The following is a 57,671-nucleotide window of genomic DNA, read 5'->3' as shown; positions in this document are numbered from 1 at the left end:
GTTCTTCTTTAATCAGAGTTCGTCCATAACCTTTGTTTGAATCATATCTTTCAAGTGATTTTTTTATAGTTAACCTTTTCATTTACTACTCCTATAGCGTTACTAGCTCCTGCTACTATAATGATTTTGGGGATTTCAAAGTGGGTGATTATATCGTTGCGGCACATATTTACTGCTGAGAATGTGTCTTTATCTCAACGTCCACGATGAGGATTTCAAGTATACTCCTATTATTTATGAATAGAAGTAAATACTCCGATCCACTAGGGACTCATTTAAATACATTGATCTCATAAATCATGGAGTTCACATAATCTTTAATTTGAGAAATAGCTTGTTGATATCATGACAAGAGGAGAATATCTAAGGTTTTTAAATAAAAAACCGCAATCTGAAGGCAGATTGCGGTTTAAAACATTAGCTCATGGGAGGAGCAACACTACCTTCTTCCTCTTTTTTACAGCGCATTCCATAAACAGCACCAATACAGCTAGATATGGCGCCAAGAAAGAATAAAATAAATAGTACCCATCCACCAGCGGCCAAATGTTTTGGATTGGCATTCTCGTTTTTTGGTGCAGGTGCATTTTGTTGGGAAGTTACAGCAACATTGAGATCAGCTGCAGAAACTTGTGTCGGGGTGAGTGCTGGATTCAGGTTTTCTTGATAAAAAGAAACATAATGTGTCATTGGCATAATTAATAAAACATTCAACATTAATGCCAAACTCCAAGTGATAAATCCATAAACCACACCACCATGACAATAGCAATTATAGAATCGGCCGAGATAACCCGCAATAAAACCTGCTGCGCCCATTGAAACAATAACGCCAATTAATAAACCTAAAAATCCACCGATCGTAAATGCTGTGGCGCCATTGGGAGAGGAGCTGTATGCACTCAAGCCAATTGCAATGCTATACATATTAAGTAAAAAGGTAAGCCCCACTCCAACAAATGCTCCAGCAATTATGGCGGCCCAATGAAGACGGGTAATGTGGGTTTTATAGCAATTTTGATTTTCCGTAATCATATGAATATCCTTTTAAAAGATGTGAGAAATTAACCAGATTAGTAGTAATATACTAACTGGAACCCCAAGCAACCATGCAATAATATATCCCATTTTTTCTCTCCAAAAATAGTCCTCAATTGGTTTTACTTTAAAATTATAGTACTTATTATTTATTATATTCATCTATTTATTAAAAATTAATAATTATCTTTCTATAGAAATATCTCTTATCCAGAAATCACGAGGTTGAGTCCCTCAGTAAAAAAATTAGGGAAGGCTATTGTTCGTGGTTGGATTATTTTCATCTGAAGCCTTTTCTTTTAATTCTTTGAGCCGATGTTTACAATAACTCATATTATTAGCGGCAGTTACTCCACCCAACCAATTATTGAACTTACAGAGTTTATCTCCAATACTGTCAAGCACTCCTGTTGCATTTCCGGCTTTCTCCTTCATCACACCCCGTACACCAGAAAGATCGATACTTGCCTTTTCAAGTTCTTTCAATACAGAATAGTCGGTTTTTCTTGCTGTAGTAGGTGTGAGAGAAATTGATTTAAAGAGAAGTTCCTGATGTTTCGAAGGGAGTGTTTTTATCGTGTCGCAAAATAATTTAACTAAATGAGGCTGGTTAGTTTCTATAGCTTTTAACAAATAATGTTGAAGAGTCAGATCGTCCGGCATCTTATTTGTTTTTTGCAAAATATCAAGTAATTGCGATATGCATTGTGTATTGCTTGTACCACATTCTCCTTTTTTGCCTATAGCTGCTTCAATAGCATCTTCTCCTTTAATTTTCGATTTAATGGTTTTGGCTAATTCAGATAAGGGTAAGGGAGGGGTCGCATTCTGCGTGAAATCTGAGATGAGTTTTTGTAAGATTTCTAAACTTCCCCCGGTTGCTGCATTGTGTATCAGTGCTGTAGCATTTTTTTGGGTTAACATACTGAGATAATATGGATGGGTTAATGCATGTTGTGCTAATGCCTGGAAACTACCATATTTACCGTCTTTGATTGCTGCATTAAAGAAACTTTCACTCGTTTGTTGCGTTTGCATTACCTGTTGCAAGTAGGGAGATGGATTATCCAGAAAAAATTTAATTGTTTTTGAGCTGTTATAGCTTACTGCTAAAGCCAATCCCTTAATTAATTCTTTGTCTGTAGGTTTTGGATTCGATGTTTGAAATAAAACTTCGATTCCATCAGTATTATCACTCCGGCAAAGATATTTTAACTGATCCCATTCTTGCAATCCTGCTTTATCTGCAAATTGAGATTGAAGATCCATAAAAGCATTATAAATTTGTTTTGCTGAAGGTAATGGCGGGTTACGGGGTGATGCTTTTGGATGACGGACTATCTCTAGATCCAATCCTAAATCCCCTTGCCAACCATAAGTGGAGGCAATTGTATGAATTGCGCCAACCAGGGCGGTGGAGTCTTGGTAATCTACATAACCCTGTGGGTCATTGGGATCAGCTAAGCGATACCCTTGTTCGTCTGGGAGACGCGATACACTCCAGGCATGGGTGGGCGATCCTAAGAGCATCACTTCATCTTTTTGTAGATTAATGGCATCAAATGTGGAGGTCCATCCAATATCGGATGTAATCATATTCACTTTAAGGGAAGTCTTTAAAGGTTTCCCTGCTATTTTAAAATTGGAAACTGCATCTTTTTGTTCTTTGCTGGAATCAAAGAGATTTGGAGCGAAGGCAACCAAGATGTCATTTGCAAAATGAGTGATTTCAATATCCGCAGACATATTTTTTAAATTGGATATCCTATCGAGCATCGCATAATACTCATCTTCTCGGCCTTCCAAGATGTATTTACAACGAACTAATGCTAACCCTCGGCAAACACCACTAGTCTCCAAACGAAAGGAGAGATCTTGGCTTTCTAAGTATTTATTTAAATTTCTAACGATGATCCGTTGATCTCTTTGAATTGGGGAAGAAGTTTCGGACATAAACAAGCCTTAATTTCCATCCCTTGAAATGTATAAAAATGCTAATTAATTTATTCATCACCCATTAGAGCAATGATATGACTAAAATATTATCTTATTGATTAAATTATAGACATAAAATCATTTTTTTTATTTTGTTTGAGGAGAATCGTATTAGCAGAATGAAATCAATGTTGTTTTATTAAAAACAATCTGTAGTAGATCAAATAAAATCCTTGTTTCATTTTGGTAAATTTTAAAAAATATCTTTACGAATCAAGCACTTTTGTTTAGGGTAATTGGCTTCGTTTTTGATAACGAATTATTAAAATAACAATTAAGCATGGAGCATAATATGTTTTTGAAGTATTCAAGACTTATTTATTTACTCACAGGGCTCATTTTTTCTTCTGCTCAACCTACCTGGGCATTTAACACAAAAAATGGGAATATTTATGATGCCAATGGAAACCAGATTAGTATTGACGGTATCGCATGGATAGGCTTTCAAGACAGTAATTTCTTAGGGGGGTTATGGAATGTTCCATTTAATCCAATGGGTACTCAACATGGTGTCATTGAACTACTCACTTCGCCATGGACTGTTCCAGGCTCGAATGTGACCAGTGCAGATAATGGCGTATCTTTTAAAGCAATGCGTTTGGCAATACAGCCTGGTATTTGGCATAATGCGACATCTGTGCAGTCATCTCCTTTTAATTTCTCGGTTACAGATATCAATAATAAGGAAGAGGGAAATGGTCCGTTTTGCGACTGGAGTAAAGGGGCAGATGGAAGCGGACATTGTATCCAATCTAAAACAGCCCCCGATTTATTAACTGCCACCATGAACGAGTTTAACAAGCAGAACATTCTAGTCATGCTTGATTTCCATCATCGCCCAGGACTTGGAGATAATTTCCGGGATGGTACTGTAATTGCAGCAGATTATTCCTTAAAAGATTATCATGATGATGTGGCCAATTTTGTTAAAACCGCACCTAAAAATTTATTAGGGATAGACGTTTATAATGAGCCTCATCAACTATTCTGGTATCAAGATAATACTCAGACTACCCCTGTTCAACCGTCTTGGATTAAGGTCATTGCTGCAGCAGCTACAGCAGTATACGATTCTAAAGCAGACACTTTGTTATTCGTCGAGGGGCCGGGAGGTACAGAAGGTAATGATCCCTATGATCCTGTTTTTAGTAATACAGCAACCATTTGTTTACCTTCTTCTACCAAGATAGATGACTCTAATGTGGTCAGTTTAGCCAACGATCCGAGTCGTTGCCCAACTAATATGATGCGTGTTACTAATATTGGATCAAACTGGGGTGAGAATTTCCGTTCATTGCTGGATACAAAACAATCTGTCAATGGAGTGGCAAAATTTGACGTAACAACATTTAGATCCCAATTAATCCAAGCAATTCAAACCAATAATTTTAGCAGTACTGATCCAAATGCCATTGCAGATTGGTTGCTTGGTGCTAATAACGATGGCAATGAAGGACATCTTGTTTTTGCACCACACTTATATGGCTCTCAAGTAGCTGGATGGCAATCTGATGCCAATGACAGTCCAATCCGATTTGACTGGAACTTCGGCTTTTTATTGAATTCAGGTTTTCCATTCGTCATTGGTGAGTTAGGTTATGATGTGCAAATGCCAGCACCCGGTGGACAAGACTTCTTTGTTAAATCGGTGGCGCCTTATTTAATTAATAAGAAAATAAATCATAATTTATTTTTCTGGACCTTTAATAATGCTGATTATCCTGTTGGTCTTAGAGCCAGTGACTCTGATTTAAGTCTTTTTGCCTGGAAAGAACAAGATTTGCATGATCTCTTTAGTGCTATAACTCCGGTTCAGCAATATGGTAAATTATGTGTTACTGTTCCAACACCTGTAGGGTATACGGGAACCCAATACCCGGTGATTAATGCTTCAGCAGGAAGCAATCATTATAGCTTTTCATTAACTGCTTTTGATACATCGACTTGCATGGATAATGTTGCTACTGGAACGTATACCTTAACAGGGACTACCCTAACCAACAGTGACGGTATTCATTATGTTCCTTCACAAACAAATAGCGCAGTCGTGACTCAAAATACAGAAACGGATGTATCTGTGAAGTATGTTCAGGAACCGAATGGCAATTTAACCATTAGTGTGGCAGGAGATAGTAATTGTACTATTAATTCAAATCAGATATTTACCGTCACATATTCTTCTGGCTCTAGCAACAATAGTGTGCAAGTAGTAGGTACCACACCCAAAAGCGTGTCCCTACCTGTTGGCAGCTATACAATCAGTGTTTCTCCGCTTCAGCTGCCTTCAAATACTCAGTGTGCTGCAAAATTTAACAGCACAGTAAATATCACTGCAAATAACACGACGCAAGAGGCGATTCAATACAGTGTCGTTGCAACGAACAACTGTTCGGTGAAGATGCAGTGCGGTACTTGGGGTACACCTCAAGATCCATGGGCAGGAAGTTCCTGTAATCTCTATATCACCACGAAATCACCAATGACCAAGCCTGCAGTATTAAACATGGTGACCAACGGGATCACTGCAATTACAGGAGTATGGAATGCAACAGCAAACCTTACTAATGGAAATTTGACAATGACTTTAAGCGATCCGATCTATGTACCGAATATTGGATTTAATGCGAGTGGTATCATTACTCTGCCTACCCAGGCAACTCTGACAACAAATGGACAGACCAATACATGTCCGGTAAATCCTGCATAAATAAAAAGGGGCTCAGCAGAGCCCTTCACCAAGAAAAATTATTCAGAAACAAAAACTGTTTATGGGCGAAATGAAACTCACTTTTGTTTGGATGATTCACATTGGTTTTTATATATTTTATGGTTGGGATTAGGTATGATAAATCGAAATAACAAAAATAACATAAAGAGTTTTTTATGAAAAAAATTATTCTCCTGTTCGCGTTAGTTCCTATTTCGGCTTTTGCCATCAATCCAGTAAACCCTAATTTATATGCAAATAATGATTGTCAAAAAATCCAGGATCCTGCTGAAAAGAAGGACTGTTATAATATCGTTAAAAAAAATGAAGCAGAAGAAAACTTTAGGAATTTCCAGGAAAATAGTCCTGAATCTTACCAAGAAGAATTCTAATATATCAAAGACTTACGAATCTATTTAAAAGAGCAATCTTGTTCATTTTTAAATAAATTAACAACTATTTAATTTTTTATCAAAACCAGAATAAAATTTATTCTGGTTTGATTCACATGGCAATCTAAAAATCAAAAAATTTGGTTATTTCAACTAAATCTCCGTTTTCAAACTAAAAATAGAGTAAAATTTGTCCACAATGCCTATCTAATTGACAAAAATTAAACTATATGTATATATGACGAGCAATCTATCTGATTCAAGGAGAGAAAAATGAAAATAATCATTGCATCTTCAGCTTTAATTATGTCTTTAAGCTTAATGGGCTGTAATACCATGAACAATGTCAGTCAGTATGGCAACCAAACCGTAGGCGCTGGGGTTAAATATGGTGCGAACGTCGTAGGCTCTGGAGTAGGTTTTGTAACCAATACAGGTGCTATGGTTGGCAATGGGGTAGGTAGAGTAGTCGGAACAGGGGTTGGTCTGGTGGGTTCAGGTGTTGGCGTCGTAACAGGACATCCTGCTGGATACCACAGAGTAAACCACTAATCTCGATTTCAAATAATATTTATTTAAAAGGCTCGACATCAATAGATGAAGAGCCTCCAATTCTTTATAGTAAATATTTTAAATATATTGATATCGTCCTTTCCTGTGGATTTCTTCTAGGGTACCTGTAGCTTTGATCTCTTCTGTAATGAATGGAATTAATAGTTCCTTTAAACCTAAAGGTATGTCTTTATGAACTTTCGAAATTCTATGGGTCCATGGCGTTGTATACTGGGTATTTAGTTCATTTAATTCTTCACTGTTTACAATGCTTTCTGCATCCTGAAGCGTTATTAAACGCTCGTCCTTTCTTATAAGACCAAGTTGCCGCGCTCTTAAATTCATTTTTTCGAAATCTTTCATCCTATTGCCATCCGAGAATACCACTTCAAGTGACCAGGTTCTTTTTTTAAAACCTGCATTCTCTATGTCCTGAATGTGAACAATTTCATCGGAAGGCATCAATTTTCCGAAAAGACGACCCGGTCCTCTTACTTGGATTACTTTCATAACATCTTCCGATACTTTCAACGCCCAATTGTCCTCCTTTTTGGCGCCTATAATGACTGTCACTTCGTTATTTTTTGCTGCAGTATCTTTGATAGGATAGTATTTATCATCCAATTCCAGTTCCTTTATTTTTCTTGTTGTATAATTATCAAATAATTCTTCATTCAATAATAAATGTTTATGAGGAATTGTATATACTTTAGGTAATCCAGTGACCCAAATAAAGCCTCGACAGGGGAAAACCGAAATTCCTCCGGCATAAGGTTGTGCAGCATATTTACATGGCGATGTCGAAAAAAAATATTTACTGTCATTGTCTACAAGATAGCTCACAATATCATGACTAGGAGCCTTTCTTCTTTGGATCGAAGACATACCTAGATAATCGCTGGCCATGGCTTCAAAAACCTCTTTACTTCCTTCGGTTCCTCGAAATAAAAAATCTTGAGATGAAGGAAGACAGCGATGCAATTGCTCGGCTCCCATTTGTTTCTCTTTGGATGAAAGCGTGGCATAAGTTACATCCAGCTTATCTCCAAAAAAAGTAGTCTTTGTTTTGGATAATGAGGATAAAACTTTTTGATTAAAATAAGGTCTAAGATGCATTAATCTTGATTGCAAGTTGAATACTCCTGGGTTCGGAAAAATAAATTTACATGGGACCCATAAAATGATCTCAATGATTTAAAATGCATCATAACAAATATATTTTAATTTGCTTAATAAAATAAATTTGGGCTTGAAGTTTATTCATGTTGAGGTAAACAACAAAACAGCTCAATCTTATCAAGGAATGAACTGTCTGTGCCATTTTTATTTAAATAGCAATAATCAATTTAAGATTTCATTTACCATTAGAGTAAAGTACATCGGCTTTTAGTTTCCTCTTGTGAAGGAACATTCTCTTTTTGATCTGAGGCATATAAACTATAACGATTATAGGGTGTTTTGTTTTGGGAATGTGTTTTTTCCGCTAAATGTCCAAGCTCCAGGCCATCTAAGTATTTTTTAAATACCTGGAAATTTGTGACATTCTCTACATCGATTATAGGAAATACAAGATGTTGGAAATGTTGGGCTCTTTTTTCTATTTCTTTACGGTAAATTCTGGCGACTAATTCCGGATCATTTTTAAAGCTGCCACAACCCCAAGCACCCAAAATTGCATTCGTTTTGCCTTTTTCAAGCAAGGTATCCAGTTGAGCTGCGATACGGCGACTTAAATCCTGGGTGTATTCACTAACAGCTTCCTTATCATTTGAGTCAATTTTTCTAGTCACAAGCTCAGGCGCAGCAGATCTCAGCTCAAAAAAAGGAAAAATTTGATGTTTTGGAAGAAAGGCATAGCTTAGAGCGCTGTCTGCTACAAATTGTTTTCCTGATGTCGCATCTTCAAGACTTGTTGGAAATAATATTTCTGGTCCGCGAAAGTAAACCTGAGGCTCTTCACCTATAAAAACTTTATAGGCTGCAGGAATTTCTATTCCAAGTCTTCTACCCAAGGATTCCAATTCCTCTGGGCTCATTTTTTCCTGCCCATTGACTAAATTCCTAAAATTTTTATCATATAGAAAACATCCGCGTTTCTCATCGTAAAAGATACCTTTGGTGGAAAGTAAAGATCGAACACAAGAAGAGCGATGCCATAAGCTTTCCTCCTGTGCACTTCCTCCTTCTAATGCAGCCCCGCCTGGAAATAAAGAATTTGCCATATTGAGAATAGGATAAATTTTTCCATGCTTTTTAGTCATTTCAAGAGCTACATCACCGAAGTCCCGATGAACGACCTCCACTTTATGAGGAGGTGCAATTTTTTGTTTTTCCCATAATTTTAAATTTTCAGCGGCATGAGTTTGCAATTCTTTGAATTTTAGATCATCAGTGGCATGATGTATTGTTTCGCCCATACTTCTATGGCGCCAATAATTACCAGAAAGAGTACCCCATAAAATACTCGGCTTTTGTGCGTGATGCACATCTCTAATTTTAGAATATTGGTTAGGCATAGACTTGTAACTTAATTCTCTTAAAGCTCGCATATATAACTCCCTAATATTTTTGTCTCTAACAGAATCCGTAGATTAATCCTGCTGATATAGCTTTTTAATAATTACCCATCTTGTGCATTATTGTTCTTTTATAGCCGTTTTGTTATCTCACAAAATATTCTACATGGTCAATAAAATTCTTTAATAGATGTGTAAATTACAAAAAGTAAAAAAATTGCTATTATGTTAAAGCCTATTTTCAAATTTGATGTGTTGAATTTTCTTTTTATTTTTCTTTGATTTAAAAATTTGAACTAAAATATAATTCAGTGTATTGATGTTTGATATCTCAAAGCTGATGATAATGCACTTAAATAATAATAGATAAAGGAATTTATTTTGAAGAAGGTCCAGGTCTGTATTCAACTTTTTCTATTGTTATTCTTTTTTTATAATGAAAAAATTTGGTCTGCTCCAAGATTGCCTGTTTTGAATGATTTTATGAAAATCAAAACAGTGAGTGAGCCAAATTTGTCCAAAGATGGGAAATGGGTCGTTTATACAGTCGAAGAAAATATTAATAAAAAAGAAGCAGTAAGCAATATCTGGGTGGTCTCCTACGATGGAAAAATATCAAAGCAACTAACAAATAATAAAAAGGAAAGTAGCTCTTCGCCGCAATGGAGTCCTGATGGTCAATGGATTGCTTATTTATTTGGCTCAAAAAATCTTAGATTAATGAACTGGCAGAGTGGGGAAGTCATAAATTTGACCCCCAACATTCTCCATGTTAGTGAATTCTCCTGGGCTCCGGACTCTCAAAATATAGCGTTTATTGCAAGTGAAGGAAAAGAATCTAAAGATCATCCTCTTGTGATCACAAGATATCATTTTAAGAAGGATAGAGAGGGATACCTTAGCGAAAAAAGAGAACACCTTTACAAAATTGCTATTCCAGGAAAACACATTGAGCTTTTAACGGCAGGACCATATGATGAATGGTCTCCAGCATGGTCTCCCAATGGAAAATTCATTGCCTTTATCTCAAAAAGGGGGCCAGATCCGGATAGAAGTTATAAAACAGAGATTTATATAATAAGTAGTGAATCGGGTAGTAAGGAGATTCAATTGACCCGGTTTCCAGGAGCGGGAATGGATCCAGATTGGGAAACAATCCCTTCATGGAGTCCTGATAGTGCCCTAATTTCTTTTCTAAGTTTCAATAATAAATCGCCTATCTATGGTCCGACCCAAATAGGTATTGTACAAATAGCAAATCATAATGAACACATTATCACTCCTTCAGATAATTGGTTTACCAAAGCAAAGTGGTCTTATGAAAGTAAGAAAATCTATGCATTGGTTGAAAAGAGCAGGGAAACACACCTTAGTGAAATTGATGTGATTCATGGAACCGTTAGTCCATTAACCCATGGAGAGAAAGTGGATAGTGAGTTCACAATTGCACCGCAACGAATCGTATTGGCGACCTCTAATGATCAACATCCTACAGAATTATATGCAGTAGAGGATACGTTAAGACCGTTAACACATCATAATCAAGCCCTTTTAGAAGAGGTTATATTTCGTCCAGTACAAGATATGGAATTTACAAGTTATGATGGCACTCTAATTCAAGGATTATTGCTAAAACCTGCCAATTATAAAATTGGGAAACGTTATCCTGCTCTTCTTAATTTGCATGGAGGGCCAGTATATCAATTCAGTCATGAGTTTAATTTTGACTGGCAGTGGCTTGCTGCTCAAGGATATACCATTATCGCACCCAATCCCCGTGGAAGTTCTGGAAGGGGATATCAGTTTTCTAATGCAATTCATGCAGATTGGGGGAATCTTGATGTAAAAGATGTGCTTGCAGCAACTGATTATGCCATTAAGAAAAATATTGTAGATCCAGAAAAAATGGCTGTCGGAGGATGGAGTTATGGTGGCATGCTGACCAATTATGTCATTGCAAGTACCCCAATTTTTAAGGCTGCGATTAGTGGTGCAGGTACGGGTAATATTTTGGGAAATTATGGAGTGGATCAATATACTTTAGATTATGAATCTGAACTAGGGCGACCCTGGTTAAATACTCCACTTTATCTTAAACTAAGTTATCCTTTAATTAAGGCCAATCAAATTAAAACACCCACTTTATTTTTATGTGCTAGTTTAGACTTTAATATGCCTTGCATTGGCTCGGAACAATTGTATCAGGCTTTAAAATCTCTCAAAATTCCTACGCAATTGGTTATATATCCTGATCAAGACCATTCTCTAGAGCGGCCTGATTTTCAGATGGACCGTTTGCAGCGATTTAAAGATTGGATGGATTATTATCTCAATCACCCGAATAAATGAATATATTTTAGCTGTTTAAGGTCGCTTTGCATCTTGTAAATCCAAATAGAAAATATCAACGGGAATACCTTTGAAATCCGTTTTTTTCATGAGGTTCATACCAATTTTTTGTGCCACGTTCTTGGAGGCAAAGTTTTCAAAATGAATAATTGAGATGAGATACGGGATTTTTAAGCGTTGGCTTGCATCATTTTTTATAGACTTTGCTGCTTCAGTGGCAATTCCTTTATTCCATGAATCCCGTTCTAAACGATAGCCCAACTCAAGGTAAGATTTTCCATCTACAGTTTGTGGCAGCAAGCCACAAAACCCAATCAGTCTTTTTGTATCCTTCAAAGTGACTGCCAACAATCCAAAACCGTGTTCTTGGTATGAGGCAATCCATGACATCATTTGCTGTTCTACTGTTTCTTTATCTAAAGTTTTACCCAACCCTATGAAGCGCATGACTTCAGGATCGGCACAAATTAATGAAAAATCATGTAAATCATTGGGTGTAAAAGGACGTAGTATTAATCTTTCTGTTTCGATTGTAAGCGAAGTATTTACATACATGGCAGAAGTGCATCTCGTAGAAGTTTACATGCTGGAATCGGCAATATTTCGCTTATTTTACTCGCATTTCTGTTTTCATTAAAATGATAAATCAAGGTGATGAAGAAAACTTTTTGATTATAGGATTTACTTCATCGTTCTTTTGTTCATTTATTAAAAATTAGTCTAAAAGATGGCCTATAGGCTATAAATACTTATAGGGTGTTGATTTTAAGTATAAGGTTTTTATGGAAAAAGGTAAGTGTAATATTCTATATGTTGATGATGAAGAGAACAATCTAACTGCTTTTGTTGCGACTTTTCGTCGTCAATATAATGTCTTCACAGCGACCTCCGGAAGGGAAGGTATGGATATTATGCGTCGAAATAAAATTCAAATCGTAATAACCGATCAAAGGATGCCTGAAATGACAGGGGTACAATTTTTAGAATCCATAATCCCTGAATATCCTAATACGATTCGCATGATTCTCACTGGTTTTACTGATGTTGAAGCCATCATTAAGGCAATTAACACGGGACGTGTTTTTCGCTATATTACCAAACCGTGGGATCCTGTTGATCTCAAGATAAGTATTGATATGGGACTCAAAATGCTATCCCTGGAAGAAGAGCGTCTGACACTGATTGAACGATTAAACCATGAAGTGCTTTATCAAAATCGTATTTTGGAATTATTTCAAAAATATGTTCCTAAAAATATCGTGGATGAAATATTGCATGATCAGGAGGAGAACTCACCCATTAGAGGTGAGTATCGCATTATTTCAGTCATGTTTGCTGACATACGCCAATTTACGTCCATTTCTGATAAATTGGGTCCAACTAAATCCGTTGAAGTACTTAATGCATACTTTGAAATAATAACCAAACGCATACGCGAGCATCATGGCAGCGTGAACAAATTGCTGGGTGATGGTATTTTGGCTTTGTTCGGAGCCCCTGTTTCACATATAGACAATCAACTAAATGCTGTATTTGCAGCACTAACAATGATTGAGTCGCTTAAAGAATTAAATGATAAATACCGCAATGAAATAGGGCGCGATGTGGTGATAGGCATTGGTATTAACACTGGGGAAGTTATTGCTGGGAATGTCGGTACTAGTGAGCATATGGAATATACAGTCATTGGGGATACTGTAAATATTGCTTCAAGGATCGAAGATCTGACTAAAGATAAGCCCAATTCTATTTTAATTAGTGAAACAACGTACAAACCAATTGCCAATGAGATACGGGTTGAGGAGCTAGGGCTACAAGTGATCCGGGGTAAAGAAGAAAAAATCAAGCTTTACAGGGTACTTGGGAAGAAAACATGATCCTTGATGCAATAAAAACATGGCAGTTTTGGTATCAGAATATCATTACAGCTTTTTTGTACCTAACAGCAGGTTTAATCAGTAATATTTGGCTCATACCCAACACTATGGTGACACCGCTTTGGCTTCCATCTGGTATTGCACTGTCCATGGTGCTCTGGTACGGCCCCCATGTGTCACTGGGTATATTTGTATCGGAAATGTTTGTTACCGTCATACTCAACAGTTTATTGTCCTGGCAGAACTGGATCGCATCGATAATCATCGGAATTGGAGCAGTATTACAGGCTATCTGGGCAGCTCGATTTATACAATATTATACGGGAACCAATACGCCATTCTATACCGTTAAGGACACTTTAATTTTCACATTCGGTGGAGATTTTTTATTGTCTCTCACCAGCAGCACTATTGGAATTATTTCATTGAGGCTATTTGGTTTAGTTAAACCGGACCTTCTCATTAACAATTGGTTCGTTTGGTGGATTGGAGATATAACGGGCATTATTGTGATCACCCCGCTCATCATGAGCTGGTACCAGAGTCGATTCACTTTCAATTGGAAGCAATTTTTTGAGTATTTTCTATTGATCATTCTTTTAGGTTGTACCATGAGTATGATCTACATGTTGCATTACCCATTAGCTTATATTTTGATTCCTTTCTGTGTATGGTCTGCGGTACGATTCAGCCTTAGATTAGCAACGATTATGGCATTTTTGATCTCAGTTTCAGTTCTTTGGCTTGAAATACATGGCTATAAAGAGTTTTATTTTATAAATTTCTCAACAAGCTTATTATTCTTACAAGCGTTTGTGGCCGTCATATTTTTTACTACTTTAATCTTATCAGCAGTCATTAATGAACGAAAAAAAGCGCAAAAAGAATTATTACAGGCCAACATTAAGTTGGAATCCCGCGTAGAACAGCGTACACGAGCTCTTAATCAAAAAAATACGCAACTGAAGAATACCTTAGAGACATTAAAACAGGCCGAAACTCAATTAATTCAAGCTGAAAAAATGTCTTCTTTAGGCGTGTTAACTGCAGGTATAGCACATGAGATTAACAATCCAGTGAATTTCATCTCGGCTAATATTGGACCATTAAAAAATGATATTGAAGATATCATGACTTTATTACATAAATATGAGGCTATTACTTCAGAAAGTTCACTAAAAGAAAAATTGGCAGATATTTCCAAATATATTCAGGATGTTGATTTTTCCTTTACCTTAAAAGAAACAAATAAATTGTTGGATGGTATTGAAGAAGGAGCCCGACGTACAGCCAACATTGTGAAAGATTTACGTACTTTTTCTCGTCTGGATGAAGGAGAAAGAAAAAAAGTAAATATACACGAGAACATTGATTCGACATTAACTTTATTGAATAACCAATTTCGAGATCGCATTACCATTCATAAAAACTACGGTAATATTCCTGAAATTGAATGTTTTCCGGGAAAAATTAATCAGGTTTTTATGAATATTCTTACCAATGCCGCCCATGCAATACCAGAACATGGGGATATTACAATTACAACCAGCATGAAAGATGATCATATTTGCATTAGTATTCGTGATACAGGTTCTGGAATGTCAAAAAAAACAGTGGATCGTATATTTGAACCATTCTTTACGACAAAACCTGTGGGAAAAGGCACCGGCCTGGGAATGTCTATTTCTTACAGTATTATTCAAGAACATCATGGAAAAATTTATATTCAAAGTGCTTTGGGAAAAGGGAGTGAATTTATTATCGAATTACCTGTTCAATAATGAAAACGAAGGATCTAAATTTTCATGCGCAGTCGGTGAGCACGAAAAAAAATTAACTGCCCTGAATTGAGTTTTACCCATATGCACCTTATTTCAAATCGTCTGGAGCCTTCGCGTGTAAATTTAACACAACTTCGCCACCCTACAGTTGGCCCATAATTAGGTAAGTAAAATTCTTGCCATTATTACGTATGATTTAAGAAGACTATTCAATTTCCAAAATACTTATTGTAAATCTTGAGATAAGTCCCGTCCGTTTCAATTTCTAATAAAGCTTTATTTATTTTATCTATGAGAGGGGCATTTTTTTTCAAAGAAATAATTCCATAACCATTTCCTGTTACTATAGGCTGACCCACAAGTTGAAAACCATCTAAAGTTTTGTTAAACAGCAGGTATTTGGCGACATTCTCATTGAGTAATGCCGCATCTACTTCATGATTGTTGACTGCTTCAATCAATGAAGTGATTTTAGAGTAGGTCTTTATTTTCTCTTTAGGGGTATAAATAGGTAAAATGTTGAATTGGAACAGAGTTGCCTGAAGTGCACCAATTTTTTTGTTCTTAATGTCATCAATTGATTGGATAGTAGATTTCTGAAGTGCCACAAACTGGCCTTTACTCGTAATATAGGGCAAACTGAATGCGTAGTCTTCTGAACCATTGGCAGGAAGAGGACTGGGCAAAGTGGTAACATCGATATCCCCATTATTCAAGTCTTGAGCCTGGGAGTTCAAATCGGTAGCTTTGAAAGTACATGAAATATTAATTCGTTTACAAATTTCATTCATTAGGTCGATACTGAAACCAAAATAATGATTCTCACTATCCACCGATGAAAAAGGTGGGGCAAATTTTAAAACACCTACTACCATCTGATTACCATAAGCAAAAAGTGTATAGCAGAAAAGTGTTATAAAAATTATTTGTTTTTTAAGCTTCATGCTTATTATCTCTTCCTTTAGCTCTTTAAACTTTAGTTTGTTAAGAATTTATTGTCAAATGAATAAGTTAAAGGTCTAAATGATAATTGAACAACAAAATGGGATAAATTTTGCACTATAATTTATATGAATTCATATAAAGATTTGACAGTGCAATGAAAGAGAAGTTCTTGCCAAAACTGATGAAAATAAATCCTTTGAAAAATGGTGTACCTGAGAATAATGGTAACTGTCAATGGTGCGCTATAGAAGGTGTAAGAGTGTTGCTTCAAAATGCAGAGCCTCAAAAAATATTAGGCTCTGTAGAGGGTGAAATGGATCCCATAGAAGAATATATTGATGAATTATATGATTACAAAACAGTCCACTCCAAAACACGACAACAATTTTATGATTCCTTAATCGAGCAATTAGCACCTGGTGAGTTGATGCTGGTCAATGTAAGTGGAGAGGGCGATCATGCATATATTATCTACAGAGAAGAGGACACGTTTCATCTTGTTGATCCTGACCGGAATGTTTTTGTTGAATTGAAAAGCGGCAATGATTTCATTCAAAAAGTATCTGGATGGGTATCTGATAATCCGGAACAAACAGCAGTAACATTATTAGATTATACCAATGGAAACCCAAACCCTAAACAAAAATCAACAGACTCTGTGAATATGAGCATCAATATTCTAAACAAAGAACTCGTTAAAAAAAATGGTTTGCCTCTATATAGTCAAGTTCAACAAAAAAAAGATGATGATGAGGAACGCTCGAAAAATACTTGTAATATCCTTTAAATTGTTCGCTAATGAATCTTAATCATAGATCTTCATAAAAATTCTCTTGATTTTTATTTGCATGCTATTCATAGTGCGAAGCTCCATTCATGGCGAAAATGAAAAACTATAATTCACAAGGAGTTTGATTAATGAACAAATTTTGTTTCAACCTCTTATTCTTATGCAGTGTCCCTTCACTTTTATTTGCTGAGGATACTCTAATCTTTGCTGTGGATATTATTCGTCATGGGGACAGGACCCCCATTGTTCCATTGAGCTCTGTCAATTATCAATGGCAAGAAGGGCCTGGCCAGCTGACAGCAGAAGGTATGCAACAAGAGTATAAACTAGGTTTGTTATTCCGTAAAAAGTATGTGGAGCAAGCACATCTATTACCAGAACATTATGAACCTGGAACTATGTATGTCCGCTCCACGGATTTCGATCGTACCCTTATGAGTGCACAATCACTACTCATGGGATTATATCCACCTGGGACAGGTCCAAACATTTTCGATTCTATACCCGCTTTGCCTCATGCTTTCCAACCCATTCCTATTTTTAGCGCCCCATCCAAATCCGATGAGGTTATCGTGCAACATGTTCCCTCAACGGAACGGTTAAAATTATTGGCACAATATGTGTACGCAACAAAAGAATGGCAAGAAAAAAACCATGAGCTCAGGGATAAGTATCCTCTCTGGAGTGCCTTCACAGGAATTCCAATCAAAAATTTGGCTGATCTTGAATTATTAGGGGATGCATTATACATCCATCAAATCCATCATGCCCCGATGCCCGCAGGGATGAGCGCTCAAGATATAGAGACAATTATTCATGCCAGCAATTGGGCTTTTATGGCACAAGAAAAACCACACCCGATAGCCGTTGCGTATAGTACCAAACTCATGACCAACATAGCTCATTACCTCAACGACGGAAGTCAGAAAAAGTCTAAGCTTAAGTATGTTTTGCTATCGGCACATGATGTAACGATTGCTAGTGCAATGAGTTTTTTAGGAGCACCACTTGAGATAGCACCTCCATATGCTTCAAATCTTAATTTTTCACTCTACGAACACAGCGCAAATTATTTTTTGGTTAAAGTCACCTACAATGGCAATCCTGTTCCTATCCCTGCTTGTGGTGGTACAACCTGTGACTTAGAGCAGTTTACACATTTAATAAATACTTCAACACCTGAGATTGCTTGATTTTATTCTCTCCTTGGAGTCAGGGAGAGTGCTTTATTGATACTGATTCTTGAGTACAGGAATATCAAATAACTTCTTAGAATGTTAATACAATGATAATTCGCGGCGATAAAATAGGTGTTGGCTTGAGAGCGCCTCACTACCAGCAATTTCTTTTAGAAAAACCCCAAGTTGACTGGTTTGAAGTACATACTGAAAATTTTATGATGAAGGGAGGTCCCTTACTCGATCTACTACTCACTTTAGGGGAGATGTACCCTATCAGTTTACACGGTGTGGGGTTATCTCTGGGATCGGCACAAGGATTGTGTAAAAAACATTTAAAACAAATTCAAATTTTAATTCAGCGTTGCAATCCGGTTTTGATTTCCGATCATTTATCATGGAGTACTGTCGGCCAAATCTATTTACCTGATCTTTTGCCAATCCCTTATACCCAAGAAAGTTTAAATATGATTGCGAACCATGTGGATGAAGCCCAAACTTTTTTACAAAGGCCTTTGTTAATCGAAAATCCCTCATCTTATTTGGAGTTCCAGATTTCTGATTATTCTGAAGCTGAATTCTTATCAGAACTCATTAAATGCACGGGCGCAAAAATATTATTGGATGTAAATAATATTTATGTCTCTAGTGTGAATCATGGCTGGGATCCATTTCAATACATTCAATCCCTCCCTTTAGCAAGTGTTGAAGAGATTCATTTAGCAGGTCATTCAACCTATGCTCTGGATGAAAAAAATAGTTTGTTATTAGACACACATGACAATCATGTTTGTTCCGAAGTATGGGATTTATATCGTTATGCTGTAAAATGTATTGGTCATGTTCCTACTTTACTGGAGTGGGATACCGACTTACCTGATTTAGAGGTTTTAGTGAATGAAGCCAAAAAAGCGGTCGAATATGTCAATCATCGAGCAAATTCAATTTAATTTTGCAAAAGCTGTATTTGATCGAAGTCAAACTCAAATGATGCAATATATTCGCCCAAGCCATTGCAGCGCCGAATTTAGGTTTAATATTTACCGCAATAATATAATAAAAAATTTAAGCCATGCCTTAGAAACCACTTTTCCTGCCATTTGGAAGTTAATCGGGAGAGAATGTGCTCACCATATAGCCTCTCTTTTTTGTCAACAAGAAATCAATTTGCCTCAAACCAATAACCTGGATGAATGGGGAGAGAAATTTCCAGGCTTTTTACAAAAAAATAGTTCATTGAAAGGACTTGTCTATTTAAAAGACATCGCCGAATATGAATGGTTAAAATATAAAAGTTATCGAGCACCCAATTTTAAACTATTAAATCCATTGGAACTAAAAAAGAAATTGGAGCGCTTTGGTGAGTTGCGCCTTTATTTAAATCCTTCTTTAAATTTACTTTCATCGCTTTATTCATTAAAAGAAGTAGTCGGCTTCCTTGAAAATCCGCTTGAAGGAAAAACAATTGATCTACAAAATATACCAAGTTATGCCGTCATTTATCGTCAAAACAGCCAAGTGGAGACTCAGTGGATTTCTCAAGATTTGTTTCATTTTATTACATTAATTAAAAACCGAATTCCTTTAATAAAATCCTATGAAATGATTTTGGAAAACAACCCGCAATTTGATTTAATTATGGGCTTAGAGTTTATGATAAAAAATCATTTATTATGGAAATGCCAGAGGACATGACTCTCTTAAAAAGTTTTTTTTAGCTCAGATTTGATCCGAATACAATGAGATCAATAGGGCCATCTACCCCTGCCACAAGCCTGTCTTTACGTTCAGTTTTTGGTGTTTCATTTTTATAGTTTTGTTTCATAGCTTCTGCTAAAGTGGATGAAGTAGTTAATGCTTTTGAATGCTCCACTTTATTGTGCTTTTCTAATTTAGCAGCTAGATTTGCTGTTTCACCAATCACTGTATATTCAAGTCGGTCTCCATGTCCAATAACACCAAAAACAACTTCCCCATCAGCAAGCCCCATCCCCACATCCATCACCACGTCACCTTTTTTTATTCTTGATTCGTTCCATAATGAGACTTCAGAAAGAATTTCATCTACGGTTCTTAAAGCATCTGCTGCATAGGTATTGGAAGGGGTAACTGCACCAAAACTTGCCATGATGCCATCTCCCATAAATTTATCGATACTGCCGTTATTTTTCTGAATGATTGGAACCAGTAAACGTTGATATTCTCCAAGCAGTCGTATCAAATCACTGGGGGAAAGAGTTTTGGATGCTTTAGTAAAGCCGCGCATATCAGTAAACAAAATAGCTGCTTTTCGATTTTCACCATAACCTGCTTCTAACGCCAATTCAGATCGAGTAATTTTTGTTGCAACATCTGTATCAAAAAATCGGGACAAATCTTTTGCTGCGCTGGTTTGTTCTACTGCTTGACATAAAGTTCTTCTCGCACGCTCGAGCACTAAGGCTAATATAAATGTGACCAATAGAATCGACAAAAGGACATCAAAGACCGCACCAAAATAAACACTGGGTTTGGAGGCATAAGTCACATAATCCCAGGTAATTACATTCATACCTGTACTGGATAAAGTCTGCCAAATGATCAAGCTCCAACCTATAACGGCACTAAAACCTGATAATAAAACCCACTCGGGTTCAAAACGCAATGCACGCAATGCGATTAAAATATAAACATAATTAATGTGCGAATTTTTTAAATTAAGCGCAGGTGAGGTTTCATATTGTAAGTAATAAGACCAAATAACAAACAAGAGTAAAAACATCTCTATAATAACAAAAAATCCTAATATAATAGGGGTTAATTGATGGGTGTAGGCAAACCATAAACGGGTTAATATTAAAATGGTAAATAAGGACAAGCCAAGAGAAGTAGAGTGGACAGGTGCATAAGCAGTATAACCCACAGGGGTAAGACAGTTGATGATTAGAAATAAAAGCATCACACCCAATTGCACGCCGCCCACCAGCAACTCACTTTGATATTGCTGTTTCTTCATCTCATCCTGGATACGAAGTGGCAACTGAGTATTTTTAAACACTTTTTCCTCCTGCTATGCGCTCACATAGCCCTTTGGGTAGCACAATATATTCTTCTGGATCTTGATCCGACGTAGCTTGTGCTGAACAAGAATGCTTGGATGTCGCGCAGTCATTTTTGCCTGTGCGTACTATGTTATAGCAACGTTCAAGCTCCCCTGTTTGTGACTTTTCAGACAGCCAATCCGTATTGGTATATATGGAGGCAATTGATGCGCCTAAAGCAGCAGCAATCACAGCACTGTTTTGTATCGTACGTTTTCTCATGTCTGTTATCCATCCTTGGATTGTTATAAATATCGCTCTTTAATATGCGTTAAAAAATAATTCGGGTTTAAAGCTTCTCCCGTTGCTTGCTGCATGAGTTCAGGATAGGTTAACAACTTTCCTTTTTGATGAATATTTTCTCTCAACCAAAGAAGCAGTGATTGGAAGTTCCCCTGTTTCAATTGTCCTTTAATATCAGGAATTTCTTTTTTCAGCGCTGAGAATAATTGCGCCGCAATCAGTGCTCCGAAAGTATATGCAGGAAAATAGCCAAATATTCCGGAGGGCCAATGAACGTCTTGCATGACACCATTTTTGTCATCACCTTTTGTGGACAAGCCTAAATATTTTTGCATGGATGTATCCCATACTTCCGGTAAGTCAGCAATCGTAATTTCGGAGGAAAATAAAAGCTGCTCTATTTCATAGCGTAGAATAACATGTAGTGGATAAGTCACTTCATCTGCATTCACGCGAATGAAACCAGGCTCTACTTTGGTATAGTGATAAAAAATATTCTCTTCCGTTAAATTTTCTGCATTTTTAAAATACTTTTGAGCAATAGGAACCAGAAAATGGATGTATTCCAAGCTCCTGCAAATTTGCATTTCAATGAAAAGAGATTGGCTTTCATGAACTGCCATACCTAAAGAATGGCCAACAGGTTGGGTACACCATTCCTTGGGTAAACCTTGTTCATATAGGGCATGTCCTGTTTCATGGGTAATTGCCATTAAGGAAGATAAAAATTCATTGTCATTATAGCGTGTGGTAATACGAACGTCACTTGAGATACCGCCACAGAAAGGGTGGTGACTTACATCAAGCCTTCCATGATCAAAATTAAAACCCAACCGACTCATGATTTCCAAACCCAGAGATTTTTGTATTTCTATAGGGAAATACCCATTAATGGGTTTGATTGATCGCGTTTTTTGTTTTTCAATAATCTGGGGAATCAATGGTAACAGTTGGTGTTTCAGAGAGTGAAAAATTTCTGAAATGATTTTAGAAGTCAAATCAGGTGAATACTCATCTATGAGGATATCAAGCGCTGACATACCAAATTTTTGGGATTTGATATTCGCTATTGTTGTTACTTTTTTAAATAATTTTTCCAGGTAAGGTTTAAATGCGTTCCAATCATTTTTGGCTCTTAAATCTCGCCATGCCTGACCACATATTAAAGATTCATTGGTGAATTCTTCCACTAAATGAACAGGAATACACGTTGCTTTCAAATATTTTTTTTCAATCCATTGCAGGTTCTTTTGTTCCCAGGGCGATAATCCATCAAGATCTTTTGCTTGTTTTATCCATTCGCCCACGCGATTATCTGTTAACCAATCATGTTGAACAGCACTTAATGTAGCTAATGCTTCGGCTCGTGCTTTTCCGCCACCCACCGGCATCATGGCTGCTTCATCCCAGGAAACGATTGCCGATAAATTTTCAAAATCATAATACTTCTTAAAATGTGATTCTAGTTTTTTGTATGGGTTCATGAAGAATTCTCATAACATTTAAATTAAAACAAAAGTATCAGGCAAATAAGGTACTTAAAAATAAACCAAATATTAATCATATGATTTAAATGAATTAAATAAAAGATATTCTTTTACCCTTCGCTTTGGACTGTTCCTCTAAAAAATATATTAATTGCAAGAATTTCCATAGTGTGTTGTCTCGCATCCTAAGAGGAGATTCTTTCACGCCGCTTCCAGTTCATTAGAAACATTTTTTGCCTGAATGAATAAAGAAAGAAATTAAAGTGTTCAATTGCACTACCATTATTTGTTAATTAACTGTAAAATTGGTCCTTGAAAAGACAGTCATAACAAAATGAGATCTTTTCTAGAGGGTAACATTATTTTATTGGATTTAAATAATTATAATTAAGGAGCAATGATAATGCCTAAGACACCACCCAGCTCACCCAAACTTGTCAATCAAGATGATGAAGAAAAAAAATTAGAAAGTTCTCAAGAGAGTATCGAAAGCGAAGAAGAATACTCAAAACAAAGTTTGGATGAAAGTATAGAGCAAACTGACGAAGAGTATGAAGAGCAAAGCGCTGAAGAAAGCTCCGAATATTCCCAAGAAGAGCAAGAAGAAGTCAAACAAGAAAACCAACAAGAGACACCGCAACCCAACGCACAACCAAGAAATGCCAATACCATGTTCGGATTTACTCCTCAGCCCAACCGTGTTGTTTTGCTATTCTGTCCAGCGGGCCATATCCATGTTTTGTCAGAGGCTCCTCCCAGTTTATATACCATGTTGTCTATTGCTTCATTGTTGCACTCTTTAAGTTTAGAGGATGAAAATGATCTTGAAGAAAACCTGACTGAAGAATCCCAAAATGAAGGAAAGCAACAAAATACTGCTGAGCAAAAAGATAAAGTAAACAACGAGAAAAAAGAAGATAGTGAATCTGAAGAAGAAGATGAAGAATATGGTTACAGCTATTTTTCATAAGATTCAATTCCGCAGCGATGCTGCGGAATGATTCCCACGTGGCATGAATGACAACTACTTATTGGTTTATTTATTTAATTTTTATTCTTTAACATTTTGGATTGATAATCTCTCACCACATCCTTTATCATCGCATCTTAAAAATCTTAAATTTGAAAAAAGGAAATCTATCATGCGCGCCATAAAATGGATGTTCATTGGATTTTTTATACCATGGCCCATGCCAGCTTACCTTATTATCCTTTAGAATTTCCCAGAGATGAAGCCGCTCATGAAATTACTACTTAGAACATTAATAAAATTTTTCCTGTTTTTTTCGATAATCCTGTTGGTGCTTTTCTTCAAAGCAGTGACAGTTCATGGTGCTTCAGAAACGAAAGAAATGCCATTAAAGTTTCAGCAATTAGCAGAGATCACTAAAATAGGGGTTCAAATTCGTTTAAAACAATTGCCTGTCCCTTACAATGAAATATTGACTCAACCCTTAATGACCAAAAGTATTGAGACATATTACGGACGTCGTGCGATTATAAAAGCTTTATTTGCTAAGCAGGATCCACTTAAAAAGGTTTATAGCCGCTCGATAATGATGTTTATCGATAAGTCAAAACATAGAAATAACCCTGATGAAGCTTTAGAGAAAAATGAAGCGATAATTGTTGAACTCGCTTTTATAAGTATCAACTTCAACGAACTGCCGAAAAAGGTTAAAGAAGAAATTTTGAGTACAAATATCCCTTTCGGTAAATTATTAAGCAAATATCAGATACAAATATCAACGCGCGACAGGAAATATTACAAAATAAAATGTAATAGCACTTTGGTATCTTTGATTCATTGTAAAGAAAAAGAATTCATTTATGGACGTACCAACACAATTATTAGACGTGATAACAAAAAATGGTTGGCTCATGTTGTAGAGATTTTACCCTAGGTATTTTCTGAACCATTATCTATGTTTTGAATACTAGAGCGGCGTTCTCTAAACGAATAAAGATGGGTCATTCTTAAGGATGACTGTTCAGCTGATAAAAATAACTGAAGGAAATGGTGATTATATGTGGAATGAAAAAGCAGCAAAACCTCTTTTGATTTTTTATATTGGTTTTTTATTTTTAGCTACGTTTTTCATAGTTCCTACGATTACTAGCTTTTATTATTATGCTTGGGGCAAACATTTGGCCTGGTCCTATTTTGATGGACCGCCTATGATAGCTTATTTCTTTCATGCTTCTCAGTTACTTTTTGGGAATACTTATTTTTCAATCAACATTATTGGTTTTTTATGCCTTATGTTAGGTGGTTTTTTTATCTATAAAACAGGTTGTCTCATGCACAATGAAAGAACAGGATTCATTAGTGCCCTGATATGGATTGCTTTACCCACAACAACTGAAAGTATTTTTGTACGTGTTTTATACGACGCCCCTTTAAATTTATTTACTATTTTATCCGTTTATTATTTTGCTCGTCATATATCAAGCAAACGCGTATTGGATTTATATCTTTGCGCCTTATTCCTTGGTGCAATGATTTTGTCCAAATATACCGCTGTGGTTACGGTAGCAGGATTATTTTTCTATGTTATTTTTTCACAGCAGAGACAGCTATTTAAAAGCGTACATTTTTATTTGGCTTGTCTGTTAATTATTCTCATAGTTTCCCCCGTAATCTATTGGAATATCAACCACAATTGGATTTCGATCACCTATCTATTAAATTTTCACAGTCAAACTCAAAATAATACTACCGTTTTACATAGTTTCTTGGAACTTTTAGGTTCTCTAATAGTAAATTATTCTGTTTTTCTTATTCTAAGTTTATGGGGTTTGTATCAGTACCAGCAAATAAAAAATTCCGACAATAATCTCATTTTAGAATTAAATTTTGTGGTTCTGATTGTGGGCTTGGTTTTCTGGATTAGCGCAACTTTATTAGGAGGCGATGCGCGCGTAGTCTACTTAACTCCGCTTGGAATGAACCTGGCATTAATTTCAGGTTATGTAATTACGCGTTTTAATTATCAACGTTTGTTCCATCTCGTCTATTCTTGTTTTTTATGTTTTAGTATTTTGATGATTCTTATCAATTCTTGGCCTATAGCAAATTATTTAAAAAAAGGAAGAGCTTACACCGTATTGCAAAAGGCGATAAATGAGCCTGAAGTTTTAAAAAAAGGGCAGCCTGTAGTCACTGGCTATTACACCAATGCAGCGGCTCTAAATTTCTTTATGCCGCATGAGCCCGTGTATGCCATTCCCTGTGGCGATATAAATCAATATCAATACTGGGGCGATGCTTTTCTAAAGTCTTTATCTAAAGGTCAAATTGATAAAATTTCTTATGTTGACTTTAGAGATACAAAATCGTGTGCAGAACGATTTTTTAATCACTGTCACTCGGTAGCAACGTTAGCTCATCATAAAATAATCCCAGTGATTCATAAGTTAACGAAACCCATTTTTTTATATGTGTACGAATGTTCATCACCCCGTATTCAAACACCGGATGCTAAAACCGATAATAAAGTAGGGTAGGGTGCTAATTTAAGCCCTGAATAGTAAGGATATTTATTTATATTATTCTGGTTCTTTTCAATTGCACTCGCCATCTTATAGGGTAATAATGATTATCGCATTCAACGACACAAACATGTTCTGTTTGTTAGTTTTTATTTCTTTAAGGAAAAAAAATGAAACTAAAATTACTCTTTGGAGTTACTGCTGCTGCACTTTTTTTTACAAGCCTGACCCATGCGGATTTTACTTTTTACTCAGGAACAAGTAGTTGTGAGGACGTGCCAGGAAGCTGGGTGGGGTCAGGTAAGGCTTCGAATTGGTTGATCGAGTGTTTTTATAATGGAGCAGGAACAATTAGTACTCTGGATAATGCAGGAAACTTTAATATCGAAGTTAATGCAGACAAACGTTCAGGTAGTCTGGTATGCCCCGATCACAATTACACTAAATTAAGAGGTACGTGTGTTAATGGAACAGTGACCATAAAAACGGAATACGGCAATTTAAATGGAAATTTTTCAAAAAATTCTGGCACTTCTAAAGGAACTTTAAGTGTTGCTCCTGGAGTGGACGTGAATGTAGCGATTGAATTTAAAAGGTCTGCGTAATTACTTCACATTGGAAGCAGGGAAGAAAAACTGGATTTACTTCACTGCATCCAGAAACCAAACCTTATTCAATAAGAGATTTTTTTAATTCAGTGATGTGCTGATACGCATCATTGATACGTTCTTGGCTTATTTCACCAGATTGAACCTTATTTTCAATAATACGAATGACCTGATCTGGGTCTTGTGATGGAACATCTAAGTTATTACCGAACATCAACATATCTGCACCTGCATTGATCGCCAGGACTAATGCTTTCTCCAATCCAAAATTGTCACTAATGGCTTTCATTTGCATGTCGTCAGTGATGATCACCCCATTGAAATGGAGCTTCTTTCTGAGAAGATCAGTAAGAATCTTGTGGGATAGTGTAGCAGGCAACCCGGAGGGATCTAACTGACGATTCACAATATGGGCCGTCATCACAATACCACAAGTTTGTCGTGTATGGAGTAATGTCGCAAACGGTTCTAATTCATAAGTCTTCCAAGTATCCGTAACATCTACAAAACCTAGGTGAGAATCTTTTGTGGCGCTTCCATGTCCGGGAAAGTGCTTATAGGCACATTGTATTTTTTGATTCAAAAATTGTTTCGTATAAATATTTGCATAGCGCGTTACTTTCTTGGGATTCTCGGAAAAGCTACGATCTTTTTTACCAATAACGGGATTGCTGGGATTGACGTTCACATCCAACTCAGGTGCAAAATCTAAATTAAACCCTGCTTCTTTTAAAGTATAAGCCATAGTGCCCGCAGTCATCTCAGCATCTTTCAATCCTCTTTTTCCAACTTCAGCCGCAGAAAAGATAATAGGAAAACCATATTGGTTCCCTAAACGATTTACCTGACCTCCCTCATAATCTACAGAAATTAAAAGAGGTAATTGCGGTCGATGATATTTTAAATTGGATTGTTGAGTAAAATGTTGCAGATCATGATTTAGTTTTTTTACCTGTTCAGGACTGGCTATATTTTTATCAAAGGTTTTTGTGTGGTAGTTATAGTCAAACAGTATGACCCCACCAATATTATTTTTTTGAATAGCTTTGACTATCGGTGATTGTGCATTAATTGTTTTACCGTCAAAACCCAAAAGGAGCATCTGTCCAATTTTATCGTGTAAACTCACCTCCGGATCAAGGCTCGCGAAACAGGTCGCAGATAAAAACAAACACAGGGTGAGGGAGAAAATATAGCTCATAAGTGGCCTTTAATTTTACCAAATGTGGCAAATTTTAACATTTGAATTGATATTATTCAATCTGATTTAATTTTTTACGGATACACCTAGTATACCAAAACGGTTGGAGTTGCTATTATTTATTTTATTTTTATTACTATAGGTAAATCCTATGTCAAATGCGAGTGAATACTTTAATGAGAACTGGCAACGCTATCAAAGTGCTATTGTCAATAATACTTTGTATCATCGTGAGATGTTGCAAGAATTACAAAAATTTCTTTCAAATAATTTTAAAAACCATCCTTTTTCTTTTGTTGACGTGGGATGTGGCGATTGCAGCACGGTTATTTCAATTCTTAAAGAACAACCCATTAAAAAATATATTGGTATTGATGCCGCAAAAGATGTGTTAAAAATAGCTGAAAAAACACTGGCCCCGCTTACTTGTGACAAGGAGTTCATTGCAGAGAATATGAGTGAGGCGTTGCCTCGAATAAAAGCGCCTGTCGATGTGATTTATACAAGCTATGCTGTGCATCATTTATCGCTTATGGATAAAATACGATTTATTGAAGTGTGTCAACAAAAGCTAAGCACTAATGGATTTTTGTTAATGGTAGATGGCATCCTCAAAGAGGATCAAACCCGCGACGAGTGGTTGGAAGCATTAAAATCACGGATTGAAGAGTCTAATCCGGAGTTATCTGAAGAAGAAATAAAAAGTCGTATGGTACATCCTTATGCTGATGATCATCCCGAAAAAATGGATACATTTGCACAAATTGCCCAAAAACAATCCTGGAGTAGTTTTCAAGTTCTCCTTAATAAGGGAATTTTTTCTTTTATGGTATTTACCAAATAGCAGATTGCACGTTTTAGCCACTTCTGAGCTTGTTGTTGTTCACACAAGCATGCTTTGTTGTTAAGTGAATAATTGGGCTTTGGTCGCATTGATATAGATTTTATCAATTATCCCGATTATTAGTGAAGCGGGTCCTGAGGCGCCACTGGAAGTAGGTCCTACGCATTCTGCATAAAAATGAACTGCATTCTTAGCAGCCAAAAATTGATCGTCCACTACAGAATGAAACACACTAATAATGGCTGAAAGTAAATTTCCAATACCAGCTACTTTTTGTACCAAAGCCGAATCAAAATTAAATTGATCCATCTGCTCTCGATGGATGACCACATGACGTTTACCACTTACTACCACAGCAACTTGATATTCTTTAGACAAAACATTAGCATTTTCGATTATATTTTTATTATCAAGATATTGGTTATCCTGTATCACTAACTTGCCGGTTACCAAACTGGTTATTTCATTAGGATAGCCTCTAATAATTGCGATTTGGTATTTTTTTGTGATATTGATAGCCACCTCAGTCCGATAGCGGCTTGCGCCCGCTCCAACTGGATCTAGGATAATAGGAATATTTCTTTGGTTCGCTATCTTACAGATACGGTGGCAAAGTTTAATAAAGTTATTATCTAATTTACCTAAATTAATAATGACTGCTTTAGATATCTCTAATAATTCATCTACTTCTTCTTCAGCACCACACATTAACGGGAATCCACCGATACTTCGGATCCCGCTTCCAACATAACCCATCGGGAAATAATTCGTTATTGTTAAAATAAATGGTTTATGGTGTCTTATTTGCCTCAAATATTCATTAATTTCAGGTGTCATGAAAAAGTCCATTTAGAAGTAACCTTTAAATTTACTTTAACTGAATTTTTGAGCTACAACCACAGAATTCTGGTTTTGATTCAGCCTGGTAAATCCTTATCTAGTTTGCTTTTTTTATCAAGCAAGACTAAGTTTAAATTTGAGGTATCAATTAAATCTCTAGGAGAGGGTACATGTCTAAAAATAATAAATTTAAAAATGAATCACAAGATGCTCGTCGTCACGATCAGCAGCATTCTACTCATCCTGACAAGCAAAGATCAAATCAAGAAAAATCGAAATTTGATTCTCAAAGCCAGAAAAAGAAATAAAAGCATTTACTCCTTGGCCTTGCCCTTTGGACAAGGCCAAGGAGTAATGTATTAATAACAACGTAATTGTCCCCATGCATTTCGCCAGCATCCTGGATGATATGGAGCAGGTCTAGAATATGGTCCAGGATGATTTAATACACATCCACCATACATATTTCTGTGCCAACCATGGCCGCACCCTTGAGCTGCGCTGGCAACAGAGGTATAACTTAATGCAAAGAATAATGAACCCAATATAATTCCGATGCGAAGTACTTGAGAAATACATGAACGTGTAATCATTACATCCTCCTTAATTTTTTACTTTTTTGACTCAGATTAAGTATAGATTTTATTTATGAAGATGTATAAAATACAAACACACTAATTAAAATTTGCTGCTTTTTTTGTGAGCAAATCAAGCTGACGCATTGGTTTGCTCATAACTGCTATTTGGGCTTGATGCACTCCATTGTAAATACATCCTCTTTCTGGTTTTGAATTGGAGTATTTAATCGTTTTATAAATTTTCGCATGTCCCAGTCATTTCTTACTCTTTGTAAAGTCTCTAATGCCATCAAATCGATTGCGGCATCCCGAAGTTCGGGTGCAGTTTCCTGATATGGGTAAACCATGCTTATCCCTCTACAAATTCCAAAATCAGAACCCAATCCAGACAAGCTCTCAGACCATGTCGTGATTTTCTCCAGGGCTTCATAAGAGTTGGGTGTGTCATAGGATATGGTGAGGGAACGAGTTAGGTGGGGTTTTGAAAAACTTGGATTATTTCGAAATAACTCGTCATAATCGCAATAATGGTGACGAACAATAGCAGGAAGCCGCTGCTGTTGCGATCCCACCTCTGAACACCAATACATCTGTCTTTCACTCGGTATCCAGTTTTGATAATTGCTTACATAGGTCGAAAGCGCTTTAATCAAATTCATTAAATTAAAATGACGCTCCTTGTGTTCCTCTCCCTTCAACTGATACACCACCCCGTGAGTGAACAGATCACTAAATTGTTTTTTTAATGCCCTTCGTATTTGTTCCCCTTGTTCATTTCGAGGCAGGCAGTCCAGAAACATAATACCCATATGGCCTAGGTCCTGAGTCCAAATCGCATGTTGTAATAAAGTGACACTTGAAAATTGGGCACCGGAAATATCTGTTAATGGATGTACTAATAATAAATCTTCAGGGTGTTCCTTTAATATTGCTTGCATCTTATCCTGTGCGCCCAAGCCTGCTAAGGTGAACAAAATCTTTATCCTTAAGTCAGGACGTATATTAAGTAATGCTGCGATATGTGCACTTTTACCCTGTACTGCAAATTGGGCTAATCGTTCCAGAATGATATCGGTTCTAAATAAACTGTAGGATTTTTGTTTAATAAAGGATGTTAGGTGCAAACCTAATTGGTTTTCCAATGTTTCATCAGTAACATCATGCCCTAGAACCTGATGCTTATTAAGGAGCTTTTTAAAAAAATCCATGCGCTACCCTTTATACCATAAAGTTTAAGCATATAAATTGAGTTCAGGATGCGTAATCCTCATCCTCCCATAAGCTTAATTGTTTTGAGTAAAGATCATTCTTTTTTACAAACTTATTTAAATCAAGAATGGGTTCTGGTTCTGTATTTAGATGAAACCTTTTACAAGCAATATGAAATCGGTTTTTTAACAGAGTCGCATATTCTCCCTCGCCCCGCATACGTGTTCCAAATTGAGCATCATATTCTTTCCCACCGCGCATTTGTCGTATGATACTCATCACGTGCTCGGCTCTTTGGGGAAAATGCTTTGCGAGCCATTCCTTAAATAAGTCTTTTACTTCATGAGGAAGCCTAATTAATACATAACTTGCATATTTGGCACCTGCATCAGCAGCAGATTGTAAGATTTTTTCCAAGTCCACATCATTAATCATCGGAATTATGGGAGCAACCATAACGCGAACTGGGATATTACAGTCAGTTAAGTTTTTTATCATTCTTATCCTACCGGAAGGTGCTGTAGTCCTGGGTTCCATAATCCGTTTGAGTTCTGTTGATAGAGAAGTGATGCTCACTGCAACTTTGACTAAATTGAATTGTGCCATGCTGCTCAAAATATCTAAATCACGTTCTATGAGTGAGTTTTTAGTGATCAGGATCACGGGATGATGATGTTTTGCCAATACTTCTAATAGACTACGTGTAATATTAAATTGAACTTCAGCTGGTTGATACGGATCGGTATTTGCACCTAGTACAATAGGTTTACAGGTGTAGCCAGGTTTATTAATCTCTTTTTCTAAAAGTTCCGCTGCATCCACTTTGTAGAAAATTTTAGTTTCAAAATCGACACCTGCTGATAAATTGAGGTAGGAGTGACTGGGCCTGGCATAACAATAAATGCAACCATGTTCACATCCTCGATACGGATTTACCGATTGGTCAAAACCTAAATCTGGAGAATCATTATGGCTGATAATTGATTTAGAATTCTCTGGCAAAAATGAGGTTTCTAGTGCAGGCAACATTTCTTCTTCGATATCCCATCCATCAGCAAAATGTTCGCGGGTAAGGGATTCAAATCGTCCTTCTGGATTGCTCAACGCGCCACGATTTTTAAGTTTTTGATTCGGTTTCATAACAGAGAGAATAAAAATAGCTATATATTATATCATGATGATCAAAAAATATGAGTAGGCGCCTAGAGATTTACTCTTTAGGATGGGTGATAACCGAAGCAGTCATTCTAGAAATACAAGTCAATTTTTTTTGTTCATTAAATATCTTGATTTCCCAAACGTGCGTGGATCGGCCCAAATGAAGGGGGGTTGTAATTGCTGTCACGAACCCATCCTTAACGGAGCGAATGTGATTGGCATTAATTTCAAGGCCAACGCAAAAAAATTGATTCACATCGATTACTGAGTTTGCTGCCGTACTTGCAGCAGTTTCAGCCAGCGCAACATTAGCACCACCGTGGAGAATACCTATAGGTTGTCTGGTTCGTTCATTAACTGGCATAGTCGCTTTTAAAAAATTATCCCCAATTTCAATAAATTGGATGCCAAGAAACTCAGACATTGTATTTTTTCCAAATCGATTGAGGTCTTCTAAAGTTATTTCTTTAAACCATATCGCCATTGTTGTCTCCCTTTTCTAAAATAAGATAAACTTTATTGAATTAAAATCCAATAAGAAATTTATGACGAACCAAGCATGCATGAGATGTTACATTTCAGGAAAAGTACAAGGTGTATGGTATCGAGCTTCAGCACAAAAGGAGGCGAGTAAATTAGGTATCACAGGGTGGGCGCGTAATTTGGATGATGGTCGCGTTGAAGTTTTAGCTTGTGGAAAAGTTGATAATCTTGAAATTTTTTATTCGTGGTTGCAAGAAGGGCCGCAACTTGCCGTAGTAGAAGAATGTACTTATGAGGAACTTGGTTGGCAAGAATATCAGGGCTTTGATACATTTTAAGCATTGATTTTTCTTAATTTCTATCATACAAGCGAGAGGAATTGGTTCACCATTAAAGTGGAAACTTATTTGTCGAATGTCTTTCTATCTTTAAATTATTTGGAATATAACTTAATAAAGTGTTCAATAGATTCGATTAATCGAAAAACCTCTTCAGGTACAAATACCTCAAGTTGGGCAAAAACATGAATCATTCCTTTGAATTCTTCGAAAGTCACGGAAACACCTAAAGACTCAATTTTTTTTGCAAATGCGATCGCCTCATCTAAGAGGGGATCGTATTCAGCTGCAGCAATATAGCAGGGGGGTAGTAAATTTAAATGTTTCAAATTAATGGGAGAGGCCTGGATGCGATCCCCGCCATCTTTAAAGTAATTGTCAAAATACCACTGGATTTTTTCTCGAGACAGTAAATAGCCTTCGCCATTTCGTTGGTAAGAGTCATAGTTCATTGAAAAATCAACAGAAGGATAAATTAACACCAATCCCTTAATGGCCTGTTCCCTAATTCCTTTTATCTGATCGCAAACAGAAATCGCTAAATTTCCTCCAGCACTATCGCCTGCTAAAAATACACAATCTGTGTTTACTTCAATCTCTTTAAGTAACTCCACCCTGTTTTTATAAATGGCAATACAATCCAATAAACCTGCAGGATAGGGAAACTCTGGAGCCAAACGATACCCCACAGAGACAAGTACAGAATGGCTGGCCACAGCAATCCGTCTGCATAGGGCATCATGGGTATCGATACTTCCGGATAAATGGCCGCCACCATGGAAATAAAGAATCGATGGTAATTTTTTTTGTGGTGCAGGATGATAAATTCTAGTTGGAATTTTATGATCTGCATGCTCCAGATCAAGATCGCGGATTAAAGGAACAAACAATTTAGGAAGTGCAAAGGCATCAGCTGTCTTTTCAGCGAGCTCACGTATGACATCCGGTGAAAAGACATTAGGTTTTGAATTGGTGAAATTCAAAAAATTTTGTAATGCTTGCGGTATACGACCCTGCGGCATAAATGCTCCTGTTGATGGATTAATCCAATCAATCTGAATTTTGGGTAAGCAGTAATGTTCTCCCGGAAAAATTTTTTATAAGAATAAGACCTACTACGAGTAACCAAACAATACTAAGAATAATAATAAAGCTTAAAAAGGGATTAAGCATTAAATAACCCATAAGAATCACACTGAGTGTTGCAAAAAACATATTCACGAAACTCATCATGGCGGCGGCACTGGCTTTGTCTTCAATCGAGTTGGATGCAATGTAGGAGCCGCCTGAAAAGAGAAAGCTGCTGAATAAGTAGAGGCTTGATGTTATAAGAAAAAACCATAATGAAGATTGGCTTTCCCACAGCCACATAATGAACAAATTAGCAATGCCAAATGCGGCACCTAGAAAGCCTATCGAGATAAGTTGATTTGCTGAAAAACGAGAAAGTAATTGTTTGGCTAATAAACCACCCGCAAGCATACCTATTATATTCAAAATATTCCAATAACCGTATTGAGCAGCCGAAAGCTTTAATATTTCTTCTGCTATCTGTGGTCCTGCAGCAGAAAAACAATAGGAGATTGCAGAACAGCAACCTACAACTAATGAGAAAATGACCAGTTTGCTCGAACCAAGGGCTGTAGCATAGTCTCGTATAATCGTGCTCACTTGAATTGATTTTGGATGAATTAATGTTTCATGAAACACTTTGGTTCCCCAGAGCATGATGATGCCATGGCCAAGTAAAACCCAAAAACATGCTTGCCAGTTGAAGTAATCAGTAACCAGGCCCCCTATTACTACAGAGATGCCGATACCCAAGGCAAAGGATAATACAGAATAGGCCATGGCCGTTTTACGCTGGGTCTCGGGTAACCATTCATTGATTAACATGAAGGTACAAGCAAGTCCACTGGCAGATCCCAAAGCTGTTATTAATCTACCACAGACAAGTAAGCTGTAGTTTTCTAAAAACAAAGCTAAGAAACAAACCAGAATACCGAAGAGATTTATTATCAAACCGGTACGCAGCGCTTTTAGTCGGCCAAATCGATTCGCTAAGGGGGCATAGATTAATTGACCGACTACATAACCAATTAAAAAAGCTGAAACGATCCATTCTATTGCTCCTGGTCCTAAAGCATACTGACTTTGAATTTTGGGTAAAGCAGGCGTGATGATGGCAGCTGATACTGATGCAATAGAAATGTAATTGAGCAACCAAAATAGATTAAATGAAGAAGTTTTCCGAGTTGCACTCATAACCTATCCTTAACTCGTTGATTAAAATAAAAGGGATCATTGTAAGTTCTTCTTTAACTTAGTCAACCATTCTATATTTCTTGAACTGGAAACTGAAAAAATTTTTGATTTTATTCTATGGGTGCTTTACGAAATGTTCTGACAATTTTATTCGTTTTATTCTCAACTATCTCACCTCGAACTTCGTTATATTGTCCATTGACTTGAATGAGCATCCAAGTATAAAGCTTATCGAGATCATCTCCTGTTTGGGTCGCGATTTTTTCATCCTTGCAGAATACAGTAGCAGTAAAATGATGACTCATACTTAAATCCTAGATCCAAACCTACCTATATTAAGTTTAGCTTTTTTTATCCTGATCACCACATGATGAGGAGGATATGTTGGTCTTTAGGCAGAAAAAGCGAACAGGGGATAACAATCGCAATAAAAAGCATAGGAGATTTTTTCTCAAGATTAATTTATCTCTTTTTGATAATGGCGTAGTTTAGAATTGAACCGCCAGTAGAGCAACAAAACACTAATTATAGCGCCTAAAGACATACCCCACCAAAGTCCTGTTCCTCCCCATTGAAGAGATATTGATAAAAAATATCCTGTCGGCAATGCGATACCCCAAAAACTAATCACTGATATAACTAAAGTGTAGCGTGTATCCTTTAAAGCACGCAATGCACCAAATAAAGCAATTCTTATGGATTCAAATATTTGAAAAACTGCGCTTACTGCCAAGAGCTGAATTGCAAAATTTAAAATTTCCTGGTTTTCAGGTGCATGTATATCAAAATCAATGGAGATGAGTAATTTGGGGCAAAACCAATAAATCAGGGCAGCACCGAACATAAAAATAAATGAAGAAAGAATTCCTATATAACCGATATTTTTTGCATTCAGGCAGTCGCCTTTTCCTAATAGGTTGGACATGCGTACAGTTATGGCTTGTGCTATTGAAAAAATGACAGTGGTCAGCAGACATAAATATTGTAATGTAATTTGATTGGCTGCCAACAGTTGATTACCCATAGATCCCATAATTAAAATCAAAATAAAGAAAAACCCGATTTCTACACAATACATAATCCCCAAGGGAGCACCGATTTTAATGAGTTCATAAAAATAAAAAGGACGAATACGTGTGAAAAGAAGATGCGTGAAGCTTTTGATTTGTTTATTCCTAAATACATACCAAGAAAAAAATAATCCCGTTATCCAAAAACTTATAGTTGAACCCCAACCTGCACCAGCAACCCCCAACGCAGGTAATCCAAAATTCCCAAAAATCAAAGCAAAACTAAAAAAGATATTGAAGAAAACATTAAGCGCAGAGAAGAACAGGACAACCCGTGTTTTACCTAATCCTATAACTAATTCCATCAGTGCAACTGTAATGAAATTGGCTAATAATCCCCATGTTAGGGCATATAGATAGGATTCAGCGAGTTTCACTAAAGTTTCGTTTTGACCAAAATACAGAAGTAAGGGTGTAATATGCCAAAAGAAAAAACTTGAAGGTATCGCTAAAATACACGCCAACCAAAATCCATCCCGAAAAACAAGAGAAACTCCATGCGCATCATGAGCACCATGTCGGTGAGCGATTAAAATATTAATTGCATTTAAAACTCCAATAACAATGACATTAAATGTCCCAAATAACCAAGCCACCAAAGAACCTGCTGCTAGGGCATCTTGATCCAAATGTGCTAAAAACATGGTGATAAAAAAATAAATGGAAGACTGTAGCAATCCTGTTAAAATTAAGGGAAAAGCGAGTTGAAATAAAGATTGAAAATGATACTTAAATGATTTCACATCAGGCTCTCTACCACAGTAATTATCCAACTGACAAAAATAAATCAATTCAAAAGGAGTAAATACTTTGATTATAGTTTTTAAGAGTAATTTGTGTTCATATTATGTACTATTTAAGAAAAAAGCATAAGGGTATCCGAACTAATATTTTTCAGCTCAGATACTTTATCCTAAAATGTGCGGGAGGATGGTTCAATTTTATAATCAGCATAAAAATATTTTATATCTTCATAAAGTTCTTTTAATTGCACTACATCATAAATTTTTTTCTTAGCTAACTTCTCCAACTCATGATAGGTCTCAATAAAATAGTCAACGGATTCATCTTTTCTTGAATTATATTTGTCTTCATCCTTTTGTATTTTTACAAGAAAATCATCCAATTCGGTTTTTATAAGATCATATTCTTCTTTGGTTCCCAATATTCTCACTTCTTCTTTGGGTTTTAAGGTTTGATATAATAAATAAAGAGTGATCAATCCAATTGGGATCAGTAAAATTAATCCGAAATAAAATACATCATTATCCGATTTGTTTTGGGGTACAGGGCATATACTCAAATCCTGATTGCTGCAGTCGGTTAAAGCGGGGGCTTGATCTATCGGGATAGGGCACATGGATTTCTCATAAGTCCAGTTCGGACGGGAGTTATCTTCAATGAGAGTAGCCCTTTTTTGTAAATCGAAAAATGAGGACGCTTGCTTATTGCTTGCATGGGAAAATTTTTGTAGTTGAGGTTGGGGCAGTTTTAATTTATCGGGTTGTTGTGGTGGTTCCAATCCTTTGAGAGTGTATTGATATGAGACCCAACGATGCATCGAATCCATCAATGTATTTAATTCTTGGGCTTGGTCTGCAATTGTCGCAAAATCAGCGGCTCTTATTTTGGGACCCTGTAAATGACTAATTACCTGATTGACCTGTTGTTTCAGCGCCTGGTTGGTTTTTGCAAGATCCGCTTTCGTCGAGGGAAATTGAGCCATAGTATCTTGGTTGCCTATAAAAGTATTTAATTTTTTCTGTTCCGATGTGAACCATTTTTTAAAAAAAGGTAAGTTTTGTTCTTCATGTATTGCTTTATGATAAGCTTGCGTATTCGCATGAATGATTTCTTCGATAGGAATGGTCGATTTATCGATGAAATATTCAATTTGTTTGAGCATTAATGAAAGTTGTTCTTTAAATTGAAATACTGTATAAACTTCCCCCGCTTGGCTTAATAGATCCATAGTTTGGGTAATGACATTTTGAAACTGGATGAGTTCATGCAAATCAGTGACAGCTTGGGCATAATGATCCAATACTTGCTCTTGCATGGAGATTAACTGGAAATCAGGGCAGTCTTTTAACTGTTCTCCCGTTAACTTCAGAACGGGCTCAGGGCTTTCTGCTACAGCTGTAGACTCTTTTGCACATTCTTTTACTGCTTGTGTAGGATAAGCTTTTAAATCACTCGGTTTGTCGATTGCAAAAGTGTAGGTATGGGGGTTAACCTGATTCGCATTCAAGGCAAAATGCAAAATTCTATTGCGCTCAGTCGATAATTGTTCAATAGTTTTTGATAATTCACCCAGTCTATCTTTCAATAATTGTGATTCTATTCTATATGTAAGCTGAGGATGAATTTCATCATCTATAATGCTGCGAAAATTCGCTAAAAATAGGCGATCGGATCCGTCAAAAGGAGAAATATTTTTTTCAATGTTTCGTACATAACGGGTCAAATATTCCAATTGTTCTCTTGTCTGTTTCACATTGGGATTTTGGCTAATCCCTTTAATAATATGATTTAAATCAAGTAAAAAATAATTTATCGGCTGATTTAAATGTTCGGCGCTTAATTGCTGATTTCGTAATAGCAAATAATCCCCAGTTTTTTGCATCAACTCATACAAAGCTGGCCATTGCAGACGTTGCCCATCTATAGGTTGGACATGAAAATCATCTCGATTTAAGATATGCCGAGGTTTAAATGCGTTCGAGTAAAACCAGGAGTGCTCATAAACATTAGTTAGGGCTTGTGAATCTTCTGCAAACCAGGAGCTTGGGTTGGCTAAATAATCCGAGTGAATTCCGGAATTTCCGCGTATCTTAAGAATCCATGCTCTTTGCTCTAATTCTTTCTCCGTGTAACATCCTTCTGAATGAACCCAGAAACGGGAGCGATCTTGCTGTGCCTGATATGATGCGTAATACTCCTTCTTTGCTCTTGTCATACTTCTCACTCCTTGAGATAGATAACCAGAAGGTTATGATGCGGGTGGTCAATAAATAGAATATTTTCGAACCATTTAATTTGATAACATTCTTTCTAGGATTATGCAACAGCGGAAAATAGGATTCATCCGAAGTGTGGTGCAGCATCCAATTTTTTGCTAAATTATCCTTTTTAACTGGAGCGAGTACCCTATGCCTTCTTTTGATATTGTCTCTGAAACAAATATGGTTGAATTACGTCATGCTGTAGATAATTCCATACGTGAAATGGGTACGCGTTTTGATTTCCGAGGTGTAGAGGCAAGTATCGAACTCAAAGATCTGACTGTAACCTTAAAAGCCGAATCAGATTTTCAAGTCAGACAACTCGAAGATTTATTTAGAAATCATTGCAGCAAACGTAATGTGGATGCTTCGGGAGTAGATATAGAAGATGAACCAGAGCATAGTGGAAAATTTTATTACCTACATATGACCTTTAAACAAGGGATTGATCAACCAACCGCAAAAGAAATCGTCAAATACATTAAAGACTCTAAAGCCAAGGTCCAAGCATCCATTCAAGGGGATAAAGTGAGAGTTACGGGTAAAAAACGGGATGATCTCCAAGACACAATTGCTCTTTTGAAAAAATCAGATATCAAGTTGCCTCTGCAATATGAAAACTTTCGAGATTAATGAGCCGATCATATTATAGGTCTAAAAAAACACAAGTTTATTATCTTATTTTAAAAAGCCTTCAGTTTATCTCAGTTCAGGCTCAACCTACCCGCCATTCAGGCCCGCTCCTTCTACGTCCCGCGGGTGACTGAGCCTTCGACGTCCCGCGGCGCCTGCTCCTTCGACGTCCCGCGGCGCCTGAACCTTCGACGACCCGCGGCGCCTGAACCTTCGACGTCCACGGCGCCTGCTCCTTCGACGTCCCGCGGCGCCTGCTCCTTCTACGTCCACGGCGCCTGAACCTTCGACGTCCACGGCGCCTGCTCCTTCGACGTCCCGCGGCGCCTGAACCTTCGACGTCCCGCGACGCCTGCTCCTTCGACATCCACGGCGCCTGAACCTTCGACGTGCCGCGACGCCTGAACCTTCGACGTCCGCGGCGCCTGCCCCTTCGACGTCCACGGCGCCTGCTCCTTCGACATCCCGCGACGCCTGCTCCTTCTACGTCCACGGCGCCTGAACCTTCGACGTCCCGCGACGCCTGCTCCTTCGACGTCCACGGCGCCTGAACCCTCGACGTCCCGCAGCGCCTGCTTCTTCGACGTCCGCGGCGCCTGAATCTTCGACGTCCGCGGCGCCTGCTCCTTCGACGTCCACGGCGCCTGCTCCTTCGACGTCCCGCGACGCCTGCTCCTTCTACGTCCACGGCGCCTGAACCTTCGACGTCCCGCGACGCCTGCTCCTTCGACGTCCACGGCGCCTGAACCCTCGACGTCCCGCAGCGCCTGCTTCTTCGACGTCCGCGGCGCCTGAACCTTCGACGTCCCGCGGCTTGTCCGCGGGATCCATTGAGTTTAGGAGAACCAGGATCCTGGGAGCAAGCCAGGAGATGTAGTCGAAGGAGCAGAAAGCTTAGATATCTTCTTGTTAAGAAGATTTCCCAGTCATTTCTTTAATTTCATCAATTTTTGCTGAAATTCTCGCTAATAAATAAGAATCATTCTTTGCAAGGCTTTGTGCTACTTTGAGTTGGGCAACTGCCGCTCTTTTTTGTCCTTCAAGGAGCAAACATTGTGCTTGAGTGAAATAAGCATACCCTTTTTGATGGGATTGCGCCTGAGCTCGGGCCAGATCACGACATAAAGGCAAATCCTGTTTGTATCTCCTACTTCCTTTAAGTAGAACATTTGTCGCTTTTTCGTTTTGATCGGCAGCCAATAAACCTTGGGCATATGCCATGAGCGCCGCATAATTATCAGGATAATTTTTTTGGATTTCTTCGAGTCTGGAAATGGCTGCCTTATGTTGGGATAAGCCAGTTTCCGCTTGGGCCATCGCAATTTGGAAATAAAGATTATTATGTTCTACTAACAAGGGACTGAGCATTGTAACTGCTTTTGAAAAATTATTGTTATTTATCAATGCAAGGGCATGACCATATTGGCAAGCATATGCAGGAGTTTTTTTGTTACATTGATGGTCATAATAATCCAGTAAGGTCTTGGGATCCCGGATAACTGTAGTCCTTATTAATTCTTTAAACAATGGATATTCAAGAGAATCGCTATACTTTTTAGGTGAATATTGCGATGTACGGTTTTCGGCTTCAGCTATCCTATCTGCATCCAGGGGGTGTGTACGCAGGATTGCGGGTATATTGGCTGTGTAATAATACCGCGAATTTTCCTGCATTTTTTTAAAAAAAGCAGCCATACCATGAGGATTGTAACCCGCTTTAATCAGCATATCGATACCAATACTATCCGCTTCTTTTTCCTTGGAACGAGTAAAATTGATATTATCTTGTGAAAAGCCTGTCAAAGCGCCCATCATCCCGGCCATGCCAATAGTGGGGTTAATTACACCTAAAGCAGCTGATGCCAGCATGGAAGCAAGCATAGGAATACGCATTTGTTTTTGATGTTCAATCATTCGATAAAGATGATGCAAACGCACGTGCGCTATTTCATGAGCCATAACCCCGGCAAGCTCACTTTCAGAACTGGTTGTAAGAATGAGTTGAGAATTAATTCCTATATGTCCACCAGGTCCCGCGAAAGCATTGATTTCATTTGATTTCACTATGAAGAAATCCGGTGTTTTAATATGGCCAGCATGGGCTAGGTTTTTTCCAATACGGTTAATGTACTGACTTGCCAAAGGGTTTCGAGCCACGCTTTCTGATTGATTAATTTGCTGAACAAACTCTTTTTCTAATTGTTCCAGCTCATTTGTGGAGAATGGAGATAAACCCTCCGCAAAAGAAGACCCTACAAGAAAGCTTGTTAAGGCGATACAACAGATGTTTTTAATTTTCAATTTAATCATTAGGCTACTCAAAAATTGAATAATTTGTTATCATTCACGCATCGTAACTACTCACTCACTCTCGTTGCCCTGCGGCTAGCCCTTAGGACTACGTCTATTTAGCTTGTGAGCAGCTACCATGCATCTTAGAAAGGTACTAAACAATGCACAAAAAGTTTTTGCTCGCAGCACTTGAACAGGCCCGACTTGGACAAGGCCAATGCGCCCCCAATCCCTGTGTTGGTGCTGTTGCTGTGCAAAATGGAACTATTATAGCACAAGCATGTCATCGAGGTGCAGGGACTCCGCATGCAGAACAATTATTGTTAACACAGATTCCTCCTAAAATGCCAGGGGTTACGCTATATATTTCTCTTGAGCCCTGTAATCACTGGGGCAGAACGCCGCCATGTGTTGATGCAATTATTAATCATGGTGTGGAAGAAGTTGTTTTTGCTTATTTGGACCCTAATCCAGTGGTAGCTAAAAATAATTCCTCTGATAAATTACGAGCTCATGGAATAAAGGTAACCTATTACCCTATAGATGAGATTAATGAGTTTTATAAAAGTTACTCTTATTGGACACTCACAAAAAAACCTAGAGTCACTGTGAAAATAGCCCAAACATTAAATGGTAAAATTGGCCGGGAAATAGGAGAACGTGTTCTGTTATCCAATTCCTTGTGTGGAGAATTGACCCATAAAATGCGTGCTGCTGCTGACGTAATTCTAACTACAGCACGAACAGTTCGCTTGGATAATCCAAAAATGAACGTACGTTTGGGGCAGCAGGAGCAGGCAAAACCTGTGGCAATTATAGACAGGCAATTGACTCTAAACCAACAGTTTCAAATTTTTTCCACTGCGGCTCATTGTCTCATCTATCATTGTAATGAGAAGGAAGCCGCTTATCCAAACAGTACTTTCAATCTTATGCCCATGAAAGATGGTCTTATAGATCTCGGTGCCGTGATCGAGCATTTAGGGGAGTTAGGCTATCATGATGTATGGGTGGAAGCAGGCGGAGCTCTTTTTAATGCACTGCATCAGGAAAAATTAGTTCATAGAACATATTTATACATTGTTCCAAATATTTTGGAAGACAATGCAATTTCAGCATACCAGCAGAGTGGGATTTTTAATCGACTGCATACTATTTCTTGGCATGAGATGGGAGACAATATGGTAGCATGCCTGGATTGGCAGGAGGATCAAACAAACACTGGATCAAATGAGGTCGCGTTATGAAGTATTCATTAGCTACAATAGAACACGCAGTGGAAACACTCAAAGCCGGTAAAATGGTTATTTTAATGGATGATGAAGATAGGGAAAATGAAGGAGATCTGGTTGTTGCTGCAGATTATGCAACCCCAGAAGCGATTAATTTTATGTCTCGTCATGGTTGTGGATTAATCTGCTTGTCTATGGCTAATGAAATGGTTGATAAATTACAATTGCCCATGATGGCACAAAAGAATAAATCACCTTATGGTACGGCATTTACGGTTTCCATAGAAGCAGCAGAAGGCGTGTCTACTGGTATTTCAGCCAAAGACAGAGCTAAAACAATTCAAGTGGCCATTGACCCCAAAAGTGGACCAAATGATGTGATCTCTCCGGGACATGTTTTCCCTTTACGGGCTCGGACAAAGGGCGTTTTGGAGCGGGCTGGACAAACAGAAGGTAGTGTTGATTTAGCAAGGCTCGCAGGTTTAACCCCTGCTGCAGTGATTTGTGAAATTATTAATGAAGATGGGACAATGAGCAGGCGGGATGAATTGGCTTTATTTTCCGAAAAACATAATATTCCTCTGATTACTGTAAAGGATTTGATAGAATATCGTATCCGTAATGAGATATTGGTCAAACCTGCTGCTTCTACACGTATTCCTTTGCAAAACAAAGGTGATTTTAATATGACTGTGTTTGCAAATGAACTGGACAATGCAGAGCATTTTGCTCTGGTCAAGCCTCCTGTATTTGCAAACCGAGTGCCTTTGGTGCGTATCCATTCTGAATGCATTACAGGCGATATCTTCGGCTCGTGTAAATGCGACTGCGGCAAGCAATTGGAAAACTCTTTATCATTGATAGCTGCTGAAGGTGGTGTTTTAATCTATTTACGCCAGGAAGGGCGAGGAATAGGTTTGGCGAATAAAATAAAAGCATATGCTTTGCAGGAGCAAGGATTAGATACCGTTGATGCCAACCATCAATTGGGACTTCCTGTGGACAGCAGAAATTATGCGATTGCATATCAAATACTTAAATATTATGGTATTGAAGCAATACGATTATTAACGAATAATCCGTCAAAAATTGCTGCTGTGGATCGTTACGGAATAAAGGTTATGGAGAGAGTACCTTTAGAAATAGAACCTACTAAGGAAAGTCACAGATATTTAAAAACTAAAAAAGAGAAAATGGGACATTTGTTGGCATTAAATTTAGGCTAGTTTCTTTGTTGTTGCCAGGATTATATTGCAAGCCTGGATGAAGCGAATTGTAACACGGAGCTAAAAAATCCGAATTATAGCCAATGCGCCACCCAGCTGCAACAAATCAGAATTGTCAATTTCTCTAAAAAACAGTACTTAATTAGCAGGATAAAAGGTCAATTATGACAAATTTTATTTTTATTACAGGCGGGGTGGTATCTTCCTTAGGAAAAGGTATTGCAGCCGCGTCCCTCGCTGCAGTTCTCGAGGCACGTGGTCTTAAAGTAACTTTAATCAAACTTGATCCATATATTAACGTTGATCCCGGAACAATGAGTCCATTTCAGCATGGTGAAGTTTTTGTAACCCATGATGGTGCAGAAACGGATCTGGACTTGGGGCATTATGAACGGTTTGTTAATTCCACGATGACGAAGCGAAATAATTTCACTTCAGGAAAAATTTATGAAAACGTGATTAAAAAAGAACGTAAAGGTGATTATTTAGGGGGTACTGTACAGGTAATTCCTCATATTACGAATGAGATCAAACGTTGTATCAAATTAGGTGCTGATGGTTATGATGTGGCTATGGTTGAAATTGGTGGCACTGTAGGTGATATTGAGTCATTACCTTTTCTTGAGGCTATTCGCCAAATGCGGATTGAATTAGGTTCACAAAGAACCTTGTTTATCCATTTGACTTTGGTGCCTTATATTGCCACTTCGGGTGAGACGAAAACAAAGCCCACACAGCATTCTGTAAAAGAACTGCGATCCATAGGCATTCAACCAGATATTCTAATTTGCCGATCAGAAAAAGCGTTGCCAATGTCAGATCGAGCTAAAATTGCATTATTTACTAATGTGGAAAAAGAGGGCGTTATTCCTCTTGAAGATGCCCCAAGTATTTATCAAATCCCTAGAATATTACACGAGCATGGGTTGGATGATATTGTTGTCAAAAAATTAGGCCTCGATGTAAAACCTGCTGATTTGAGTGAATGGGATCGAGTAGTGTCAATGCAATCGACTCAAACCATGACTGTTAAAATTGCCATGGTTGGGAAATATATTGAATTGAACGATGCCTACAAATCCATCAATGAGGCTCTGCTTCATGCAGGGATTCATACTCAAACAAAAGTAGAAATAATCTATTTAGATGCAGAATTAATTGAAAAGCATGGTGCTGAGCTCTTGGAGGGTATTGATGCCATTCTTGTTCCAGGCGGGTTTGGTGAGCGCGGTGTGGAGGGCAAAATAACAGCCATCCAGTATGCGAGAGAACATAAAGTTCCTTTCCTGGGAATTTGTTTGGGCATGCAAACTGCGGTTATTGAATTTGCAAGAAATGTCGTTGGTTTAAAAGAGGCAAACTCAACTGAGTTCAATAAGAATACTCCATATCCTGTGCTTGGATTAATTAGTGAGTGGATGGATGCAGATGGATCAAAACAGCTTCGAAATGAGCACGGTGATTTGGGTGGGACAATGCGTTTGGGCGCTCAATTATGCCAATTGGAAGAGGGAACACTGGCGCGAGAAGTTTATGGTAAGCCACAAATAATTGAACGTCATCGCCATCGCTACGAAGTAAATAATAAATATGTTGAAAGTTTAGTCGATCACGGTTTAATTATTTCGGGACGTTCAGCAGACAACTCTCTGGTTGAAATGGTAGAATTATCTGATCATCCTTGGTTTTTGGCATGCCAATTTCATCCAGAATTTACATCAACCCCGAGAGCGAGCCATCCTTTATTTAAACAGTTTGTACTTGCCGCTCGCAAGAAACATCAAGGAAAAAAAGAACAATGAAATTATGCGGATTCGAAGCAGGTTTAGATAAGCCCCTATTTTTAATTGCTGGACCCTGTGTTATAGAAAGTGAAGAGTTGGCTTTGGAAACAGCGGGTTATCTAAAAGAACTGTGTCATGAATTACAGATTCCTTTTATCTATAAATCTTCATTTGATAAAGCCAACCGTTCTTCAATATCCAGCTATAGAGGCCCTGGCTTTGAAAAAGGCTTGTCCATTTTGGAAAAAGTAAAAAAACAAGTGGGTGTTCCCGTTTTGACTGATGTTCATGAAGATACGCCATTATTGGAAGTTTCTAGTGTTGTGGATGTATTACAAACACCTGCCTTTTTATGCAGGCAGACCAATTTCATTCAGAAAGTTGCGTCAATGAATAAACCCGTGAATATCAAAAAAGGCCAGTTTCTCTCTCCTTGGGAAATGAAGCATGTCATTGACAAGGCTAAAGCCTGTGGTAACGAGCACATCATGGCTTGTGAACGAGGAGCAAGTTTCGGATATAATAATCTGGTTTCAGATATGCGTTCATTAGCGATTATGAGGGAAACAGGATGCCCAGTAGTTTATGATGCAACCCATTCCGTACAATTGCCTGGAGGCAATAATGGTGTCTCCGGGGGGCAGCGTGAATTCATCCCTGTTTTGGCACGTGCTGCAGTCGCTGCGGGAATTTCTGGTTTGTTTATGGAGACTCATCCAGATCCCGATAAAGCTTTAAGTGATGGCCCAAACAGTTGGCCTTTGGCTAAAATGAAACCCTTGTTGGAATCATTAAAAGCACTGGATTCAGTATATAAAAAAACGGGAGAAATTGAATAATCAATTTCTTTTCAGAACATTTCAAATCAAAAGCCCATTATAAGCTATAATATTGTTAGATGTTTTTTTTTTGAGATTTATAATGGGTAAATCAAAATGGCATGACCTTAAATCAAAGGCAGATAAAATAGATTTCGATCCGATTGATACTAAAGAAGAGCTGGATGCGATTGAGAGACTTAATATAGATCCAAACGAAACGCATCATGAGATGAGCGTTCTTCGTAATACGCAAATTGGCTCGGCCACCTTACCTGCAAAGTTGGATGATCAACGAAAAAATTTAGGTGCGGACGATACTACTTTGGAAAATTCAATCAATACCCCAAAACCCTCTTAAGTCCAGATTACTTAATTAATATTTAATCTCTGGCTTTTTTGAAGGTTCTGTAACCATTTGTCTCTATTGGCCTTCCCCATATCTGCTTTCTTTATGACATAGTGTAAAAGATAAATTCCTTGATCATCTTTGATCAAAAGCTCCAGTTCATCTTGAGCTTGGGTTTGAGGTTCTTCGATTCTTATTTCAAGAAGTATTCTGTCTTCAGTATTTACATGATATGTCACATTAGGGCTGAAACCTAAAGACTTCATATTTAAAATTAAAGTATCTGCGAATTCTTTCAAAGTAATTTTTTCCTGAAGGCCTGGAAAAAATTGGCTTGTGACTAATTCTTTCCAGTTATTTATATCATCGCCAGCAGGGACATACTCGATTGTTGTACCTACGGAATTTTTATTTCCCCAGGCCAATTGCCAGGGACGCTCATCAAATACAATTTTTAGTTTTTCCTCATTTTTTATCTGAGGATTTATGGTATTAGAATGAGTTAAGGTTGCATCACAATAAAGCATATCTTTATAAACATAGTATTGGACACACTGTGTCTCATTACCTTTATTTACTATAGTTAAATTATTCACAGAAAATGAGGCTTCTGCTACGAATGGGGGCATCATAAGGAAAGGCCATACGAATATAAAAAATTTTGTAATTCGTCTCATAATACGACCTATGGACGGTGTATCTTAAAGAATAGCTTAATTCTAATGTTAAATTGAAAAATTTGGCGCTACAGGGATATGAACGTTCCAGATCTAAAAAAAAACTCCTCTCTTCAACAAAAGGAGAGGAGCGAAATTGGATTAACTCAATTCAGCCATAGTAGACACAGCATGATATCCTGCGTCGACATGAACCACTTCACCAGTAATCCCTGAGGCAAGATTAGAACATAAGAATGCAGCAGTATTTCCTACTTCTTCAATGGTAACATTTCTATGTAGAGGCGTAATGCTGGCATAAGCATTTTGGATCTTTCGAAAATCTTTAATACCAGCTGCAGCAAGCGTTTTAATTGGTCCTGCGGATATGGCATTAATACGAATATTTTTAGAACCCAGACTGGCTGCCAGATAGCGCACAGAGGCTTCAAGGCTTGCTTTGGCAACACCCATAACATTATAGTTGGGCACTGCTTTTTCAGCGCCATAATAGGTGAGTGTTAAAAGAGAACCTTCTGTACCTTCCATCATAGGTAATGCGGCTTGGGCAAGCCCGATTAGGCTGTATGCACTGATGTCGTGTGCAATTTTAAAACCTTCACGAGTACATGACTCTACAAAATCGCCACTGATTTGATCAGCTGGGGCATAAGCAACGGAATGAACAAGTATATCTAAATGATTCCAGCTTTTCTGAAGGTTAGAAAAAAGGTTTTTAATTTCTTCATCAGAGGCTACATCACAAGGAAAAGTGAGTGAGGAATTAAATTCAGCTGCCATGTTTTCTACACGATCTTTTAATCGATCATTTTGATAAGTAAACGCCAGTTCGGCTCCTTGTTCATGGAAGGCTTTGGCAATACCGTAAGCAATGGAACGATTACTGGCCAATCCAATAATGAGCGCCTTTTTACCTGCTAAAAATCCCACTATTCTCTCCTCAATTAATTAGTATGCAGTGCTAATAGTTCCCGCATTTTGGCTTGAATCATTTCAATAGCAATTCTGTTTTCTCCTCCACGAGGAATAATAATGTCCGCATAACGGCTAGATGGCTCAATAAATTGTAAATACATAGGGCGTACTGTAGTTTCATATTGATGGACTACAGATTCAAAAGTTCTATGGCGTTCAACGACATCTCTTTTTAAACGTCTTGTTAAACAAACATCCAGAGGCGTTGACATAAAAATACGAATATCCATTATTTCTCGTAATTCTTTGTCGCTAAAGAGTAAAATACCTTCCAGAATAATGATGGCATGACGACCTACAGTTCTGGTTTCAGGCATGCGCATGTGTTTTGAGTGAGAATAGATGGGAATTTCAACAGATCTTCCATCCCTTAATTGTCGTAAGTGCTCGCAAAGTAAAGAGTGATCAAAAGAATCAGGGTGATCGTAATTTATTTTTTCTCTTTCAGAAAAGGGTAAATGACCATTATCCTTGTAATAGGCATCTTCAGAAATAACTACAACCTGTTCTGAGCCCAACTCATTAACAATCGTATTTGCTAAAAGGCTTTTACCCGAGGCAGAAGGGCCAGAAATCCCAATAATTATCGCTTGTTTGTTCATAATGATATCTTTAGAAATTTCGTGCAAATACTAAAGGTTTTTGGAGTTAAATTCAATCTTTTAATTAGAGCTGGCTTGAAAAAACCTCTATAAATAGTGCAATAAAACTCATTCAATCTTTATTATAAGTTTAGCAAAATGTCTCGTTTATTTTTTAGTCATTACGAGCCAATTTTGCAAGTGGTTCGGGCTATTTTACCCATTTAAATACTTATCCAATTATATTTTCAATTAAAATTTTGTACGACCTCTTGCAAAGGCTTTCCTACCGCTGCAGAGGGTTCTTTTATCATGAGCACTGCCGCTAATGTGGCGGCTATGTCTGTTGTAGAAGTGGGCGTGAAAATCCTTTGGGATTTAAAGGCAGGGTGAGCAAACAATAAGGGAACATAACTGTCATATTGCCAAGGGCTTCCATGAGCCACTCGATCTTCACTTTTATTCCCATACGACTGATTAGGTGGTTGAATCACGTAAATATCACCTGATCGATTCGGATAATACATTTTGTTGACCTTATTGCTAAGCCAATCTTCCTGAATATCAGTTACCGGTAATGCATAAGCTTTAAATATACCTGACTGCAGCGTCAATTCCTGTGCTAAATACTGAGCTACATTGTTTAATTTGAGTTGATGCTGATTGATGATTTGATGATTGAGATAAATATAGGGAGGGGTTATTGACATGAGCGTTTGTTCTGGAAGTTGAAATTCTTCTTTTAGAAGGATACGTAGATTTTGTTCCATTAAAACAATATCGACGGGTTTAATTTCAGTCATTTGGTGTGCTTTAAGGTAAGTAGGCCCATCATTGATGCCATGATCTGCCGTAAGAACAATGAGCGTATTTTTAAGGCCAACCTGTTTATCAATGGCACTAAATAAATGCGCCAAGGTTTTATCTAGTTCGAGTAAATTGTCTTCTGATTCAAGACTATTTGGTCCAAATTGGTGGCCAATGGCATCGACACCAGAAAAGCTGATGCCTAAATAATCTGTTTTTTCAGTGGATTGACCCAATTTTTCTTCATTTAAGAGGCGTTCTGCGAAATTTGCTATTAATTGATCTGCCATAGGTGTTCGCGACAAACATTTAAAAAACTCAGGTTTTGGAGATTGGGTGACATGATGTGGAAAAGTTTGCCCAAAAAGTTCATCCTCATGATGGAAAACAGGAGATTTGGCATGCTGATACTCCTTTTTAGATCGACCCAAAGTCCAGTCATAATCTTTAGGATGATAGTTTGCATTCCAGTCATTTACCCACTGTGGATATTGTGAATAATAATAAGAACTGGTAATAAATCCTCCATTGGTCGTGTCAAACCAAAAAGCTTTGCCAGCATGTCCTGCAAGTGCTATCGCTGAACGATCCTTTAAAGATACGCCAAAGGAGCGGCCTTTTTGCGAGAGAATGATTTCATCGCTTAAGGTGGAAGTATACAAGTTTTTAGGCGAGCGTCCGGGAATGGCAATTCGCGAATGGATGGTGGGCAATATTTTTGCATCCAAATCCTCCATACAATAGACCATTTGCTGAGATTTGCGATCATACCATTCATTATTGATAATACCATGTAATGCTGGGAAGCTCCCAGTGGCAACTGTAGTATGTCCTGCACAGGTTGTGGTATTCGCATGGGGATGGTGCGTATTGTGATAATCAATAGCGTGGCTTAGTAAATAATTAAACCCTCCTGGACCAAATTGCCGTTGATGTTGTTGGATTAAATCACCTCTTAATTGATCAATGACCAGTTGGACAACCAATTTTGGTTGGTTTATTTGTGCATGCGTATTCACACAACATAGAGAAAGAAGAATGGAGACGAAGTATTTTTTCATAACTTATCCTGTAGGACAAAAGGGTAAACTTAATCAACGTGATAAAAAAAAGCAAATTAAAAGTCTTCTGTATGGTTTTAAAAAACACATCTATCCTGATTTGGAAAAAAGTTATTTCCCCTAAAAACCAGTACAATTGAAAAAAATAGTTCCATTACTTAATAGTATTTTTAATCCATCTTCTTGACTTTAAAGATTAAAAATTAATTAAGGAGTAAAAAGAAAATGCATGACTGAGTGTATGAATTGGTTTACACTTCGCCTAGGAGTAATTTTTTTACTAATCCCTTTCATGGAGTTTAAGGAGAGCAGAAATGGGTTTTCAGTATGTGGAATATGATACGTTAGCGAAATACATCAGGGAGAGTATTGCAACTGAAGTCAGAAGACATGGTATTGATGACAGGAACTTAACTAAGGCTTTAAGAATCCTTTATATTAGCCATCCTGAACGAGCCACTCAATGTAAATATTTATTAGCAGTTCTCAATTGTCTTGATAAATCGAGTTTAGCTAACAAAGAATGTGTGCTCAATGCAGCAGCGTTCTATATTCGCGATCAAATTTCGGTAAGCTATAAAGAAGCGCTCACTTCTAGGTTTTTAGCCCCAGAGAATAGTACTTTATTTAACACATTAACCACGTCGCTCAATCTGACTTTAGACAATTTCCCCGACTCCAAAAATTTACTCGATATGTATGATGCTTTAAACCAATTCATGCATGCACATGTTTATCAAGATGGTGATCCAAGAAAAGGTTACCTGGATTTAAGCAAACAACCTTTTGCAAACAATAAAATCAAGAAATTCAAAGTTGAGAAAGTTCTGCAAGACCTCGTAACCAAAGTCGCAGGTTTAAGATTAAAATTAATTGATAAGGCCAAAGAGGAGCAGTCAAAAGAGTCTTCCAAAAAGCCCACTAGGTTAGGCTTATTTTCAGAAAATCTTCCTCTTACGACACTGCCTGATAATCCCTCAATTCAAGATAATGAAAAAATAGTAAAGACAGGCTATTAATGGAGGCAGCCGATGATATCTTACAGAATGAACCATACGTTAGCGGGATATAATAATTCCCGCCGCTTTAAAGGATAAAAGATTGTTCAAAGTAGTTCACAATTTCTTAAATCAGGATAAACCTCAGACAATATTAAAAATTAGGGTTGGACTTCTAATATTTTTGGTTGCTCTAATGGGTAACCCGCTACAGCCCAATCGATAATCCCGCCATCGACAGAATAAACTTCTTTATACCCCAAATCTATTAAAGTTTGAGCAGCAAACAACGAGCGAACGCCACCTTTACAGTGCAAATAAATGGGTTGGTTTTTATTTGGTATTTGTGCGGACACTGATGATGCAATGATGTCTTTGGGAATGTGTAGGGCTCCAGGAATATGTAATTCTTGCCACTCTGCTAATTCGCGGACATCAATGAGACAAAGATTAGGATTATTCTCTCTCACTTTTTTAAGTTCATGGACATCAATTCTTTTGATGTTAGGGTTGGTCATAGCGAACCTCTCTTATCGTTGGTCTTGTAATTGTGGAGTGGTGTAGCAACCAATAAATTGTTGCTGTAAAAACTCCTCCTATTAAAGTAGCAAATGCCCAAGTAGCAGCAGAAACCATAACTGGTTTTTGTCCCATTCTATTCAGGTTACCGGCATCATGTGCTACGGCTCCAGCAAAAATCAAATGTAAAATACCATTTATAATCATCATAATATATAAAAAAGTTTGTATTTGAGTGGAAAATTGCTGCACTAGCTCATTGATCATGAATAGTTCCCTTAAATATGTGAATCCAATGTATTGAATGGTGAGATTCAACAAATCCATACTCTCACTGGATCATTAAAGATTGTGTCGGAAATATAAATCAAAACCTGGATATAATATCATAAATAATATCTTTTATTTCTGTGTCAACACCGGTAACATCGTCAAAAAGAATAAAAAGAGAGAAAGCATGAATGTTCATGAAACCCCTGTTCCCCATTTAACTACAGCACATTCTGGACCTTTGTTTCATGTGGAAAAAATTGTTTTAAATCAAATTGCAACAATTGAATCCTGGTTTAGGCACCAATGGAAAGAAACTCCTCCTCCAATTACTTCTTCTGTTGATTTACGGCATGCTGGATTCAAGCTGGCACCGGTAGACACCAACCTTTTTCCAGCGGGATTCAATAATTTAAACCCAGAGTTTCTACCTATGTGCATCCAGGCTGCACAATCTGTTTTAATCGACTATGTTCCTGATTGCACTAGAATTTTACTTATTCCTGAGAGCCATACAAGGAATAAATTTTATTTAAAAAGCCTTAGCGTATTAAAAACTATTTTTATTAGAGCAGGATTTGTAGTTCGCATAGGCAGTTTAGATCCAGATTTAAAGGAACCCACAGAAGTGGTGCTGGATAGCGGAGAGACTCTCTTATTAGAACCCATACAAAGGCAGGGAGATAGAATAGGATTAACCAATTTTAACCCTTGTTTTCTCTTACTTAATAATGATTTATCCCAAGGTATTCCTGACATTCTACAAGGAATACAGCAAAAGATAAGACCAACTGCGCAACTTGGTTGGAGCTCAAGGTTAAAATCAAGCCATTTCAATTTTTATGATAAAGTTGTTGCTGAGTTTGCTGAAATTGTAGGGATGGATCCTTGGTTAATTAATCCATATTTTCGTGCCATAGAAGGCCTGGATTTTATGGCGCAAGAGGGCATAGATCAACTGGCATTGGAAGTAGAAAAGATTCTCACACTAATGAATGACAAATACGCTACTTATGGCATAAAGGAAAAACCCTTTGTAGTCATTAAAGCAGATAATGGAACCTACGGCATGAGTGTCATGATGGTGCATGAAGCTGAAGAAGTTCGTCAATTAAACAGGAAACAACGTACGCGTATGTCAACCAGCAAAGGCGGACGTAAGGTTGATAGAGTCATAATCCAGGAAGGTGTCTACACCTTCGAGACCATGCCGAATGGCTCTGTAGCTGAACCGGTAGTCTATATGATTGGACAATTTGTTGTCGGTGGATTTTACAGGGTTCATCAGGAGCGTGGAATTGATGAAAATCTAAATGCTCCTGGAATGCACTTTGAGCCGTTAGCTTTTGCGCAGGCTTGTAATATGCCCTGTGATGATTTAACGGAAGTGGATGAATCAAATCGTTTTTATGTTTATGGAGTCATCGCGCGATTGGCTGCATTAGCAGCAGCAAGGGAAATAGCGAATATTGGAGGCGAATAAATGAAACTTGCAGTATTGCTAGATCCTCTTCATCTATTAAAACCCTACAAGGATACATCTTTAGCCGTCATTAAGAGAGCTCAAGAGATGGGGTGGACTTGTTTCGTTTTTACTCAAGAAGACTTATTCTGTAAAGAAGGACATGCGTTTGCAAAAGTTTCGGATTTACATATTGGAGATATTCACAGCAAAGATTGGGCTACCATAAAATCTGTTTCAGAAAAGCCTCTAGCTGAATTTGATATTATTTTGATGCGAAAAGATCCTCCATTCAATACTGAATACATTTATTCCACCTATTTCTTGGATCTCGCGGAACGCGAAGGAGTTCTTGTAGCGAACAACCCCCAAAGTTTACGGGATGCCAATGAAAAATTTTTTACTTTGAATTTTCCTCAGTGCTGCCCTACAACGCTCGTCTCAAAAAATATGGGTCGTTTGAAGTCTTTTTGGGAGGAACACAAACAAGTGGTTTTTAAACCTTTAGAAGGCATGGGGGGGAATTCTGTGTTTCATGTGGAGGAGCATGGAGATAATTTGTCCGTCATTCTGGAGGTCCTAACTAAAAATCAAACGCAAACCATTATCGCCCAACGTTATATCCCGGAAATAAAAAATTTAGGCGATAAAAGGATATTATTAATTAATGGAGAACCTGTTGAGCATGCATTAGCACGTATTCCTGCTCCAGGAGATTTACGCGGAAATCTGGCTGCAGGGGCCCGTGGAGAAGTTGTTCCCATTACAGAAAGGGATAGATGGATATGTAAACAAATTGCACCCACTCTCAAAGAAAAAAAATTATATTTTGTGGGTATCGATGTCATCGGGGATTATTTAACGGAAATCAATGTGACAAGTCCTACATGTTTGCGAGAAATAGAGGCAGAAACCAAGCTCGATATTTCCGGTGAGTATCTACGTTGCCTGGAGAGAATACGCCGCGGCAAGTAAGTGGATTCCCTAGCTATTCATTGCATATGGTCAATCAGAATTTAAAAGATCAAGCGGTACCGAGTTCCGCTTCGCTTCCCTCGGATTTTCATTATTCATCGACATAATCATTTCCTACTTCTGGGGTAACTCCTGTTTCTTCTTTTTCATCCTCAACATACAATGCCCCAGTATCGGCTTGAGCTCCTGTAATAAGATGATTTCGATATTGCAAGTATGCATCTCTCATGAATGCATATCTATCCAATGCTTCATCCATAAGATTGTCGCTGTCTAGAAGTTGTGAGCGCAAATCCACTGCACGTAAAGCCAACAGGCTATAGACTAATGCATCATTATCGATGTAAACATAGGGGCTATAGAGTGCAAACTGAAATAACCAGCCTGCGCCATCTCGAAGAGTACTTGGTCCAAGTAAGGGTAGAACCAAATAAGGCGAATCTTTATCACCCCATTTTGCAAGCGTTAAACCCAAATCATTAGAATGAGGTGGCAGACCAAAAGTTTTAGCTACATCAAGTAAACCGCCAACCCCTAGTGAAGAATTGATAATAAATCGCCAAGAGTCGCGTATTGCCCATTTTCCTTCTGCCTGTAACAGGTCATTACCCACTGTCGGAATCAGGTCGAGGTTGTTGTAAAAATTATTGATACTTTTTCGTACCGGGGGAGGTAATACCGTCCGATATGCTTTTGCTGATGGTTTTAAAATTGCCCGATCCAGGACATTATTAAATTGATAAACTTTACGATTAAAGGGTTCAAAAGGATCTGCAGGGTTATTTCCCTTACTGATACAGCCTGTTAAAACCAGACTACTAGTAAAACTGATAACGAATGAAATGAATCGCATGATTTTTTTTATTATTTGGCTTGTTAAAAGATGTTACACGAGTTTGAAGTTCTTGCAAACATTCTAGATTTATGGATCCCGCGGACTAGCCGCGGGAAGTAGGACAAGTGAAGCCGCGGGAAGTAGGACAAGTGAAGC

Annotated in this window: 55 protein-coding genes (1 of these 55 only partly in view); 26 read left to right on the top strand and 29 right to left on the bottom strand. The window is 37.6% G+C overall.

All coding sequences use genetic code 11. The features are described from left to right. The 3 genes from BU07_RS0115450 to BU07_RS0115440 form a co-directional block, all read right to left on the bottom strand. Positions 1-82 carry the 5' end (the start) of a hypothetical protein gene (locus BU07_RS0115450; protein ID WP_031567615.1) on the bottom strand. It extends 1,754 nt beyond the left edge of the window, so the window shows 82 of its 1,836 coding nt (coding positions 1-82); its start codon is at positions 80-82; its stop codon lies beyond the left edge, outside the window. Between the two features lie 335 nt (positions 83-417). After that, on the bottom strand, positions 418-1,035 hold the full coding sequence (locus BU07_RS0115445; RefSeq protein ID WP_031567614.1) for a hypothetical protein: 618 nt from the start codon (positions 1,033-1,035) through the stop codon (positions 418-420). Between the two features lie 249 nt (positions 1,036-1,284). Then, entirely contained in the window at positions 1,285-2,991 is a 1,707-nt protein-coding gene (locus BU07_RS0115440) for a hypothetical protein (RefSeq protein ID WP_031567612.1), read from the bottom strand. 334 nt (positions 2,992-3,325) lie between these two features. On the opposite strand from BU07_RS0115440, the gene BU07_RS0115435 reads away from it, so the two are divergent. From BU07_RS0115435 to BU07_RS16870, 3 genes are all read left to right on the top strand, one after another. Then, positions 3,326-5,740 (top strand): glycoside hydrolase family 5 protein, encoded by a 2,415-nt coding sequence (locus tag BU07_RS0115435; RefSeq protein WP_031567610.1) that lies wholly within the window; start codon positions 3,326-3,328, stop codon positions 5,738-5,740. Positions 5,741-5,916: 176 nt separating this feature from the next. Next, positions 5,917-6,132, top strand: coding sequence for a hypothetical protein (locus BU07_RS0115430; RefSeq protein ID WP_031567608.1), 216 nt, complete (start codon positions 5,917-5,919; stop codon positions 6,130-6,132). Between the two features lie 273 nt (positions 6,133-6,405). Next, complete coding sequence (locus BU07_RS16870; protein ID WP_115262272.1) at positions 6,406-6,684, top strand: hypothetical protein; 279 nt, start codon at positions 6,406-6,408, stop codon at positions 6,682-6,684. A 78-nt stretch (positions 6,685-6,762) separates the two neighbouring features. Here BU07_RS16870 and BU07_RS0115420 read toward each other — a convergent pair whose 3' ends face one another. Beyond that, positions 6,763-7,815 (bottom strand): hypothetical protein, encoded by a 1,053-nt coding sequence (locus tag BU07_RS0115420; RefSeq protein WP_031567607.1) that lies wholly within the window; start codon positions 7,813-7,815, stop codon positions 6,763-6,765. 233 nt (positions 7,816-8,048) lie between these two features. Next, positions 8,049-9,233, bottom strand: a complete 1,185-nt coding sequence (locus BU07_RS0115415; RefSeq protein WP_051635623.1) for a TIGR02452 family protein — start codon at positions 9,231-9,233, stop codon at positions 8,049-8,051. A 450-nt stretch (positions 9,234-9,683) separates the two neighbouring features. Between BU07_RS0115415 and BU07_RS0115410 the strand changes: the two genes are divergently transcribed. Beyond that, positions 9,684-11,549 carry a S9 family peptidase gene (locus BU07_RS0115410; RefSeq protein WP_115262322.1) on the top strand — a complete coding sequence of 622 codons (1,866 nt, stop codon included), beginning with the start codon at positions 9,684-9,686 and terminating at the stop codon, positions 11,547-11,549. Between the two features lie 15 nt (positions 11,550-11,564). Here BU07_RS0115410 and BU07_RS0115405 read toward each other — a convergent pair whose 3' ends face one another. Further along, positions 11,565-12,104, bottom strand: a complete 540-nt coding sequence (locus BU07_RS0115405) for a GNAT family N-acetyltransferase (RefSeq protein ID WP_031567601.1) — start codon at positions 12,102-12,104, stop codon at positions 11,565-11,567. A gap of 227 nt (positions 12,105-12,331) precedes the next feature. Between BU07_RS0115405 and BU07_RS0115400 the strand changes: the two genes are divergently transcribed. Both BU07_RS0115400 and BU07_RS0115395 read left to right on the top strand, forming a co-directional pair. Then, entirely contained in the window at positions 12,332-13,426 is a 1,095-nt protein-coding gene (locus tag BU07_RS0115400; RefSeq protein ID WP_031567599.1) for an adenylate/guanylate cyclase domain-containing protein, read from the top strand. After that, positions 13,423-15,207: an MASE1 domain-containing protein gene (locus BU07_RS0115395; RefSeq protein WP_031567597.1), complete on the top strand. Its 1,785-nt coding sequence runs from the start codon at positions 13,423-13,425 to the stop codon at positions 15,205-15,207. Before BU07_RS0115400 ends, BU07_RS0115395 begins: the two co-directional genes overlap by 4 nt. A gap of 209 nt (positions 15,208-15,416) precedes the next feature. Here the strand turns inward: BU07_RS0115395 and BU07_RS0115390 are convergent, their stop codons facing one another. Continuing rightward, entirely contained in the window at positions 15,417-16,151 is a 735-nt protein-coding gene (locus tag BU07_RS0115390) for a transporter substrate-binding domain-containing protein (protein ID WP_031567595.1), read from the bottom strand. Between the two features lie 170 nt (positions 16,152-16,321). On the opposite strand from BU07_RS0115390, the gene BU07_RS0115385 reads away from it, so the two are divergent. From BU07_RS0115385 to BU07_RS0115370, 4 genes are all read left to right on the top strand, one after another. After that, positions 16,322-16,939: a hypothetical protein gene (locus BU07_RS0115385; RefSeq protein ID WP_115262273.1), complete on the top strand. Its 618-nt coding sequence runs from the start codon at positions 16,322-16,324 to the stop codon at positions 16,937-16,939. A 131-nt stretch (positions 16,940-17,070) separates the two neighbouring features. Beyond that, a complete protein-coding gene (locus BU07_RS0115380; RefSeq protein WP_031567592.1) occupies positions 17,071-18,135 on the top strand; it encodes a histidine phosphatase family protein in 1,065 nt (354 codons plus the stop codon). 92 nt (positions 18,136-18,227) lie between these two features. Further along, positions 18,228-19,070, top strand: a complete 843-nt coding sequence (bufB, locus tag BU07_RS0115375) for an MNIO family bufferin maturase (protein ID WP_031567589.1) — start codon at positions 18,228-18,230, stop codon at positions 19,068-19,070. Next, positions 19,042-19,815 (top strand): HvfC/BufC N-terminal domain-containing protein, encoded by a 774-nt coding sequence (locus BU07_RS0115370; RefSeq protein WP_115262274.1) that lies wholly within the window; start codon positions 19,042-19,044, stop codon positions 19,813-19,815. The genes bufB and BU07_RS0115370 overlap by 29 nt, the downstream gene beginning before the upstream one ends. Before the next feature lie 19 nt (positions 19,816-19,834). On the opposite strand, the gene BU07_RS0115365 is transcribed toward BU07_RS0115370, so the two are convergent. From BU07_RS0115365 to BU07_RS0115355, 3 genes are read right to left on the bottom strand one after another with little or no spacing between them, the layout of a single operon-like run. Next, positions 19,835-21,157, bottom strand: coding sequence for an adenylate/guanylate cyclase domain-containing protein (locus BU07_RS0115365; protein WP_031567584.1), 1,323 nt, complete (start codon positions 21,155-21,157; stop codon positions 19,835-19,837). Next, complete coding sequence (locus BU07_RS0115360) at positions 21,150-21,422, bottom strand: BufA1 family periplasmic bufferin-type metallophore (RefSeq protein WP_031567582.1); 273 nt, start codon at positions 21,420-21,422, stop codon at positions 21,150-21,152. The genes BU07_RS0115365 and BU07_RS0115360 overlap by 8 nt, the downstream gene beginning before the upstream one ends. A 23-nt stretch (positions 21,423-21,445) precedes the next feature. Further along, positions 21,446-22,927: a carboxypeptidase M32 gene (locus BU07_RS0115355; protein WP_031567580.1), complete on the bottom strand. Its 1,482-nt coding sequence runs from the start codon at positions 22,925-22,927 to the stop codon at positions 21,446-21,448. Between the two features lie 406 nt (positions 22,928-23,333). Here BU07_RS0115355 and BU07_RS0115350 point away from each other — a divergent pair, with 406 nt between their 5' ends. The 4 genes from BU07_RS0115350 to BU07_RS0115330 all read left to right on the top strand — a co-directional run bounded on the left by BU07_RS0115350 (position 23,334) and on the right by BU07_RS0115330 (position 27,027). Beyond that, a complete protein-coding gene (locus BU07_RS0115350) occupies positions 23,334-23,900 on the top strand; it encodes a hypothetical protein (protein WP_031567577.1) in 567 nt (188 codons plus the stop codon). 271 nt (positions 23,901-24,171) lie between these two features. Continuing rightward, on the top strand, positions 24,172-24,834 hold the full coding sequence (locus BU07_RS0115340; RefSeq protein ID WP_031567575.1) for a hypothetical protein: 663 nt from the start codon (positions 24,172-24,174) through the stop codon (positions 24,832-24,834). Positions 24,835-24,958: 124 nt separating this feature from the next. Further along, positions 24,959-26,437 carry an ArnT family glycosyltransferase gene (locus BU07_RS0115335; protein ID WP_031567574.1) on the top strand — a complete coding sequence of 493 codons (1,479 nt, stop codon included), beginning with the start codon at positions 24,959-24,961 and terminating at the stop codon, positions 26,435-26,437. Positions 26,438-26,592: 155 nt separating this feature from the next. Beyond that, the gene (locus BU07_RS0115330; RefSeq protein WP_031567572.1) at positions 26,593-27,027 is read left to right on the top strand and encodes a hypothetical protein; all 435 of its coding nucleotides are present in this window, start codon (positions 26,593-26,595) and stop codon (positions 27,025-27,027) included. Between the two features lie 64 nt (positions 27,028-27,091). On the opposite strand, the gene BU07_RS0115325 is transcribed toward BU07_RS0115330, so the two are convergent. Beyond that, complete coding sequence (locus BU07_RS0115325) at positions 27,092-28,231, bottom strand: glycoside hydrolase family 3 protein (RefSeq protein WP_031567570.1); 1,140 nt, start codon at positions 28,229-28,231, stop codon at positions 27,092-27,094. 205 nt (positions 28,232-28,436) lie between these two features. On the opposite strand from BU07_RS0115325, the gene BU07_RS0115320 reads away from it, so the two are divergent. Beyond that, on the top strand, positions 28,437-29,075 hold the full coding sequence (locus BU07_RS0115320) for a methyltransferase (protein WP_423202585.1): 639 nt from the start codon (positions 28,437-28,439) through the stop codon (positions 29,073-29,075). 60 nt (positions 29,076-29,135) lie between these two features. Here BU07_RS0115320 and thiM read toward each other — a convergent pair whose 3' ends face one another. Then, positions 29,136-29,912 (bottom strand): hydroxyethylthiazole kinase, encoded by a 777-nt coding sequence (thiM, locus tag BU07_RS0115315; protein WP_031567567.1) that lies wholly within the window; start codon positions 29,910-29,912, stop codon positions 29,136-29,138. Positions 29,913-30,085: 173 nt separating this feature from the next. Here thiM and BU07_RS17575 point away from each other — a divergent pair, with 173 nt between their 5' ends. Further along, on the top strand, positions 30,086-30,223 hold the full coding sequence (locus BU07_RS17575; RefSeq protein ID WP_165482413.1) for a hypothetical protein: 138 nt from the start codon (positions 30,086-30,088) through the stop codon (positions 30,221-30,223). 51 nt (positions 30,224-30,274) lie between these two features. Here BU07_RS17575 and BU07_RS0115305 read toward each other — a convergent pair whose 3' ends face one another. From BU07_RS0115305 to BU07_RS0115290, 4 genes are all read right to left on the bottom strand, one after another. Beyond that, positions 30,275-30,508, bottom strand: a complete 234-nt coding sequence (locus BU07_RS0115305; RefSeq protein ID WP_031567564.1) for a GCG_CRPN prefix-to-repeats domain-containing protein — start codon at positions 30,506-30,508, stop codon at positions 30,275-30,277. Between the two features lie 146 nt (positions 30,509-30,654). Beyond that, positions 30,655-31,701: a hypothetical protein gene (locus BU07_RS0115300; RefSeq protein ID WP_031567562.1), complete on the bottom strand. Its 1,047-nt coding sequence runs from the start codon at positions 31,699-31,701 to the stop codon at positions 30,655-30,657. A gap of 43 nt (positions 31,702-31,744) precedes the next feature. Beyond that, positions 31,745-32,842 (bottom strand): PA0069 family radical SAM protein, encoded by a 1,098-nt coding sequence (locus tag BU07_RS0115295; RefSeq protein ID WP_031567560.1) that lies wholly within the window; start codon positions 32,840-32,842, stop codon positions 31,745-31,747. Between the two features lie 70 nt (positions 32,843-32,912). Next, complete coding sequence (locus tag BU07_RS0115290) at positions 32,913-33,344, bottom strand: hotdog fold thioesterase (protein ID WP_031567558.1); 432 nt, start codon at positions 33,342-33,344, stop codon at positions 32,913-32,915. A gap of 61 nt (positions 33,345-33,405) precedes the next feature. Here BU07_RS0115290 and BU07_RS0115285 point away from each other — a divergent pair, with 61 nt between their 5' ends. Beyond that, on the top strand, positions 33,406-33,681 hold the full coding sequence (locus BU07_RS0115285; protein WP_031567556.1) for an acylphosphatase: 276 nt from the start codon (positions 33,406-33,408) through the stop codon (positions 33,679-33,681). Positions 33,682-33,776: 95 nt separating this feature from the next. Here BU07_RS0115285 and BU07_RS0115280 read toward each other — a convergent pair whose 3' ends face one another. The 5 genes from BU07_RS0115280 to BU07_RS0115260 all read right to left on the bottom strand — a co-directional run bounded on the left by BU07_RS0115280 (position 33,777) and on the right by BU07_RS0115260 (position 39,975). Then, entirely contained in the window at positions 33,777-34,703 is a 927-nt protein-coding gene (locus BU07_RS0115280) for an alpha/beta hydrolase (protein WP_031567554.1), read from the bottom strand. A gap of 28 nt (positions 34,704-34,731) precedes the next feature. Next, complete coding sequence (locus BU07_RS0115275; RefSeq protein WP_031567553.1) at positions 34,732-35,946, bottom strand: MFS transporter; 1,215 nt, start codon at positions 35,944-35,946, stop codon at positions 34,732-34,734. A 110-nt stretch (positions 35,947-36,056) separates the two neighbouring features. Then, complete coding sequence (locus BU07_RS0115270; RefSeq protein ID WP_031567551.1) at positions 36,057-36,251, bottom strand: hypothetical protein; 195 nt, start codon at positions 36,249-36,251, stop codon at positions 36,057-36,059. A 152-nt stretch (positions 36,252-36,403) separates the two neighbouring features. After that, positions 36,404-37,759, bottom strand: coding sequence for an MATE family efflux transporter (locus tag BU07_RS0115265; RefSeq protein ID WP_031567549.1), 1,356 nt, complete (start codon positions 37,757-37,759; stop codon positions 36,404-36,406). A 170-nt stretch (positions 37,760-37,929) separates the two neighbouring features. Beyond that, positions 37,930-39,975: a hypothetical protein gene (locus tag BU07_RS0115260; protein WP_031567547.1), complete on the bottom strand. Its 2,046-nt coding sequence runs from the start codon at positions 39,973-39,975 to the stop codon at positions 37,930-37,932. A gap of 193 nt (positions 39,976-40,168) precedes the next feature. Between BU07_RS0115260 and BU07_RS0115255 the strand changes: the two genes are divergently transcribed. Next, entirely contained in the window at positions 40,169-40,654 is a 486-nt protein-coding gene (locus BU07_RS0115255) for a YajQ family cyclic di-GMP-binding protein (RefSeq protein WP_031567545.1), read from the top strand. A gap of 909 nt (positions 40,655-41,563) precedes the next feature. Here the strand turns inward: BU07_RS0115255 and BU07_RS0115235 are convergent. Next, positions 41,564-42,964: a M48 family metalloprotease gene (locus tag BU07_RS0115235; protein WP_031567541.1), complete on the bottom strand. Its 1,401-nt coding sequence runs from the start codon at positions 42,962-42,964 to the stop codon at positions 41,564-41,566. A gap of 143 nt (positions 42,965-43,107) precedes the next feature. Between BU07_RS0115235 and ribD the strand changes: the two genes are divergently transcribed. From ribD to BU07_RS0115210, 5 genes are all read left to right on the top strand, one after another. Then, positions 43,108-44,193: a bifunctional diaminohydroxyphosphoribosylaminopyrimidine deaminase/5-amino-6-(5-phosphoribosylamino)uracil reductase RibD gene (gene ribD, locus BU07_RS0115230; protein WP_031567539.1), complete on the top strand. Its 1,086-nt coding sequence runs from the start codon at positions 43,108-43,110 to the stop codon at positions 44,191-44,193. Further along, a complete protein-coding gene (locus tag BU07_RS0115225) occupies positions 44,190-45,404 on the top strand; it encodes a bifunctional 3,4-dihydroxy-2-butanone-4-phosphate synthase/GTP cyclohydrolase II (protein ID WP_031567538.1) in 1,215 nt (404 codons plus the stop codon). The genes ribD and BU07_RS0115225 overlap by 4 nt, the downstream gene beginning before the upstream one ends. Positions 45,405-45,568: 164 nt before the next feature. Continuing rightward, positions 45,569-47,206, top strand: coding sequence for a CTP synthase (pyrG, locus tag BU07_RS0115220; RefSeq protein ID WP_031567537.1), 1,638 nt, complete (start codon positions 45,569-45,571; stop codon positions 47,204-47,206). Then, positions 47,203-48,027 carry a 3-deoxy-8-phosphooctulonate synthase gene (gene kdsA, locus BU07_RS0115215; protein ID WP_031567534.1) on the top strand — a complete coding sequence of 275 codons (825 nt, stop codon included), beginning with the start codon at positions 47,203-47,205 and terminating at the stop codon, positions 48,025-48,027. Before pyrG ends, kdsA begins: the two co-directional genes overlap by 4 nt. 82 nt (positions 48,028-48,109) lie before the next feature. Further along, the gene (locus tag BU07_RS0115210; protein WP_031567533.1) at positions 48,110-48,367 is read left to right on the top strand and encodes a hypothetical protein; all 258 of its coding nucleotides are present in this window, start codon (positions 48,110-48,112) and stop codon (positions 48,365-48,367) included. 11 nt (positions 48,368-48,378) lie between these two features. Here BU07_RS0115210 and BU07_RS0115205 read toward each other — a convergent pair whose 3' ends face one another. The 4 genes from BU07_RS0115205 to BU07_RS0115190 form a co-directional block, all read right to left on the bottom strand. Next, positions 48,379-49,032, bottom strand: coding sequence for a hypothetical protein (locus BU07_RS0115205; protein WP_031567532.1), 654 nt, complete (start codon positions 49,030-49,032; stop codon positions 48,379-48,381). 141 nt (positions 49,033-49,173) lie between these two features. After that, the gene (locus BU07_RS0115200) at positions 49,174-49,962 is read right to left on the bottom strand and encodes an enoyl-ACP reductase FabI (protein WP_031567531.1); all 789 of its coding nucleotides are present in this window, start codon (positions 49,960-49,962) and stop codon (positions 49,174-49,176) included. A gap of 14 nt (positions 49,963-49,976) precedes the next feature. Further along, positions 49,977-50,609 (bottom strand): uridine kinase, encoded by a 633-nt coding sequence (udk, locus tag BU07_RS0115195; RefSeq protein WP_031567530.1) that lies wholly within the window; start codon positions 50,607-50,609, stop codon positions 49,977-49,979. A 227-nt stretch (positions 50,610-50,836) separates the two neighbouring features. Further along, entirely contained in the window at positions 50,837-52,456 is a 1,620-nt protein-coding gene (locus BU07_RS0115190; RefSeq protein WP_031567529.1) for an alkaline phosphatase family protein, read from the bottom strand. A gap of 314 nt (positions 52,457-52,770) precedes the next feature. On the opposite strand from BU07_RS0115190, the gene BU07_RS0115185 reads away from it, so the two are divergent. After that, complete coding sequence (locus tag BU07_RS0115185) at positions 52,771-53,475, top strand: hypothetical protein (RefSeq protein WP_031567528.1); 705 nt, start codon at positions 52,771-52,773, stop codon at positions 53,473-53,475. Positions 53,476-53,615: 140 nt separating this feature from the next. Here the strand turns inward: BU07_RS0115185 and BU07_RS0115180 are convergent, their stop codons facing one another. Both BU07_RS0115180 and BU07_RS0115175 read right to left on the bottom strand, forming a co-directional pair. After that, positions 53,616-53,972 carry a rhodanese-like domain-containing protein gene (locus BU07_RS0115180; RefSeq protein WP_031567527.1) on the bottom strand — a complete coding sequence of 119 codons (357 nt, stop codon included), beginning with the start codon at positions 53,970-53,972 and terminating at the stop codon, positions 53,616-53,618. Further along, entirely contained in the window at positions 53,959-54,240 is a 282-nt protein-coding gene (locus tag BU07_RS0115175) for a hypothetical protein (RefSeq protein ID WP_031567519.1), read from the bottom strand. Before BU07_RS0115175 ends, BU07_RS0115180 begins: the two co-directional genes overlap by 14 nt. 190 nt (positions 54,241-54,430) lie before the next feature. Here BU07_RS0115175 and gshA point away from each other — a divergent pair, with 190 nt between their 5' ends. Together gshA and gshB are read left to right on the top strand one after the other, a co-directional pair. Then, a complete protein-coding gene (gshA, locus tag BU07_RS0115165) occupies positions 54,431-55,726 on the top strand; it encodes a glutamate--cysteine ligase (protein ID WP_031567517.1) in 1,296 nt (431 codons plus the stop codon). Beyond that, positions 55,727-56,680 (top strand): glutathione synthase, encoded by a 954-nt coding sequence (gene gshB / locus BU07_RS0115160; RefSeq protein ID WP_031567515.1) that lies wholly within the window; start codon positions 55,727-55,729, stop codon positions 56,678-56,680. 91 nt (positions 56,681-56,771) lie between these two features. Here the strand turns inward: gshB and BU07_RS0115155 are convergent, their stop codons facing one another. Further along, positions 56,772-57,533, bottom strand: coding sequence for an MlaA family lipoprotein (locus BU07_RS0115155; RefSeq protein WP_031567514.1), 762 nt, complete (start codon positions 57,531-57,533; stop codon positions 56,772-56,774). Positions 57,534-57,671 lie beyond the last annotated feature (138 nt).

Origin of the sequence: Legionella wadsworthii DSM 21896 = ATCC 33877 (assembly GCF_000701265.1) — a bacterium.
GTDB lineage: Bacteria > Pseudomonadota > Gammaproteobacteria > Legionellales > Legionellaceae > Legionella > Legionella wadsworthii.
Note: the sequence above shows the minus strand (reverse complement) of the source record. Positions and strands in the feature narration are given on the sequence as shown.

Coding starts and splice junctions, on each gene's coding strand:
- BU07_RS0115300 (WP_031567562.1), bottom strand. CDS start 31,701: ATGGATTTTTTTAAAAAGCTCCTTAATAAGCATCAGGTTCTAGGGCAT.
- BU07_RS0115335 (WP_031567574.1), top strand. CDS start 24,959: ATGTGGAATGAAAAAGCAGCAAAACCTCTTTTGATTTTTTATATTGGT.
- ribD (WP_031567539.1), top strand. CDS start 43,108: ATGCACAAAAAGTTTTTGCTCGCAGCACTTGAACAGGCCCGACTTGGA.
- BU07_RS0115175 (WP_031567519.1), bottom strand. CDS start 54,240: ATGATCAATGAGCTAGTGCAGCAATTTTCCACTCAAATACAAACTTTT.
- thiM (WP_031567567.1), bottom strand. CDS start 29,912: ATGACACCTGAAATTAATGAATATTTGAGGCAAATAAGACACCATAAA.
- BU07_RS0115190 (WP_031567529.1), bottom strand. CDS start 52,456: ATGAAAAAATACTTCGTCTCCATTCTTCTTTCTCTATGTTGTGTGAAT.
- BU07_RS0115235 (WP_031567541.1), bottom strand. CDS start 42,964: ATGATTAAATTGAAAATTAAAAACATCTGTTGTATCGCCTTAACAAGC.
- BU07_RS0115280 (WP_031567554.1), bottom strand. CDS start 34,703: ATGCCGCAGGGTCGTATACCGCAAGCATTACAAAATTTTTTGAATTTC.
- BU07_RS0115275 (WP_031567553.1), bottom strand. CDS start 35,946: ATGAGTGCAACTCGGAAAACTTCTTCATTTAATCTATTTTGGTTGCTC.
- kdsA (WP_031567534.1), top strand. CDS start 47,203: ATGAAATTATGCGGATTCGAAGCAGGTTTAGATAAGCCCCTATTTTTA.
- BU07_RS0115180 (WP_031567527.1), bottom strand. CDS start 53,972: ATGACCAACCCTAACATCAAAAGAATTGATGTCCATGAACTTAAAAAA.
- BU07_RS0115185 (WP_031567528.1), top strand. CDS start 52,771: ATGGGTTTTCAGTATGTGGAATATGATACGTTAGCGAAATACATCAGG.
- BU07_RS0115390 (WP_031567595.1), bottom strand. CDS start 16,151: ATGAAGCTTAAAAAACAAATAATTTTTATAACACTTTTCTGCTATACA.
- pyrG (WP_031567537.1), top strand. CDS start 45,569: ATGACAAATTTTATTTTTATTACAGGCGGGGTGGTATCTTCCTTAGGA.
- BU07_RS0115155 (WP_031567514.1), bottom strand. CDS start 57,533: ATGCGATTCATTTCATTCGTTATCAGTTTTACTAGTAGTCTGGTTTTA.
- BU07_RS0115270 (WP_031567551.1), bottom strand. CDS start 36,251: ATGAGTCATCATTTTACTGCTACTGTATTCTGCAAGGATGAAAAAATC.
- BU07_RS0115205 (WP_031567532.1), bottom strand. CDS start 49,032: ATGAGACGAATTACAAAATTTTTTATATTCGTATGGCCTTTCCTTATG.
- BU07_RS0115285 (WP_031567556.1), top strand. CDS start 33,406: ATGACGAACCAAGCATGCATGAGATGTTACATTTCAGGAAAAGTACAA.
- BU07_RS0115380 (WP_031567592.1), top strand. CDS start 17,071: ATGAACAAATTTTGTTTCAACCTCTTATTCTTATGCAGTGTCCCTTCA.
- BU07_RS0115225 (WP_031567538.1), top strand. CDS start 44,190: ATGAAGTATTCATTAGCTACAATAGAACACGCAGTGGAAACACTCAAA.
- BU07_RS0115360 (WP_031567582.1), bottom strand. CDS start 21,422: ATGAGAAAACGTACGATACAAAACAGTGCTGTGATTGCTGCTGCTTTA.
- BU07_RS0115340 (WP_031567575.1), top strand. CDS start 24,172: ATGAAATTACTACTTAGAACATTAATAAAATTTTTCCTGTTTTTTTCG.
- BU07_RS0115330 (WP_031567572.1), top strand. CDS start 26,593: ATGAAACTAAAATTACTCTTTGGAGTTACTGCTGCTGCACTTTTTTTT.
- BU07_RS0115400 (WP_031567599.1), top strand. CDS start 12,332: ATGGAAAAAGGTAAGTGTAATATTCTATATGTTGATGATGAAGAGAAC.
- BU07_RS0115430 (WP_031567608.1), top strand. CDS start 5,917: ATGAAAAAAATTATTCTCCTGTTCGCGTTAGTTCCTATTTCGGCTTTT.
- BU07_RS0115395 (WP_031567597.1), top strand. CDS start 13,423: ATGATCCTTGATGCAATAAAAACATGGCAGTTTTGGTATCAGAATATC.
- BU07_RS0115405 (WP_031567601.1), bottom strand. CDS start 12,104: ATGTATGTAAATACTTCGCTTACAATCGAAACAGAAAGATTAATACTA.
- BU07_RS16870 (WP_115262272.1), top strand. CDS start 6,406: ATGAAAATAATCATTGCATCTTCAGCTTTAATTATGTCTTTAAGCTTA.
- BU07_RS0115410 (WP_115262322.1), top strand. CDS start 9,684: ATGAAAATCAAAACAGTGAGTGAGCCAAATTTGTCCAAAGATGGGAAA.
- gshA (WP_031567517.1), top strand. CDS start 54,431: ATGAATGTTCATGAAACCCCTGTTCCCCATTTAACTACAGCACATTCT.
- BU07_RS0115445 (WP_031567614.1), bottom strand. CDS start 1,035: ATGATTACGGAAAATCAAAATTGCTATAAAACCCACATTACCCGTCTT.
- BU07_RS0115255 (WP_031567545.1), top strand. CDS start 40,169: ATGCCTTCTTTTGATATTGTCTCTGAAACAAATATGGTTGAATTACGT.
- BU07_RS0115325 (WP_031567570.1), bottom strand. CDS start 28,231: ATGAGCTATATTTTCTCCCTCACCCTGTGTTTGTTTTTATCTGCGACC.
- bufB (WP_031567589.1), top strand. CDS start 18,228: ATGATAATTCGCGGCGATAAAATAGGTGTTGGCTTGAGAGCGCCTCAC.
- BU07_RS0115435 (WP_031567610.1), top strand. CDS start 3,326: ATGTTTTTGAAGTATTCAAGACTTATTTATTTACTCACAGGGCTCATT.
- BU07_RS0115260 (WP_031567547.1), bottom strand. CDS start 39,975: ATGACAAGAGCAAAGAAGGAGTATTACGCATCATATCAGGCACAGCAA.
- BU07_RS0115305 (WP_031567564.1), bottom strand. CDS start 30,508: ATGATTACACGTTCATGTATTTCTCAAGTACTTCGCATCGGAATTATA.
- gshB (WP_031567515.1), top strand. CDS start 55,727: ATGAAACTTGCAGTATTGCTAGATCCTCTTCATCTATTAAAACCCTAC.
- BU07_RS0115415 (WP_051635623.1), bottom strand. CDS start 9,233: ATGCGAGCTTTAAGAGAATTAAGTTACAAGTCTATGCCTAACCAATAT.
- BU07_RS0115210 (WP_031567533.1), top strand. CDS start 48,110: ATGGGTAAATCAAAATGGCATGACCTTAAATCAAAGGCAGATAAAATA.
- BU07_RS0115370 (WP_115262274.1), top strand. CDS start 19,042: ATGTCAATCATCGAGCAAATTCAATTTAATTTTGCAAAAGCTGTATTT.
- BU07_RS0115290 (WP_031567558.1), bottom strand. CDS start 33,344: ATGGCGATATGGTTTAAAGAAATAACTTTAGAAGACCTCAATCGATTT.
- BU07_RS0115295 (WP_031567560.1), bottom strand. CDS start 32,842: ATGAAACCGAATCAAAAACTTAAAAATCGTGGCGCGTTGAGCAATCCA.
- udk (WP_031567530.1), bottom strand. CDS start 50,609: ATGAACAAACAAGCGATAATTATTGGGATTTCTGGCCCTTCTGCCTCG.
- BU07_RS0115350 (WP_031567577.1), top strand. CDS start 23,334: ATGCCTAAGACACCACCCAGCTCACCCAAACTTGTCAATCAAGATGAT.
- BU07_RS0115440 (WP_031567612.1), bottom strand. CDS start 2,991: ATGTCCGAAACTTCTTCCCCAATTCAAAGAGATCAACGGATCATCGTT.
- BU07_RS0115355 (WP_031567580.1), bottom strand. CDS start 22,927: ATGAACCCATACAAAAAACTAGAATCACATTTTAAGAAGTATTATGAT.
- BU07_RS17575 (WP_165482413.1), top strand. CDS start 30,086: ATGTCTAAAAATAATAAATTTAAAAATGAATCACAAGATGCTCGTCGT.